The 57479-nt window shown below is 73.7% G+C and carries 47 protein-coding genes, 3 tRNA genes and 1 pseudogene (2 of these 51 only partly in view); 37 read left to right on the plus strand and 14 right to left on the minus strand.

What is annotated here, in order from left to right:
• Positions 1–223: the 5' portion of a hypothetical protein gene (locus tag ACH4C6_RS28115; protein WP_398111399.1), read on the minus strand. It extends 656 nt beyond the left edge of the window; only the first 223 of its 879 coding nucleotides appear in the window; the start codon lies at positions 221–223; its stop codon lies beyond the left edge, outside the window.
• A 247-nt stretch (positions 224–470) separates the two neighbouring features.
• Between ACH4C6_RS28115 and ACH4C6_RS28120 the strand changes: the two genes are divergently transcribed.
• The 11 genes from ACH4C6_RS28120 to ACH4C6_RS28170 all read left to right on the plus strand — a co-directional run bounded on the left by ACH4C6_RS28120 (position 471) and on the right by ACH4C6_RS28170 (position 13900).
• Positions 471–1634: a mandelate racemase/muconate lactonizing enzyme family protein gene (locus ACH4C6_RS28120; RefSeq protein WP_398111400.1), complete on the plus strand. Its 1164-nt coding sequence runs from the start codon at positions 471–473 to the stop codon at positions 1632–1634.
• A gap of 64 nt (positions 1635–1698) precedes the next feature.
• Positions 1699–2703 (plus strand): zinc-binding dehydrogenase, encoded by a 1005-nt coding sequence (locus ACH4C6_RS28125; protein WP_398111401.1) that lies wholly within the window; start codon positions 1699–1701, stop codon positions 2701–2703.
• Positions 2704–2908: 205 nt separating this feature from the next.
• Entirely contained in the window at positions 2909–3877 is a 969-nt protein-coding gene (locus tag ACH4C6_RS28130; RefSeq protein WP_398111402.1) for a hypothetical protein, read from the plus strand.
• A 142-nt stretch (positions 3878–4019) separates the two neighbouring features.
• Positions 4020–5132, plus strand: a complete 1113-nt coding sequence (gene chvE / locus ACH4C6_RS28135; RefSeq protein WP_398111403.1) for a multiple monosaccharide ABC transporter substrate-binding protein — start codon at positions 4020–4022, stop codon at positions 5130–5132.
• A gap of 46 nt (positions 5133–5178) precedes the next feature.
• Positions 5179–6729: a multiple monosaccharide ABC transporter ATP-binding protein gene (mmsA, locus tag ACH4C6_RS28140; RefSeq protein WP_398111404.1), complete on the plus strand. Its 1551-nt coding sequence runs from the start codon at positions 5179–5181 to the stop codon at positions 6727–6729.
• Positions 6726–7967, plus strand: coding sequence for a multiple monosaccharide ABC transporter permease (mmsB, locus tag ACH4C6_RS28145; protein ID WP_398111405.1), 1242 nt, complete (start codon positions 6726–6728; stop codon positions 7965–7967). Before mmsA ends, mmsB begins: the two co-directional genes overlap by 4 nt.
• A gap of 55 nt (positions 7968–8022) precedes the next feature.
• Positions 8023–9171: an aldose epimerase family protein gene (locus tag ACH4C6_RS28150; protein WP_398111406.1), complete on the plus strand. Its 1149-nt coding sequence runs from the start codon at positions 8023–8025 to the stop codon at positions 9169–9171.
• A gap of 197 nt (positions 9172–9368) precedes the next feature.
• Complete coding sequence (locus tag ACH4C6_RS28155) at positions 9369–11132, plus strand: pyridoxal phosphate-dependent aminotransferase (protein WP_398111407.1); 1764 nt, start codon at positions 9369–9371, stop codon at positions 11130–11132.
• A 330-nt stretch (positions 11133–11462) separates the two neighbouring features.
• Positions 11463–12134, plus strand: coding sequence for a DUF4097 family beta strand repeat-containing protein (locus ACH4C6_RS28160; RefSeq protein WP_398111408.1), 672 nt, complete (start codon positions 11463–11465; stop codon positions 12132–12134).
• Between the two features lie 12 nt (positions 12135–12146).
• A complete protein-coding gene (locus ACH4C6_RS28165; RefSeq protein WP_398111409.1) occupies positions 12147–13112 on the plus strand; it encodes an ATP-binding cassette domain-containing protein in 966 nt (321 codons plus the stop codon).
• Positions 13109–13900 (plus strand): ABC transporter permease, encoded by a 792-nt coding sequence (locus ACH4C6_RS28170; protein WP_398111410.1) that lies wholly within the window; start codon positions 13109–13111, stop codon positions 13898–13900. Before ACH4C6_RS28165 ends, ACH4C6_RS28170 begins: the two co-directional genes overlap by 4 nt.
• A gap of 171 nt (positions 13901–14071) precedes the next feature.
• Here ACH4C6_RS28170 and ACH4C6_RS28175 read toward each other — a convergent pair whose 3' ends face one another.
• From ACH4C6_RS28175 to ACH4C6_RS28185, 3 genes are all read right to left on the minus strand, one after another.
• The gene (locus tag ACH4C6_RS28175) at positions 14072–14623 is read right to left on the minus strand and encodes a YciI family protein (protein WP_398111411.1); all 552 of its coding nucleotides are present in this window, start codon (positions 14621–14623) and stop codon (positions 14072–14074) included.
• Positions 14624–14726: 103 nt separating this feature from the next.
• Positions 14727–15383, minus strand: a complete 657-nt coding sequence (locus ACH4C6_RS28180; RefSeq protein WP_398111412.1) for a DUF4360 domain-containing protein — start codon at positions 15381–15383, stop codon at positions 14727–14729.
• 403 nt (positions 15384–15786) lie between these two features.
• Entirely contained in the window at positions 15787–16245 is a 459-nt protein-coding gene (locus ACH4C6_RS28185) for an RrF2 family transcriptional regulator (RefSeq protein WP_398111413.1), read from the minus strand.
• Between the two features lie 127 nt (positions 16246–16372).
• Here ACH4C6_RS28185 and ACH4C6_RS28190 point away from each other — a divergent pair, with 127 nt between their 5' ends.
• A complete protein-coding gene (locus ACH4C6_RS28190) occupies positions 16373–19264 on the plus strand; it encodes a beta-galactosidase (protein ID WP_398111414.1) in 2892 nt (963 codons plus the stop codon).
• A 49-nt stretch (positions 19265–19313) separates the two neighbouring features.
• Here the strand turns inward: ACH4C6_RS28190 and ACH4C6_RS28195 are convergent, their stop codons facing one another.
• Positions 19314–20828: an alpha-N-arabinofuranosidase gene (locus ACH4C6_RS28195; RefSeq protein ID WP_398111415.1), complete on the minus strand. Its 1515-nt coding sequence runs from the start codon at positions 20826–20828 to the stop codon at positions 19314–19316.
• A 236-nt stretch (positions 20829–21064) separates the two neighbouring features.
• On the opposite strand from ACH4C6_RS28195, the gene ACH4C6_RS28200 reads away from it, so the two are divergent.
• The 3 genes from ACH4C6_RS28200 to ACH4C6_RS28210 all read left to right on the plus strand — a co-directional run bounded on the left by ACH4C6_RS28200 (position 21065) and on the right by ACH4C6_RS28210 (position 24515).
• On the plus strand, positions 21065–21676 hold the full coding sequence (locus ACH4C6_RS28200; RefSeq protein ID WP_398111416.1) for a toxin-antitoxin system, toxin component family protein: 612 nt from the start codon (positions 21065–21067) through the stop codon (positions 21674–21676).
• Complete coding sequence (locus ACH4C6_RS28205) at positions 21673–22902, plus strand: MAB_1171c family putative transporter (protein WP_398111417.1); 1230 nt, start codon at positions 21673–21675, stop codon at positions 22900–22902. The genes ACH4C6_RS28200 and ACH4C6_RS28205 overlap by 4 nt, the downstream gene beginning before the upstream one ends.
• A 212-nt stretch (positions 22903–23114) precedes the next feature.
• Positions 23115–24515: an FAD-dependent oxidoreductase gene (locus tag ACH4C6_RS28210; protein ID WP_398111418.1), complete on the plus strand. Its 1401-nt coding sequence runs from the start codon at positions 23115–23117 to the stop codon at positions 24513–24515.
• A gap of 24 nt (positions 24516–24539) precedes the next feature.
• On the opposite strand, the gene ACH4C6_RS28215 is transcribed toward ACH4C6_RS28210, so the two are convergent.
• The 4 genes from ACH4C6_RS28215 to ACH4C6_RS28230 form a co-directional block, all read right to left on the minus strand.
• Complete coding sequence (locus ACH4C6_RS28215) at positions 24540–25403, minus strand: SMP-30/gluconolactonase/LRE family protein (protein ID WP_398111419.1); 864 nt, start codon at positions 25401–25403, stop codon at positions 24540–24542.
• A complete protein-coding gene (locus tag ACH4C6_RS28220) occupies positions 25400–26173 on the minus strand; it encodes an IclR family transcriptional regulator (protein ID WP_398111420.1) in 774 nt (257 codons plus the stop codon). The genes ACH4C6_RS28215 and ACH4C6_RS28220 overlap by 4 nt, the downstream gene beginning before the upstream one ends.
• A 245-nt stretch (positions 26174–26418) precedes the next feature.
• Positions 26419–27663, minus strand: coding sequence for a PucR family transcriptional regulator (locus tag ACH4C6_RS28225; RefSeq protein ID WP_398111421.1), 1245 nt, complete (start codon positions 27661–27663; stop codon positions 26419–26421).
• Positions 27664–27666: 3 nt separating this feature from the next.
• Complete coding sequence (locus ACH4C6_RS28230; RefSeq protein WP_199825679.1) at positions 27667–27819, minus strand: hypothetical protein; 153 nt, start codon at positions 27817–27819, stop codon at positions 27667–27669.
• A 215-nt stretch (positions 27820–28034) separates the two neighbouring features.
• Here ACH4C6_RS28230 and ACH4C6_RS28235 point away from each other — a divergent pair, with 215 nt between their 5' ends.
• The 10 genes from ACH4C6_RS28235 to ACH4C6_RS28280 all read left to right on the plus strand — a co-directional run bounded on the left by ACH4C6_RS28235 (position 28035) and on the right by ACH4C6_RS28280 (position 40005).
• The gene (locus ACH4C6_RS28235) at positions 28035–29030 is read left to right on the plus strand and encodes a DUF3068 domain-containing protein (protein WP_398111422.1); all 996 of its coding nucleotides are present in this window, start codon (positions 28035–28037) and stop codon (positions 29028–29030) included.
• A gap of 237 nt (positions 29031–29267) precedes the next feature.
• Positions 29268–30419 carry a glycosyltransferase family 4 protein gene (locus ACH4C6_RS28240; protein ID WP_398111423.1) on the plus strand — a complete coding sequence of 384 codons (1152 nt, stop codon included), beginning with the start codon at positions 29268–29270 and terminating at the stop codon, positions 30417–30419.
• A 188-nt stretch (positions 30420–30607) separates the two neighbouring features.
• A complete protein-coding gene (locus ACH4C6_RS28245) occupies positions 30608–31318 on the plus strand; it encodes a class I SAM-dependent methyltransferase (protein ID WP_398111485.1) in 711 nt (236 codons plus the stop codon).
• Positions 31315–35487, plus strand: a complete 4173-nt coding sequence (locus tag ACH4C6_RS28250) for an alpha-(1->3)-arabinofuranosyltransferase family protein (protein WP_398111424.1) — start codon at positions 31315–31317, stop codon at positions 35485–35487. Before ACH4C6_RS28245 ends, ACH4C6_RS28250 begins: the two co-directional genes overlap by 4 nt.
• The gene (locus ACH4C6_RS28255; RefSeq protein WP_398111425.1) at positions 35484–36731 is read left to right on the plus strand and encodes a condensation protein; all 1248 of its coding nucleotides are present in this window, start codon (positions 35484–35486) and stop codon (positions 36729–36731) included. The genes ACH4C6_RS28250 and ACH4C6_RS28255 overlap by 4 nt, the downstream gene beginning before the upstream one ends.
• Positions 36728–37468: a methyltransferase domain-containing protein gene (locus ACH4C6_RS28260; RefSeq protein ID WP_398111426.1), complete on the plus strand. Its 741-nt coding sequence runs from the start codon at positions 36728–36730 to the stop codon at positions 37466–37468. Before ACH4C6_RS28255 ends, ACH4C6_RS28260 begins: the two co-directional genes overlap by 4 nt.
• 15 nt (positions 37469–37483) lie before the next feature.
• Positions 37484–38389 carry a hypothetical protein gene (locus ACH4C6_RS28265; RefSeq protein WP_398111486.1) on the plus strand — a complete coding sequence of 302 codons (906 nt, stop codon included), beginning with the start codon at positions 37484–37486 and terminating at the stop codon, positions 38387–38389.
• The gene (locus tag ACH4C6_RS28270; protein ID WP_398111427.1) at positions 38386–38607 is read left to right on the plus strand and encodes a Trm112 family protein; all 222 of its coding nucleotides are present in this window, start codon (positions 38386–38388) and stop codon (positions 38605–38607) included. Before ACH4C6_RS28265 ends, ACH4C6_RS28270 begins: the two co-directional genes overlap by 4 nt.
• Positions 38604–39431, plus strand: coding sequence for an FkbM family methyltransferase (locus ACH4C6_RS28275; RefSeq protein ID WP_398111428.1), 828 nt, complete (start codon positions 38604–38606; stop codon positions 39429–39431). Before ACH4C6_RS28270 ends, ACH4C6_RS28275 begins: the two co-directional genes overlap by 4 nt.
• A complete protein-coding gene (locus ACH4C6_RS28280) occupies positions 39397–40005 on the plus strand; it encodes a hypothetical protein (RefSeq protein WP_398111429.1) in 609 nt (202 codons plus the stop codon). Before ACH4C6_RS28275 ends, ACH4C6_RS28280 begins: the two co-directional genes overlap by 35 nt.
• Positions 40006–40028: 23 nt before the next feature.
• On the opposite strand, the gene ACH4C6_RS28285 is transcribed toward ACH4C6_RS28280, so the two are convergent.
• Positions 40029–41399 (minus strand): MFS transporter, encoded by a 1371-nt coding sequence (locus tag ACH4C6_RS28285; protein WP_398111430.1) that lies wholly within the window; start codon positions 41397–41399, stop codon positions 40029–40031.
• 54 nt (positions 41400–41453) lie between these two features.
• Positions 41454–42344: a RimK family alpha-L-glutamate ligase gene (locus ACH4C6_RS28290; protein ID WP_398111431.1), complete on the minus strand. Its 891-nt coding sequence runs from the start codon at positions 42342–42344 to the stop codon at positions 41454–41456.
• Between the two features lie 317 nt (positions 42345–42661).
• Here ACH4C6_RS28290 and ACH4C6_RS28295 point away from each other — a divergent pair, with 317 nt between their 5' ends.
• From ACH4C6_RS28295 to uppS, 8 genes and pseudogenes are all read left to right on the plus strand, one after another.
• The gene (locus tag ACH4C6_RS28295; protein WP_398111432.1) at positions 42662–44107 is read left to right on the plus strand and encodes an acyl-CoA synthetase; all 1446 of its coding nucleotides are present in this window, start codon (positions 42662–42664) and stop codon (positions 44105–44107) included.
• The gene (locus tag ACH4C6_RS28300) at positions 44100–45440 is read left to right on the plus strand and encodes a carboxyl transferase domain-containing protein (protein ID WP_398111433.1); all 1341 of its coding nucleotides are present in this window, start codon (positions 44100–44102) and stop codon (positions 45438–45440) included. Before ACH4C6_RS28295 ends, ACH4C6_RS28300 begins: the two co-directional genes overlap by 8 nt.
• A gap of 363 nt (positions 45441–45803) precedes the next feature.
• Entirely contained in the window at positions 45804–46841 is a 1038-nt protein-coding gene (locus tag ACH4C6_RS28305; protein WP_398111434.1) for a rod shape-determining protein, read from the plus strand.
• Positions 46842–47068: 227 nt separating this feature from the next.
• Positions 47069–47752, plus strand: coding sequence for an ANTAR domain-containing protein (locus ACH4C6_RS28310; protein ID WP_398111435.1), 684 nt, complete (start codon positions 47069–47071; stop codon positions 47750–47752).
• Between the two features lie 760 nt (positions 47753–48512).
• Positions 48513–49277, plus strand: coding sequence for a cytochrome c oxidase assembly protein (locus ACH4C6_RS28315; RefSeq protein WP_398111436.1), 765 nt, complete (start codon positions 48513–48515; stop codon positions 49275–49277).
• 10 nt (positions 49278–49287) lie between these two features.
• Entirely contained in the window at positions 49288–49422 is a 135-nt protein-coding gene (locus tag ACH4C6_RS28320) for a hypothetical protein (protein WP_398111437.1), read from the plus strand.
• Between the two features lie 130 nt (positions 49423–49552).
• Positions 49553–50335 (plus strand): annotated as a pseudogene (locus ACH4C6_RS28325) (squalene/phytoene synthase family protein); the annotation flags it as partial.
• Positions 50336–50702: 367 nt separating this feature from the next.
• A complete protein-coding gene (uppS, locus tag ACH4C6_RS28330) occupies positions 50703–51314 on the plus strand; it encodes a polyprenyl diphosphate synthase (protein ID WP_398111487.1) in 612 nt (203 codons plus the stop codon).
• A 91-nt stretch (positions 51315–51405) separates the two neighbouring features.
• On the opposite strand, the gene ACH4C6_RS28335 is transcribed toward uppS, so the two are convergent.
• The 3 genes from ACH4C6_RS28335 to ACH4C6_RS28345 form a co-directional block, all read right to left on the minus strand.
• A tRNA-Ile gene (locus ACH4C6_RS28335) sits at positions 51406–51482 on the minus strand.
• A 189-nt stretch (positions 51483–51671) separates the two neighbouring features.
• Positions 51672–51744: transfer RNA gene (locus ACH4C6_RS28340), tRNA-Asn, on the minus strand.
• A 5-nt stretch (positions 51745–51749) separates the two neighbouring features.
• Positions 51750–51822: transfer RNA gene (locus tag ACH4C6_RS28345), tRNA-Asn, on the minus strand.
• A gap of 158 nt (positions 51823–51980) precedes the next feature.
• On the opposite strand from ACH4C6_RS28345, the gene ACH4C6_RS28350 reads away from it, so the two are divergent.
• The 4 genes from ACH4C6_RS28350 to ACH4C6_RS28365 all read left to right on the plus strand — a co-directional run.
• Complete coding sequence (locus ACH4C6_RS28350; RefSeq protein WP_369195773.1) at positions 51981–52286, plus strand: YtxH domain-containing protein; 306 nt, start codon at positions 51981–51983, stop codon at positions 52284–52286.
• Positions 52287–52433: 147 nt separating this feature from the next.
• A complete protein-coding gene (locus ACH4C6_RS28355; protein ID WP_398111438.1) occupies positions 52434–53888 on the plus strand; it encodes an FGGY-family carbohydrate kinase in 1455 nt (484 codons plus the stop codon).
• 146 nt (positions 53889–54034) lie between these two features.
• Complete coding sequence (locus ACH4C6_RS28360; protein WP_398111439.1) at positions 54035–55768, plus strand: ABC transporter ATP-binding protein; 1734 nt, start codon at positions 54035–54037, stop codon at positions 55766–55768.
• Positions 55768–57479 carry the 5' portion of an ABC transporter ATP-binding protein gene (locus ACH4C6_RS28365; RefSeq protein WP_398111440.1) on the plus strand. It continues 217 nt past the right edge of the window, so 1712 of the gene's 1929 nt are visible here — the first part of the coding sequence; it begins with the start codon at positions 55768–55770; the stop codon falls past the right edge of the window. Before ACH4C6_RS28360 ends, ACH4C6_RS28365 begins: the two co-directional genes overlap by 1 nt.

Consider the following 57479-nt stretch of genomic DNA (forward strand, 5'->3'; position numbering starts at 1 on the left):
GCCCGTCGGCCCGGCCGTCGTCGGCGGGGTCGTGGAGGGCGGGGTCGTCTGCCGCCTCGACCTCTGCCAAGTGGCCCTGCGCGCCCGCGCCCTGGGCCGGGGCGAGGGCGTACGCCGCGGCGGGCTGCGCAGCGGGGCGCCGCAGCACTTGGGCCGAGGCGCCGCATCCAGGGCAGGCCAGCGCGCCGTTGAGGTGCCGTCGGCACGGGTCGCAGTAGTCCATGACGCCGGAAGATTAAGTTCCGTGCTGGTCCCGTTCCTAGATCCAGTTGTGAAGGTTCTGCACGGACACCCCCTGCCCCGGGTTTCGAAACTGCCGAAACCGTTATGTGCGCGACCCATTGACACCCCTGCCGCGCCGTCCTTACTGTCACGCCAGCATTTCGAACGCATGCCGAAATATCGAACAACTCGGCACCCGGGCGAAACTGACGGAAACCGATCCGACGAAGCAGCGAGGGACAACCGCCGTGCGCATCACCGGAATCAGCACACACGTGGTCGGGACGCCGTGGCGCAACCTGACCTACGTCCAGGTGCACACCGACGAAGGGCTCACCGGAGTCGGCGAGACCCGGATGCTGGGACACACCGACGCCCTCCTCGGCTACCTGAGGGAGGCGGAGGCCAACCACATCCTGGGCTCCGACCCCTTCGCGGTCGAGGACCTCGTCAAGCGCATGAAGTACGGCGACTACGGCCGTGCGGGCGAGATCGTGATGTCCGGCATCGCGGTGATCGAGATGGCCTGCTGGGACATCAAGGGCAAGGCGCTGGGCGTCCCCGTCTGGCAGCTGCTGGGCGGCAAGGTCACCGACAAGGTGAAGGCGTACGCCAACGGCTGGTACACCACCGAGCGGACCCCGGAGGCCTACCACAAGGCCGCCCAGGGCGTCATGGAGCGCGGCTACCGGGCGCTGAAGATCGACCCCTTCGGCACCGGCCACTTCGAGCTGGACCACAAGGAGACGCTGTACGCCGTCTCGCTGATCGAGGCCGTGCGGGACGCCATCGGCCCCGAGGCCGAGCTGATGCTGGAGATGCACGGCCGCTTCTCCCCCGCCACGGCCGTGCGCCTGGCCAGGGAGCTGGCGCCGTTCAACCCGGCGTGGCTGGAGGAGCCGGTGCCGCCGGAGAACCTCAAGGCGCTGGAGAAGGTGGCCGCCAAGGTCGACATGCCGGTCGCCACCGGCGAGCGCATCCACGACCGGATCGAGTTCCGGGAGCTGTTCGAGAGCCAGGCCGTCGACATCATCCAGCCGGACGTCGGCCACATCGGTGGAATCTGGGAGACCCGGAAGCTGGCCGCGACGGCGGAGACCCACTACATGCTGGTGGCCCCGCACAACGTGGGCGGCCCGGTGCTGACCGCCGCCTCCCTCCAGGTCGGGTTCACCTCCCCGAACTTCAAGATCCTGGAGCACTTCAACGACTTCGCCGACGCGGAGATCAAGAAGGTGGTCAAGGGCGCCCCGCAGGTGGACCCGGAGGACGGCTGCTTCCACCTCTCCCACGCCCCGGGCCTGGGCGTGGAACTGGACGTGGACGCCGCCGCGGAGTTCCCGCAGCAGCAGGCGCGCTTCGACCTCTGGGCGGAGGGCTGGGAGCAGCGCAAGCCCAAGGGCACCCAGTGACCGTCGCCCGGCCCGCGGCGGTCCACAGCCGGCCCCCGACCCCCTCGACGACCGGAGGAGCCAGGTGAGCACCGAGGTAGTGATCGACGCCCCGGGCGAGCACCGCCTCGTCCCGCACGAGCCGCGGCGGCCCGCGGCCGGTGAGGCCCTGGTGCGCGTCCACGCCTCGGGGATCTGCGGCAGTGACCGCGAGGTCTACCAGGGCAACCGCCCCGAGGGCTATGTGCGCTATCCGCTGACCCCGGGCCACGAGTGGTCCGGGACGGTGGAGGCCGTGGGCGCGGGCGTCCCCGCCTCCCTCGTCGGCCGCAAGGTCGTCGGGGAGGGGTTCCGCAACTGCCAGGTCTGCGACCGCTGCCACGCCGGGGAGACGACGCTCTGCTCGGCCGGCTACGAGGAGACCGGGTTCACGCAGCCGGGCGCGATGGCGGCGACCCTGACCCTCCCGGCCCGTCTGCTGCACGTCCTGCCGGACGACTGCGACCTCACGGCCGCGGCCCTGCTGGAGCCGGCGGCGTGCATCGCGGCGGCCGCGCTCAAGGCGAACGCGCGGCCCGGCGAGCGCGTGGCGGTGGTCGGCACCGGCACGCTCGGCATGTTCGCCGTGCAGTTCCTCAGGGCGGCCTCGCCCGGGGAGCTGCTGGTCGTCGGCACCCGCCGGGACCGGGAGGCGCTGTCGCGGCGGTACGGGGCGACGGACTTCCGCACCAAGGACGAGGACCTGCCGGGCGACGTCGACGTGGTGATCGAGACGGCCGGGTCCGCGGACGCCGCCCGGATCTCCGCCGGTCTGCTACGGCGCGGCGGGCGGCTGGTCCTGACCGGCATCCCGGCGTCCGGGGCCGAGGGGCTCGACCCGACCGACCTCGTCGTGCGGCAGCTGGAGGTGCACACCGTCTTCGGTGCGCCGCCGGACGCCTGGGCGCACACGGTGCGGGTGTTCGCCGCGGGGTTGCTCGACCCGCTGCCGCTGGTGACGCACGAGTTGCCGCTCGCCGAGTTCCCGCAGGCCATCGAACTGGTCGGGGCCGGCGACCCGAAGGTGGGCAAGGTGCTGCTCCGCCCGTAGCCGTACGCCGGTACGGGGGCGACCTGACGGTCTCCGTACCGGCGTGCACCGGCCGCGCGGCCGGGACCCGCCCCGGCCCTCCCGGGCGGCACCGCACCCGGAGCCGGTGTGCCGCATCCGGTGCCTCTGCGCCACATCCGGCGCCGGTGCGCCGTACCCAGAGCCGCGAACCTCGTCCGACATATCGAACCAGAAGGACTTTCCTGTGATCGACGCTTCCGCCCCGGCCGTCCGCAGCCCCGGTGAGCCGGCGCTCACCGCGCTGGGCCTGAACGCGCCCGCCCCGGACCCCGCCGACGCCTCACCGCACGCCTTTCCCGGCGGCGGCCGGTGGCGCACCGAGATCCCCTCGTGCGAGGGGCCGGAGGCGCTGGCGGTGGTGCTGAAGGAGGCCTCCCGGCTGGACGTGCCGATCCACCGGATCAGCCAGGGCAGCGGCGTGTGGATGCTGACCGACGCCGAGATCACCGAGATGGTCGAGGCCACGGCCGAACGCGACATCGAGCTCTGCCTGTTCACCGGCCCGCGCGGCACCTGGGACATCGGCGGGTCCACACGCACCGACTCGCGCGGCGCCGGGCTGCGCGCCCGCGGCCACGACGCCGTCGCCGGCTGCGTCGAGGACGCGGTGCGGGCCACGGAGCTGGGCGTGAAGTGCCTGCTCGTCGCCGACGAGGGCGTGCTGTGGACGCTGCACCGGGCGCGGGCCGCGGGAATCATCCCGGCCGACACGACCCTGAAGGTGAGCGCGCTGATCGGTCCCGTCAACCCGGCCGCGTACGCGGTCTACGAGCGGCTCGGGGCCGACTCGGTCAACGTGCCCAGCGACCTGACGCTCGATCACCTCACCGAGATCCGGCGGGTGTCGGGCGCTCCGATGGACATGTACATCGAGGCCCCTGACGACCTCGGCGGCTACGTCCGCATGTACGAGGTGGCCGAACTCATCAGGCGGGGCGCCCCCTTGTACCTGAAGTTCGGGCTGTCCAAGGCCCCCGGGATCTACCCGTACGGGCACCACGTGCGGGAGCTGACGCTGGCCACGGCCAAGGAACGCGTGCGGCGCGGCCGGCTCGCCCTGGACCTTCTGGCCCGGCACGGCGCCGGCGGGGACATGGCGCCGCTCGGCTCCCGACTGCCCGGCGCACTGCAACGGTTCGAAATCTCGTCATAACGTTCCGGAAACTCACCTTACAAAAGACGACACAGCCGACCACAATCCCACACAAGTTTTCTCGGTCTTTCCGGCACGACCACTCCGGAGCGACTTCGCGCCTCCCGGACCGAGCCCTGCACACAGATCAAGGATGATGATCATGCGTAACCGCAGAGCCGCTCTCGCCGCCATGGCCACCGCCGCGTCCCTCGCCCTGACCCTGTCCGCCTGCGGCCAGGACAGCGAGGGCGGCAGCAAGCAGGGCGAAGGGGACGCCAAGGGCGCCACCATCGGCATCGCGATGCCGACCAAGTCCTCCGAGCGCTGGATCGCCGACGGCAACAACGTCGTCAAGGACCTGGAGTCCAAGGGCTACAAGACCAAGCTGGTCTTCGGCGAGGACGACCCCGACCAGCAGGTCTCCCAGGTCGAGAACCTGATCACGCAGGGCGTCAAGGCGCTGATCGTCGCGGCCATCGACAACAAGTCGATGAACAACGTCCTCCAGCAGGCCAAGGACGCGAACATCCCGGTCATCTCCTACGACCGCCTGATCCTCGGCACGCAGAACGTCGACTACTACGCCTCCTTCGACAACGAGAAGGTCGGCGAGCTCCAGGGCAACTACATCGTCGAGAAGCTTGGCCTGAAGGACGGCAGCAAGAAGGGCCCGTTCAACATCGAGCTCTTCGCCGGCTCGAACGACGACAACAACACACGCTACTTCTTCGGCGGCGCGATGAAGGTCCTCCAGCCCTACATCGACAAGAAGCAGCTCGTCGTCCGCTCCGGCCAGACCAAGCTCAACCAGGTCACCACCCTGCGCTGGGACGGCGGCACCGCCCAGAAGCGCATGGACGACATCCTCACCTCGGCCTACAAGAGCGAGCGCGTCGACGCGGTCCTGTCCCCCTACGACGGCATCTCCATCGGCATCCTGTCGGCCCTGAAGTCGGACGACTACGGCTCCAAGAGCAAGCCGCTGCCGGTCGTCACGGGCCAGGACGCCGAGGTCGCCTCCGTGAAGTCGATCATCGCGGGCCAGCAGTCGATGACCGTCTACAAGGACACCCGCGAGCTCGCCAAGGTGTCCTCGAACATGGTCGACGCGCTGCTGAACGACAAGAAGCCCGAGGTCAACGACACCAAGACCTACGACAACGGTGCCAAGGTCGTCCCGGCCTACCTGCTGGAGCCGGTCGCCGTCGACAAGGGCAACTACCAGAAGGAGGTCGTCGACTCCGGCTACATCAAGGAGAGCGACCTCAAGTAGTCCCCGCCACCCACCGACGATTCACCACTGATTGGAAGGCACGACCATGGCGGGACCCGTCCTGGAAATGCGCTCGATCGTCAAGACCTTTCCCGGCGTCAAGGCGCTGTCGGACGTCACGCTGACCGTCCGGCAGGGCGAGGTCCACGCCATCTGCGGGGAGAACGGCGCCGGCAAGTCGACCCTGATGAAGGTCCTGTCCGGCGTCCACCCGCACGGGACCTACGAGGGCGACATCCTCTTCGAGGAAGAGGTCTGCCGGTTCAAGGACATCCGGGCCAGCGAGGAACGCGGCATCGTGATCATCCACCAGGAACTGGCCCTGGTGCCCTACCTCTCCCTCGCGGAGAACATCTTCCTCGGCAACGAGCACGCCACCCGCGGGATCATCAGCTGGACCGAGACCCTGCGGCACGCCACCGAACTGCTGCGCAGGGTGGGCCTGTCGGACCACCCGGACACCCGGGTCGCCGACATCGGCGTGGGCAAGCAGCAGCTCGTGGAGATCGCCAAGGCCCTGTCGAAGAAGGTGAAGCTGCTCATCCTCGACGAGCCGACCGCGGCCCTGAACGACGAGGACAGCGGCAAACTCCTGGACCTCATCCTGGAGTTGAAGAAGCAGGGCATCACCTCGATCATCATCTCCCACAAGCTCAACGAGATCCGCAAGGTCGCCGACTCGGTGACGATCCTGCGCGACGGCCGGACCATCGAGACACTCGACGTGAAGGCGCCGGAGACCACCGAGGACCGCATCATCAGCGGGATGGTCGGCCGCGACCTGGAGAACCGCTTCCCGGAGCGGTCGCCGCACGAGCCCGAGGAGGGCGCGGCGCCGGCCCTGGAGATCCGGGGCTGGACCGTGCACCACCCGATCGACCAGCAGCGCAAGGTGTGCGACGACGTGTCGCTGCACGTGCGGCGCGGGGAGATCGTCGGCATCGCGGGCCTGATGGGCGCCGGCCGCACCGAACTCGCGATGAGCGTCTTCGGGCGGACCTACGGCCGGTACGCGGCCGGCACGGTCCTCAAGGACGGCACGGAGATCCGCACGAAGACCGTCCCGGAGGCGGTCAAGCACGGCATCGCGTACGTCACCGAGGACCGCAAGCACTACGGCCTCAACCTCATCGACACCATCAACCGGAACATCTCGCTGAGCGCCCTGGGCAAGGTCGCCAAGCGGGGTGTGGTCGACGAGCACGAGGAGCGGCAGGTCGCCGAGGGCTTCCGCACCTCCATGAACATCAAGGCGCCGACGGTGTTCGAGCCGGTGGGCAAGCTGTCCGGCGGCAACCAGCAGAAGGTCGTCCTCAGCAAGTGGATCTTCTCGGGTCCGGACGTGCTGATCCTGGACGAGCCGACGCGCGGTATCGACGTCGGCGCCAAGTACGAGATCTACACGGTCATCGACCAGCTGGCCGCCCAGGGCAAGGCGGTCGTCTTCATCTCCTCCGAGCTGCCCGAACTGCTCGGCATGTGCGACCGCATCTACACGATGGCCGCGGGGCGGCTGACGGGTGAGTTCTCGCGGGCCGAGGCCTCCCAGGAATCGCTGATGCGTCAGATGACGAAGGACAAAGAGGTAACCCGATGAGCACGGACGTGACCGCCAAGAGCCCGGCCCCCGCGCCGCCGGGCCGCGAAGGGGCCGCGGGCGACGGCCTGGTGCAGCTGGTGCTGGACGGCATGCGCCGCAACATGCGGCAGTACGGCATGCTGATCGCGCTCGGCCTGATCGTGGTGCTGTTCGCCGTGTGGACGGACGGCGACCTGCTGCTGCCGCGCAACGTCTCCAACCTGGTGCTGCAGAACAGCTACATCCTGATCCTGGCCATCGGCATGATGCTGGTCATCATCGCGGGCCACATCGACCTGTCCGTCGGCTCGCTGACGGCGTTCGTCGGCTCGATGGCCGCCGTCTTCATGGTCAAACAGGACCTGCCGTGGCCGCTCGCCGTGGTGCTGTGCCTGGCCGTGGGCGCGGTCGCGGGCGCCGTGCAGGGCTTCTTCATCGCCTACGGCGGCATACCGTCGTTCATCGTGACCCTGGCGGGCATGCTGATCTTCCGCGGCCTGACGGAGATCTTCCTGGAGGGCCAGACGCTCGGCCCATTCCCGGACGGCCTGCAGAAGGTCGCCAACGGCTTCCTGCCCGAAGTCGGCCCGGACACCAACTACCACAACCTGACCCTGCTGCTGGGCCTCGCGATGATCGCCTTCGTGGTCTTCCAGGAGGTCCGCGACCGCAGGCGGCAGCAGGAGTTCGCACTGGACGTCCCGCTGGCCAAGCTGTTCCTGCTGAAGCTGGTCGCGATCGGCGCCGCCATCCTCACCCTGACCATGCTGCTGGCCAGCTACAAGGGCGCCCCGATCGTGCTGCTGATCCTCGGGGTGCTGCTCGTCGGCTTCGGCTACGTCATGCGCAACGCGATCATCGGCCGCCACATCTACGCCATCGGCGGCAACCTCCCCGCGGCCAAGCTGTCGGGTGTGAAGGACAAGAAGGTCACCTTCCTGGTCTTCCTGAACATGGGCATGCTCGCGGCCCTGGCGGGTCTGGTCTTCGCCGCCCGCTTCAACGCGGCCTCTCCCAAGGCCGGCCTCAACTTCGAGCTGGAGGCGATCGCCGCCTCGTTCATCGGCGGCGCGTCGATGAGCGGCGGTGTCGGCACCGTCCTCGGCGCGATCATCGGCGGCCTGGTCCTGGGCGTGCTGAACAACGGCATGAACCTCGTCGGCATCGGCACCGACTGGCAGCAGGTCATCAAGGGCCTGGTGCTCCTCGCCGCGGTCGGGTTCGACGTGTGGAACAAGCGCAAGGTCGGTTCGTAGGTCAGATCGGGGCCCCGCCGCACGGCGGGGCCCTCTCCTCATACGGGAGCCGCACATGGAACTGAACAGACGCACGGTCATCGCGGGAGCCGCGGCGGCGGGCATCGCCGCCACCACACTGGGCGGCACAGCGCACGCCACGGGAGGCAGGAAGCCGGTGAAGACGCTCTTCGGCAAGCTCGCCGACGGCACGAAGGTCCACCTCTGGTCGCTGGAGAACGGCGGCACCCGCCTGAAGGTCCTCTCCTACGGCGGCATCGTCCAGTCCCTGGAGATCCCCGACCGCCGCGGCCGCTACGCCAACGTCAGCGCCGGCTTCGACAACCTCGAGGACTACGTCGCCGAGAGCCCCTACTTCGGCGCCCTCATCGGCCGGTACGGCAACCGCATCGGCAAGGGCCGTTTCACGCTCGACGGCAAGGACTACCAGCTGTCCGTCAACGACGGCGAGCAGAGCCTGCACGGCGGCGCCCAGGGCTTCGACAAGCGGGTGTGGGACGTCGAGCCGTTCACCGCGGGCTCCGACGTCGGCCTGCACCTGTACTACACGTCCGTCGACGGCGAGATGGGCTACCCGGGCACGCTCAAGGCGAAGGTGACCTACACCCTCACCCGGGGCGGCGACTGGCGCATCGACTACGAGGCCACCACCGACAAGGCCACGGTCGTCAACCTGACCAGCCACGTCTACTGGAACCTGGCCGGCGCCGGCAGCGGCACCATCGAGGACCACGAGCTGCGCATCGCCGCCTCCCGCTACACGCCCACCGACGCGGGACTGATCCCCACCGGCGAGCTGGCCAGGGTCGCGGGCACGCCCTTCGACTTCCGCACGGCCAAGCCGATCGGCCGGGACATCCGCACGGCGCACCCCCAGCTGATCACCGCCAAGGGCTTCGACCACAACTGGGTCCTCGACAAGGGCATCACCGCCCGGCCCGAGCACGTGGCCACCCTGCGCGACCCGTCCTCGGGGCGCACCCTGAGGATCGCCACGAACGAGCCGGGGCTGCAGTTCTACTCGGGCAACTTCCTCGACGGCACGCTGACCGGCCCGACCGGCCGCACCTACCGGCAGGGCGACGCGCTCTGCCTGGAGACGCAGCACTTCCCGGACTCGCCGAACAAGCCGGAGTTCCCCTCCACCGTGCTGCGCCCCGGCCGGACCTACCGCACGTCGACGGTCCACACCTTCGGCCGGTGAGAGGGCGGGAATCTACCGGAGCCGCCGGGGAGGCCGGTCGTCTTCACGACAGCGGCACGAATCCCGACCGGTTCCCCGACGGTTGAACGGCGTCCGTGCGGTCTCCGTATGAGAGGGCGGCCCGTGCTCCTCGCGCGGGCCGCCCTCGCACGCCGGGTCCGGCCGCCCCCGACGGACCCGCCTCACACGGAGGTTCCATGGCCGACAAGGTCACCTCGCTGTTCCGCAGCACCGCGGCACACAGCCCTTCGATGGCGGCGCTGACGCGCGAGGGCGGCGACGGAGCCGGGCCGGTGGACTTCTGCATCCCGTGCAACCCCTACTTCCCCACCCCGGCCATGTTCGACGACATGGCCGCCCGGCTGCGCGACATCATCACGTACTACCCGAGCAGCGCGGACACCATCACCGCCGAGCTGTGCAGCCTGCTGCAACTGCCGCCGCAGTGCGTGGCGATGGGCAACGGCTCGACCGAACTGATCACCTGGATCGACCACCTGCTGGTGCGCGAGTCCCTCGCCGTCCCCGTCCCCACGTTCGGCCGCTGGACCGACCAGCCCATGGAGACCGGCAAGCGGGTCGACATGTTCCCGCTCCAGGAGTCCAGCGGCTTCGCCCTCGACCTCGCCCAGTACGCCGAGTTCATCCGCGCCCGCGGCACCCGGGTCGCGGTGATCTGCAACCCCAACAACCCCGACGGCGGCTACCTGCACAAGCACTCCGTCGTGCAGTTCATGGACGCCATGGCCGACCTCGACCTGATCGTCGTCGACGAGTCGTTCCTGGAGTTCGCCGACGCCGAGGCCGAGCCGTCCGTCGTCCAGGAGGCGATGCTGCGGCCCAACGTGGTCGTCCTGCGCAGCCTCGGCAAGAACTTCGGCCTGCACGGCATCCGCTTCGGCTACCTCGTCGCCAATCCGGCGCTGGCCGGCCGCGTCCGCTCCATGCTGCCCAAGTGGAACCTCAACTCCTTCGCCGAGCACGTGGTGTTCATGCTGAAGGAGCACGGTGCCGAGTACGCGCAGAGCCTGCACCAGGTCCGCCGGGACCGGCTGGACATGGCCTCCCAGCTCTCGTCCCTGCCGGGGCTGACGGTCTACCCCTCGCAGGGCAACTTCCTCTTCGTGCGCCTGCCCGTGGGCGCCGAGGGCACCGTGGTCCGCGACCGGATGCTCACCGAGCACCGGATCCTGGTCCGCGAATGCGGCAACAAGATCGGTTCGTCCAGCCGCTTCCTGCGTCTCGTGGTGCGCCCCCAGGTGGACGTGCGTCGCCTGGTGTCCGGCCTGGAACAGGTGCTCTACGGGACGTCCAGGAGGGGAGCCGCCGTACCCGAGCCGGGCAACGGGACCAGCTACAGCTCGGGTACGGCGGCCGTGGACCGGCTGATGAGCGAGACGAACGGAGCGGGGATGCAGGGCCTGGCCGCCCATGTCGCGGCGGTGGGTCCGGGCGCGCCGGGGACCGCCGGCACCGGTGTGCCGCTCCCCGCCGCGGCGTCCGCCCTGCCGCCGGGCCACGACGGCGGGACACCGGTGCCGGCCGCGCCGCAGCCGGCGGCCGCGCCCCAGCCCTCCCCCGTCCCCGTACCGCAGCCCGCTCCCCTGCCCGCGCCGCAGCCCGTCCCCCAGCCGGCGCCGCAGCCGGCGCCGCAGCCCGGCCCGGGGCAACCGCTCGCCCCGGCGGCCTCGCCGTTCCCGGCGCAACCGCTCACTCCGGCGCAACCGTTCGCCCCCGCCCAGCCGTTCGCCCCGGCGGCGCAGATCCCGGCCCCGGCGCCCACGCCCGCCCCCATGCCCATGCCCATGGCCACCGGTCCGACGCCACCCGGTGTGCCCGCCCGTGGCGGTCTCACGGCCGCCCAGGTCCGTGGGACGAACGGTCTGTCACCTGCCCCCGCCACCGGCTGGCCCGCGGCGCAGAACTGGCCCAACGCGGCCGGTATGGGCCAGGCCGGCTAGCCCCACCGCATCGCACACCTCTCGCCGGCGGGCCGTGCGCCCGCCGGCCTGTCGCCGTCCCCGGGAGCCCACCACCCCGGGTACGTACGCCGCGCCGCCACCGGGCGCGCGCCTTCGCCCGTTCCGCGGCAGCAGTCCCGCAGTAGCGTTCATCCCCCTTCATTGCAACGCACCCTGGACCGTGCGTTGCGTTATCTGGCAGAACAGTTGCAACGATTTCCAGGCTCTGAGCTGCAATGACACTGTTCGTATGCAACAAGCGCGTTGTCCAATCCGTGAATGCAACGTAGCGTTTCTCTTGCCGGAAACAGCGGTCGAAGGAGAGACGTCATGCAGCGGTTCCCCACCCCCAAGCCCGTCACCACCGTGCTGGACGTCCCCGCGGGCCGCATCCTGTTCATCGCCGCCGACCGGGACGACACCACCGTCGAGGTCCTGCCCGCCGACGCGTCCAGGAGCCGCGACGTGAAGGCCGCGGAGCAGATCTCCGTCGCCTGCGCCGACGGCGTCCTGCGCATCACGGCCGCCGCTCCCAGGAACCGGCTCCTCGGTTCCTCCGGGGCCGTCGAGGTGACCGTGCAGCTTCCCAGCGGGTCCCACGTCCGGGCCCGGACGGCCGCCGCCGAACTGCGGGGCGTCGGGCGGCTCGGCGACGTGACCTTCGAGGGCGCCCTCGGGCCGGTCAAGCTCGACGAGACCGCGGCCGCCCGGATCGGTGTCCAGGCCGGCGACATCTCGGTCGGGCGTCTGGGCGGCCCCGCCGAGGTCGCCGTGCAGAAGGGCGACATCCGGATCGCCGAGGCCGTACGGGGCGCGTTCACGCTGCGCACCCAGCACGGCGACATCTCGGTCGGCGCCGCCCCCGGCGTCTCGGCCTCCCTGGACGCCGGCACCACCTACGGCCGGATCCACAACTCGCTGAAGAACGCCGACGGCGCCGCCGCCGGACTGACCATCCACGCCACCACCGCCTACGGCGACGTCACCGCCCGCAGCCTGTAGAGGAGACCATCCATGACCACCCCGGCGATCGCGGCGAACGGGCTGCGCAAGTCCTACGGCGACAAGACCGTCCTGGACGGTGTCGACTTCACCGTCCCGGAGGGCACCATCTTCTCCCTGCTCGGCCCGAACGGGGCCGGCAAGACCACCGCCGTCAAGATCCTCTCCACGCTCGTCCGGGCCGACGGCGGGCAGGCCCGGGTCGCGGGCCACGACCTCGCCACCCAGCCGCAGGACGTCCGGGCCGCGATCGGCGTCACCGGCCAGTTCTCGGCCGTCGACGGCCTGATCACCGGCGAGGAGAACATGCTCCTCATGGCCGACCTGCACCACCTGCCCAAGCCCGAAGGGCGGCGCGTGGTCGCCGGGTTGCTGGAGCGCTTCGACCTCACCGAGGCCGCCGGCAAGCCCGCCTCCACCTACTCGGGCGGCATGAAGCGCCGCCTGGACATCGCCATGACCCTGGTCGGCTCGCCGCGGGTGATCTTCCTCGACGAACCCACCACGGGACTGGACCCCCGCTCCCGCCACACGATGTGGCAGATCATCCGGGAGCTGGTGTCCGGCGGGGTCACCGTCTTCCTCACCACCCAGTACCTGGAGGAGGCGGACGAACTCGCCGACCGCATCGCGGTCCTGCACGACGGCCGCATCGCGGCCGAGGGCACCGCGGAGGAGCTGAAGCGGATCGTCCCGGGCGGACACGTGCGTCTCCGCTTCACCGACCCGGTCGCCTACCGGTCCGCCGCGGCGACGCTGGACGGTGCCGTCCACGACGACGAGGCCCTGGCCCTGCAGATCCCCAGCGACGGCAGCCAGCGCGCCCTGCGCCTGATCCTCGACCGGCTCGATGCCGCCGGCGTCGAGGCCGACGAACTGACCGTGCACACCCCCGACCTCGACGACGTGTTCTTCGCCCTCACCGGCGACGCCCGCGTCCCGCACCAGACGAACCAGCCCGAGGAGGCTGCCCGATGAGTTCGCTCTCCCTCGCCGTCCGCGACTCCACCACGATGCTGCGCCGCAACCTCCTGCACGTGCGGCGCTACCCCTCGCTCACGCTGAACCTGCTGCTGACGCCGATCATGCTGCTGCTGCTGTTCGTCTACATCTTCGGCGACACCATGAGCGCGGGCATCGCCGGCGGGGGCCCGGACCGGTCCGTCTACATCGCCTACATCGTGCCGGGCGTGCTGCTGATGACCATCGGCAGCACCACGATCGGCACCGCCGTCTCCGTCTCCAACGACATGTCCGAAGGCATCATCGCCCGGTTCCGCACCATGGCCATCCACCGCGGCTCGGTCCTGGTCGGCCATGTCGTCGGCAGTGTGCTCCAGTCGGTCGCCAGCGTGGTCCTCGTGGGCGCCGTGGGCGTGGCCATCGGCTTCCGCTCCACCGACGCCACCGTCCTGGAATGGCTCGCGGCGTTCGGACTGCTGGTGCTCTTCGCCCTGGCGTTCACCTGGATCGCGGTCGGCATGGGCCTGGTGAGCCCCAACGCCGAGGCCGCCAGCAACAACGCGATGCCGCTGATCCTGCTGCCGCTGCTGTCCAGCGCGTTCGTCCCGCTCGACTCGATGCCCGGCTGGTTCCGGCCGTTCGCCGAGTACCAGCCCTTCACGCCCGCCATCGAGACCCTGCGCGGACTGCTGCTCGGCACCGAGATCGGGCACAACGGCTGGCTCGCCGTCGGCTGGTGCCTGGCCCTGGCGGTGCTCGGCTACTTCTGGGCCGCGGCCAAGTTCGGCAACGACCCGAAGTAGCGGGCGGGCCCGCACGATCCACCGCACCCCCTCCGAGGGCGGGGGGCCCCCCCCCCCGCCCCGGGGGGGCCCCCCCCCCGCCCCGGGGGGGCCCCCCCCCCCCCCCCCCCCCCCCCGGGGGGGGCCCCCCCCGGCGGCGGGGGGGGGGCCGCCGCCCTCTTCGGCCGTGCGTCAGCGCCGCCCGCCGCACTCCCAGTCGTGCACCTCGACGCTCGCGTACCGCTCCGGGGTCAGCACGGCCCGCGCGTCTGCCGCGTGCGGTGCCCGCACCAGGGCCGCCGTCCCCAGCCACGCGGCACCGTCGTCGGACAACAGCGGCCCGTACGCGATCAGTTCGTCGCGCAAAGCCTCGGGCACCTCCAGGTCGGCGCCGGCACCCGAACCCAGCCCGAGGACGAGGTACCGGCTGCCGCCGGTGCGCCCGCCGGGGAACTGCACCATCGTCCGGCCCAGCAGGTTGCGCCACCGCCGGAGCAGGACGTCGCGGTACACGCCGGCCTGGTGGTTGGGCTCGTCGAAGGCGAACGCCCGGGCCGCGGCGGGGTCGGGCAGGCCGACGATGTGGACGCTGCCGGTGGGTGTCTCCCCGTCCTCGGCGAACGTCGGCCCCCGCGCGATCAGTTCCGCCTCGTAGCGGTCCATGTAGGCCCAGTGCGCCTCGCCCAGTCGCTCGCGCAGCGGCAGCGAGCCGGGCCGGTCGCGGTGGTAGCAGAAGAACTCCATGGCTCATCCAACTCCAGGGGCTCCCGCCGTGTCTCCCCTCGCCGCCGGCCCGGAGCCCCCGGGCGCGCGGGCGGAGGCGGTCCCGCGCGCCCGGCTCAGGTCGTCAGGACTTCTTCTCCGGGCACTCCTTCCATGCCATGTGGTAGACGGTGCTGATGTCCCCGTCGGTCGAGTCCATGGTCATGAAGCTGACCTTGTCGGCCGACTGCGTACCGGCGTTGACGCGGATCTCCGTGTTGATGTTGAAGTTGCGCTGCACCCCGCAGGGCGCCCAGACCAGCTGCGCCCAGTCCGTCTCGTCCGTGGCCTGCCAGTTGTCGTTGTAGGGGCCGCTGAAGGGGTGGTTGCGGTAGGCCGTGCTCGACGAGCCCTGGAAGTAGTACGACGCCCGCTGGGTCGCGCTCGCACCGCGCTGGAGGGCGGCGAAGCCGCGGTAGTCGGCGCTGGCGATGGCGTACGTGAAGCCCGAGGGCACGTGGACGATCAGGTTGAGCTGGCAGTTCCTGCGGAAGGCGGTGGGGTCGGAGTTGCCCCCGGCCTGGGCGAGGTAGTCGCTGTAGGTCACCGTGAACGCCGTGTTGTCCTCGGAGACGGCCACCGCGGCGGTGCCCTGCGGGCAGCCGGAGCCGTTCACCGTGGCGACCTTGATGACGATCTTGTCCGGGGGCGGGTCGACGAACCCGGAGGAGGGCGGTTGTGCGGGAAGTGCGCTGGTGAGCAGCGCGGCGATCGCGCCGCTCAGGAGCAGGCCACCGGCCATGGTTCTCCCATCCGTTCGTGGGGGGTGAGTGTGTCGGACCGTGCGACTGAACATGCGCATGACAAGCACCTCGGCGCATGCGCCCCCGGTTGTGACCGTTCCGTGGAGGAGCCGTGAAGGCCGGGGGCGGTGGCATCGTACGCAGGGCCGCGGGCACCGGCCAGGGCGCTGTCCGGCCATTCACACTGGCGCAAAGGCCACCCGGCCCGCGTGCGGCCCGGTCGCCCGCCGCCCGGGCGGAACGGGCCTCTTCGCGCACACCCCGGCCCGGGCCGTGCCCGGGGGCGCATAAGGTGCGTTGCACACGTGCGTCGGCGTGTGCGCACGGCACACCCGCGTCAGAGCGAGGACATCCCGGGACGCAATGAGGATCACGCATCGCGCGGCGGCCGGCCGCGGCCCCTCAGGGGTTCTCCCAGGCCGCCGGTTCCGCCGCCAGCCGCTCCACCGGCTCGGGCAGGGCACCGGCCGCCAGGTCGGCGATCGTCACACCCTCCAGGATCCTGCGCACGTTGGCCCGCAGCGCGATCCACAGCGGCAGCAGCGGCTCGGCGGTGCCCGAGTAGGCCAGCCCGGTCGGCCGTTCCCCGCGGACCGAGACGATCGGGCCGTCCACGGCCCGGATCACGTCCGCGACGCTGATCCGGTCCGCCTCCCGGGCCAGCCGGTACCCCCCGCCCCCGCCCCGGCGGCTGTCGACGACACCGGCCCGCCGCAGGTCCCCGAGGATGCCCTCGAGGAACTTGTGGGGGATGTCCTGCGCGGTGGCCACGGCCTCCGCCTTGACCGGCCCCTCGTCCTGCCGGGCGGCCAGTTCCACGACCGCTCGTACCGCGTAGTCCGCACGTGCCGAGATCCTCATAGGACCATTGTCGCGGTCACCCTGTAGACATGGACGCACCACCGGCACCCGGGCCGGCCTCGGCGGCCCCGCGGCGGCCGCGGAACACCGGCACCACGCAAGGCACGGCACAACAGGAGGCGCTCCCTTGGAGCTCAGCAGGCGCACCTTTCACGCGCTCGCCGGCACGGCGGCGCTCGGCTTCGCGCTGACCGGCAGCGGGTCGCCGAGCTCCGCGATCCCGGGCCGGCCCGTACGCACCGGCCCGCCGCCGCCGGTGCCGAGCGCCGACGGCCGGCCGCACGAGATCCGGTTCGACCGGCACTCGCTGCTGGTGGACGGCCGGCGACTGGTGCTCTGGTCGGGCGAGATGCACCCGTTCCGGCTGCCCAGCCCCTCCCTGTGGCGGGACGTGCTGGAGAAGATGCGCGCCCACGGCCACAACGCCGTGACCGCGAGCGTCGCCTGGAACGTCCACTCCGCCGCGCCGGGGCGCTACGACTTCTCGGGCGTGCGCGACCTGGACCTGTTCCTGCGCACGGCCGCCGAGACCGGCCTGTACGTGGTGCTGCGGCCCGGCCCCCACCTCGGCGCCGACGTCGACGCGGGCGGCTTCCCCGGCTGGCTGACCGCCACCGAGGGCCGCGCCCGGACCACCGACCCCGCCTTCCTGCGGTACGCCGACGAGTGGCTGACGGCCGTCAACGGCGTCGTCGCCAAGCACCTGTTCACCCGGGGCACGGGCACCGTCCTGCTCTACCGCCTGGAGGACGCCCCCGGCGCCGACGACCCCGGCGACCCGGCCCGGCGCGCCTACCTGTCCCACCTGTACGACAAGGTCCGCGCCGACGGCATCGACGTACCGCCGTTCCACGCCGCGGAGGCCGGCCGCGCGCCAGGCTCCGGCGAACCGGCCCCCGTCCGGGGTTACTTCGGGGCCGAGGAGGCCCGGTCCGCCGGGCGGGCACCCGCGTTCCTGCCGCAGGTGCCGGGCGGCACGGCCGACCCCTGGGGCGGCTCCCTGCTCGGCGGCAAGGGCTACGCCGAGGCCCGCCGCACCCACGACGCCGCGTACGAGCGGCGCACCCGCCTCGCCCGACTCGCCGACGGCGTCACGCTGCACAACGTCTACCCGGCCTACGGCGGGACCTCCTGGGGCTGGCTGCCCGCACCGGCCGTCTACACCTCCTACGACTACGGTGCCGCCTTCGACGAGGCCCGCAACGCCACCCCGAAGCTCGCCGCGACGCACCAGCTCGGGCAGTTGCTGCGGTCCGTGCCCGACCTCGCCCGGCTGAACCCCGGGCGCGCGGTCCGGGCCGCCGACGAGCGGATCCGGGTGCGGCACCTGACCAACCCGGACACCGGCGCCCACGTCTACGTCCTGCGCAACGACACCGACGAGCCCGTCTCCTCCACCCTCCCGGACGCCGGGATCGACGTCCCGGTCACCGTCCCGGCCCGGGACGCCAAGCTCATCGCGGCCGATCTCCGGCTCGGCAGACGGAAGATGGTGTACTCCTCCGTGCAGCCGATGCTGAGCCTGACCGCGGGCCGGCAGGACATCGCCGTCTTCGCCGGCCGGCACGGCGACCTGGCCCAGGTCGTGCTGGACTGCGCGGACGAGCCGACGCCCATGCGGCTGGACACGGAACCGGCCTGGGCGTACAACCTCGGCAAGCTGAACGTCTCCGTCCCGCTGGGCGCCGGCGGGCTGAGCCGGGTGCGGGTCGAGGGCGACGGCGTCGACACCCCGATGCTGCTGCTGTTCGCCGACGACGCCACCGCCCTGCGGCTGTGGCCCTACGAGACGCCGTCCGGCGCGCTGCTGGTCTACGGCCCGGCCCTGCTGCGCTCGGCCGTCCTGCGCGACTCCACGGTCCACCTCACCGGCGACACCACCGGCGCCACCGGGCTGGAGGTCTGGGGGCCGCGCGGCATCACCCACGTCACCTGGAACGGGCGCCCGGTGCCCGTCCGCGTCAGCGCCTCCGGCAGCCTGCTGGCGCTGCGCCCGCTGCCCGGCGTGACCCGCCCGGCGCTGCCCGCCCTGACCGGCTGGCGGCGGCGCACCGAGAACCCGGAGGCCGAACCCGACTTCGACGACGCGGACTGGGCGCGGGCCGACCGCACGACGTCCTTCAGCAGCACACCCGTGCCGGACGGGCAGCCCGTGCTGTTCGCCGACGACTACGGCTTCCACTACGGCGACGTCTGGTACCGGGGCGCGTGGACGGGCGGCGGCGGCGCCGAGTCCGTCTCCCTGTCCTACAGCACCGGCACGCAGGGCCTGCTGATGGCCTGGCTGGACGGGGAGCCGCTGGGCACGCACCGCATGCCCGTGCCGGACCGGGAGCGCGCCCGGCAGGGCACGTGGACGGCCGAGGCCGTCCTCGACCTGCCGGAGGGGCTGCGCGAGCGGCTGCGCGCGGAGCCCCGGGCGCGGCACGTGCTGTCCGTGCTCGTCCGGCCGATGCAGCACGACACGGACGAGGGCGCGCGCGACACCCACAAGGCCGCGCGCGGGCTCACGGCCGTGACCTTCCGGGGCGCCTCCCCGAAGGTGACCTGGCGCGTCCAGGGCGCCGTCGTGCCCGACCCCGTGCGCGGCGCGCCGAACAACGGCGGGCTGTACGGGGAGCGGGCGGGCTGGCACCTGCCGGACCACGACGACCGGGACTGGAAGGACGCGGAACTGCCGCGCGCGGACCGGCGGCAGGGCGTCACCTGGTACCGCACGGACTTCCGGCTGGACGTCGCTCCCGGTGTGGACGCCTCGGTCGGCCTGGTCCTCGAGGACGACCCCGAGCGGGCGTACCGGGTGCAGCTCTTCCTCAACGGCTGGAACCTGGGCCAGTACATCAACGACGTAGGGCCGCAGCACACCTTCGTGCTGCCGAACGGGATTCTGCGCACACGTGGTGCCAACACACTGGCGCTGGCGGTGCTGTCCGACGGGACGACTCCCTCCGGGCCGGGCGAGGTGCGGCTGACCCTGCTGGGCGCCGCGGCCGGAGGGGTGCCCGTCACGCCGGTGTGACCGGACCGTGCCCGCCCGCGCGCCGGGGCACGGGCCGGGTCCGCGGCCGTCACGCCAGGCGGATCATGTTCCAGGACAGCGGCTCCAGGACGGTGTGCAGCGTGCCGTCCCGCAGGACCGTGCCGTCGACCGGGTGCGGGGCGACCCGCTCCGGATCGGCGAGGGTGTTGCGCGCGTCGGGGTCCGCGTCGGCGAGGGCGCTGTGCTCGACGACCGACGACAGCCCCAGGGCGCCCAGGGTGACCTCCAGCGGCAGTGCCTCGGTCCGGCCGCGGTTGACGGCGAACACGGTGACCGACCCGTCCTCGCCGCGGACGGCGGTGGCGTGCAGCAGAGCGGTCTCGCCGTACTTCGCCGTGTCGTACGCCGGGGAGTCCACCCGGACGTCGAGGACCTCGCCGCGGCCGTACCGGGACGCCTGCGCGAAGGGGAAGAACGTGGTCTGCCGCCAGGCCGGGCCGCCCGGTTCGGTCATGATCGGGGCGATGACGTTGACGAGCTGGGCGAGGCAGGCGACGGTGACGCGGTCGGCGTGCCGGAGCAGGGCGATCAGGAGCGAGCCGAACACGACCGCGTCCATGACGCTGTAGTGGTCCTCCAGCAGACGCGGCGCCTCGGGCCAGTCGTCCGGCGCCAAGGCCCGGGCGCGGGCCTCCCACTCGGGCAGGTACCAGACGTTCCACTCGTCGAAGGAGAGGGTGATCCGCTTCTTCGACTTCAGCCGCGCCCCCACGTGGTCGGCGGTCGCGACGACGTGGTCGATGAAGGACTCCATGTCGACGGCGGAGGCGAGGAAGGAGTCGAGGTCGCCGTCCTCCGGCCAGTAGTAGGCGTGCAGGGAGACGTGGTCGACGAGGTCGTACGTCTCCTCCAGGACCGTGGCCTCCCACGCGGCGAAGGTCGGCATGGACTGGTGGGAGGAACCGCACACGACCAGCTCGATCCCCGGATCCTGCTGCCGCATGGCCCGGGCGGTCGCGGCGGCGAGGCGGCCGTACTCCCGGGCCGTCTTGTGGCCGGTCTGCCAGGGGCCGTCCATCTCGTTGCCCAGGCACCACAGCCGGATGCCGAAGGGGTCCTTGTCGCCGTGGGCGGCGCGCAGGTCCGACAGGGCCGTGCCGCCGGGGTGGTTGGCGTACTCCTGGAGCTCCAGGGCCTCGGCGACACCGCGCGTACCGAGGTTGACGGCGAGCATCGGCTCGGTGTGCGGGCCGATCCTGCGCAGGAGGCCCATGTACTCGGACAGGCCGAAGCGGTTCGTCTCGGTGGAGTGCCAGGCCAGGTCGAGGCGGCGGGGCCGGTCCTCCACCGGGCCGACCGAGTCCTCCCACTTGTACCCGGAGACGAAGTTGCCGCCGGGGTAGCGGACGGCGGTGACGCCGAGTTCGCGGATCAGGCCGAGGACGTCCCGGCGCAGGCCCGCGTCGTCGGCGGTGGGATGGCCGGGTTCGAAGACGCCGGTGTAGACGCAGCGGCCCAGGTGCTCCACGAAGGAGCCGAAGAGGCGGGGGTTCACTTCGCCGACGGTGAATGCGGGGTCCAGGGTGAAGCGGGCGGCTCGCATGGTCGCCTTTCGGGTCGGGGGGAGGCGGTCCGAGACGGTGACGGCGTGAGGCGTTCGATATGTCGAGCATGGGTCGCTGTTCCGAACGGGACCGTAGGTTCGAAGCCGGGGCGCGTCAATGGGTTCGGCGCGGCGCCCGTGCGCCTCGGGCGCCCGATCGCATGACGCGCGCACTTTCGGGCGCGTAGTCTCGGACGCGCTGCCCAGCCGTCGGCCGGGGGTGAGAAGGGGGAGCGATGGACATCGCGGGCGCGCGGACGATGGCCGCCCGAGTCACCGCCGCACTCGGGCGTTCCCGCAGCGGCTCCGCCATGCGCGGCCTGGCCGCCGAGCTCGCCGCCGCGGTCCGGAGGAGACCCCAAGCACCCTCCTCTGTACGGGAGTTGTGCGGGGCGCTGTGCGAGGAGATGAGTGCGCGGCGGGGCGGCCGTCCCGTGCAGCTGCGGTTCGAGCGGTTCCCGGACGAGATCGAGGTGACGGGGCTGTGGGTCGAGTTCCAGGACTTCGACCTGGTCATCGTCGAGGAGCGGGCCGAGGCGGTGCAGCAACTGGTCATACTGGGCCATGAGTTGTGGCATCTGCACGCCGGTCACGGCCATCACCGCGGGGCCGGCACGGCGGCGGCCCACGCGTTCGCCGGCCGGCCGGGCTGGCAGGACCTCGCGCTGACGGTGGCGGCCCGCCACGGCTCCCGGGAGCGGGACGAGGCGGAGGCCGACGCCTTCGGCCATCGGCTGGCGGCGGGGTGCCGGGCGCTGCTGCCCGGCGGGCGCGCCCCGGACGTACCCCTGGAACCCGTGCAGCGGTCGCTGGGCTACCGGGGGCCGCGAGGAGGTGCGGCACCGTGACGACGGTGGCGCTGACGCCGGTCGAGTTCGTCAACCAGTTCTATCCGAACTTCTGGTGGATCCCCGCCGGGATCCTGGCCGCCGCCCTGGCCATCAAGCTGCCCAGCATCATCCGGCTCTGGAAGGACCCGCTGCTGCGCGCGGTCGGCGGGCTGCTGCTGCTCGCCTGTGCGGTGTTCGTGTTCGTGGCGCCGTCGACGATCGCCCGGGTCAACCGGCTGACCGGAGTGGCGAACTTCTCCGGCCCGTGGGTCTACTCGCTGCTCACCGCGTTCTGCGCGTTCTGCCTGCTGCTGATCATCACCTGGCGCAACGGCCTGGCCGACCGCTCCGACCGCACCCGGCGCGCGATGCGCGGCGTCGTGGTCGTCTACTCGTGCGTGATCGCCGCGATGTGGGTGCTGTTCGCCCTCGCGGACGTGCCGGAGGAGCGGCTGCGCGATCTCGACACGTACTACGCCAACACCCCGTACATGCGCGAGATGATCGTGCTCTACCTGCTCGCGCACACCGTGGCGGCGGTGGTCACCAACGGGCTGATCTGGAACTGGATCCGCACCGACGGACTGGACTCGCTGCTGCGCTGGGGGCTGAAGTTCCTCGGCGTGGGCTACGCCGCGCAGTTGTTCTTCGACGCCGCCAAGCTGACGGCCGTGGCGGCCCGCTGGGCCGGGCACGACCTGGACTGGCTGAGCACCGCCGTCGCCCCGCCGCTCGCCTGCCTGTCCGCCGTGCTGATAGCGGTCGGCTTCATCATCCCGCACGCCGGGCAGTACCTCCACGGCCGCTGGCACGTCCGGCTCGCGTACCACGAACTGCGGCCGCTGTACCAGTTGATGAAGACGGTCGACGGCGACGGTGTCCCGTTCCTGCTGCGCGCGACTCCGGAACTGCGGCTGGTCCGCCGCGAGACGTTCATCCGCGACTGCCTGCTGCCGCTCGCCCGGTACGTCGACGAGGACCGGCGCGAGAGGTACCACGAGGCCGCCCTTGCCCTCGGGCACCCGCCCGACCGGGCCAAGGCGCTGGCCGCGACCGCGGCGATCCTGGACGCGGTCGACGCCAGGAGCCGGACGAAGGAGGACGACGGCGCCGGCGCGCGTGACACCACGGACCTGCTGCGCGAGATCGGCGCGGTGTCCCGGGCCCTGCGCCGCGCGGAGGACCTCCGGGCGGTCCGCGCCCGGGTACCCGACCCCGCGGACGGCAGGTCGCTCACGGGCTGACCGCCTCGCCCGCGGCCGGTTTCCCGGCGGGACCCGCACCGGGGGGTGGCGGACACGGTACGTGAAGGTACGGTGAGAGCCGTCCGGAACAGGAGCCTGTATGGCTCGAAACCGTTGCCCGCGCCGGGCGTTGTGCGTCGCGCGGCGGTGGCCGGGCGCCGGGGAGAGCCCTCAGGGCGGGGGAGCCGTCATGGCTGAGTGCGAGGAGTCGCATGTCGCGTAGAGCTGTCGTCATCGGTGCGGGACTGGCCGGCATGCTGGCCGCGGCGGCGCTGTCCGCCGTCGCGGACGAGGTGGTCGTGCTCGACCGCGACGACCTGCCCGAGGGGCCGGAGCACCGCAAGGGCCTGCCGCAGGGACGTCACGCGCATCTCCTCCTGGCCGGCGGACTGGCCGCGATGGAGGACCTGGTGCCCGGGGTGAGCATGCGCAAGCATCTGCTCGCCGCCGGCGCGCACGAGGTGTCCCTCGGCTCGGGCATGGTCGCCCTCACCCCCGAGGGCTGGTTCCGCCGCTGGCGCCACCCCGGGCCGCGGATGCTGACCTGCACCCGCGCGCTGCTCGACTGGGTCGTGCGGGCCGCGGTGCTGGACCACACCGGCGTGGTGATCCGCAAGGCCCGGGTGCTGGAGCTGACCGGATCACGGCAGCGGGTGACGGGGGTCCGCCTCTCGACCGCCGCCGGGGACGAGGAGCTCCCCGCCGACTTCGTGGTCGACGCCAGTGGACGCGGCTCGCGGATCGTGACCTGGCTGGAGGGGCTGGGGATCGACGACGTGCGCGCGAGGACGGTGGACGCCGGCCTGGTCAACGCCACCCGCCTGTACCGCATGCCCGAGGGCGCCGAACGCTTCCCGCTGACCATGGTGCAGGCCGATCCGTACCGGGGGCGGCCCGGCCGCAGCGGCATGGTGCTGCCGATCGAGGGCGACCGCTGGATGGTGAGCCTCGCCGGCACGCGCGGCGGCGGCGAACCGCCCTCCGACCCGGAGGCGTTCCTCCGGTACACCCTGGACCTGCCCGACCCGATCGTGGGCCGGCTGATCTCCGGCGCGGAACCGCTCACCGACGTCCACGTCAGCCGCAGCACCAGCAACCACCGCCGGTACCTGGAGAAGGTCCGCTCCTGGCCCGAACGCCTCGTCGTCCTCGGCGACGCGCTGGCCACGTTCAACCCGGCCTACGGCCAGGGCATGTCGGTGGCGGCGCTCGAAGTGCGGGAACTGGCGCGGGAGGTGCGGCGGGCGGGCCTGGAAGGCCCCGGACTCGCCCGGCGGGTGCAGCGGCGGGCGGCCCGGCCGGTCCAGGCCGCCTGGACGATGGCGGTGAGCCAGGACGTCTGGTTCCCCGGAACGCGCGGGGGCTCGCCCGGCCTGGCCGACCGCGCGGTCACGGCGTACACCCGCCGCATGATCCGCACGGCGACCGGTTCGTACACCGCGGCGTCGGCGGTCTGGGACGTGATGAGCATGACGACCGGGCCGGAGCGGCTGCTCCGGCCCTCGACGGTCCTCGCGACGCTCAGCGGGCCGCCCCTGCCGCCGGCGGTGGGCGCACCGCTGACGGAGCAGGAGCAAACGATCCTGCGCGGACTGGACCGGACGGGACGCTGAGCGGGGCGGGAGCCGGAGGCTCCCTCAGCCGGCGAACGCCGGCTGGGGCAGGCCCCGGCCGGCGCCGGGCACCACGAACAGCGAACCCGCCAGGGCGGGCGGGTCGGTGAGCCCGGTGCGCGCGGTCGTGACGTACAGGTCGCCCAGCCCGGCCCCGCCGAAGGCGCAGGCCGTCACCAGGGGCACCGGCAGGTCGACCACCCGGTCCAGCCGTCCGTCGGGCGTGTAGCGCCGGACCGCCGAGCCCTGCCACAGCGCGACCCACACGCAGCCGTCGGCGTCCACGGTGAGCCCGTCGGGGAAGCCGGCGCCCTCCTCGATCTCGGCCAGCGTCCGGCGTCCGGACACCCGCCCGTCCGCGTGGTCGAAGACCTCCACGCGCCGGGTGGGGGTGTCGATGTAGTACATCAGCCGCCCGTCGGGGCTCCACCCGGTGCCGTTGCTCACGGTGACGTCGTCCAGCACGGTCTCCGCCGAGCCGTCGCCGGTGACGCGGGACAGCGTCCCGCCGCCCGGCGCCTCGTCGTAGCGCATGGTCCCGGCCCACAGGGAGCCGTCGGGCGCCACGGCGGCGTCGTTGGCCCGGCGGCCGGGGACGGGCTCGCGGCGCAGCCAGCGGAAGCCGCCGCCGGTGCCGTCCTCCTCGGGGTCGAGGAGGCCGATCCCGTCACGGAGGTTGAGCACCAGCCCGCCGCCGGCACGCGGCTTGACCGCACCCACGTGCTGGTCGGTGCGGCGGGTCGTGCGCCGTCCGGTGGCCGGGTCGTACGTGTGCACGCGGCAGCCGAGGACGTCGAGCCACAGCAGCCGGCCGGCCGCCGCGTCCCAGGTCGGGCCCTCGCCCAGCTCGGACTCGGCGCGCACGGCGACCTCGTAGGGGGTCCTCATGCCACGCTCCGGTGCCCGAGGTGCTCGGACAGCTCGGCGGCGCCCTTGGCGGCCAGTTGCTCCAGTTCGGCGCGGCGCTCCTCGCTCCAGCGGATCATCGGCACGGAGATGGACAGCGCGGCGACGACCTGCCCGGTGCGGTCGCGGACCGGCGCGGCGACGCAGGAGACGTCCGGGTTGGACTCGCGGCTCTCCACGGCGATGCCCCGCTCCCGGATCCCGGCCAGGGCCTCGCGCAGCGCCGCGGGATCGGTGATGCTGTTGGGCGTCATCGCCGCCAGCTCGGCGCCGTCCGGGATGCGCGCGGCCAGCTCGGCGTCGGGGAGGGAGGCCAGCAGCATCTTGCCGACGGACGTGCAGTGCGCGGGCAGGCGGCGGCCGGCCGCCGACACCATCCGCACGGCGTGCGTGGAGTCGACCTTGGCGATGTAGATGACGTCGGTGTCCTCGAGGATCGCCACGTGCACGGTCTCGTCGCAGGTCTCGGCGACGGACCGGGCGACCTGCTGCCCCTCGGCGGCCAGATCGAGCTGCTCGGCGTAGCGGGCGCCGAGCTGGTACGGGCGCACGCCGAGCCGGTAGCGTCCCGGCTGGCCGGGCACGGGCACGATGTACTTGCGCGCGGCGAGCGTGGTGACCAGCTCGTGCACGGTGGTGCGCGGCAGTTGCAGCCTGCGCACGATGTCGGGGGCGGAGAGCGTCCCGTCCCCGTCGAGGAAGAGCTCCAGAATGTCGAGAGCCCGGGTCACTGCTGGTACGAGGCGTCCCACGACCGGCCCCCTCCCTGTGTCTCGGCGCCCGCGTTCGATATTTCAACAGGCGATCGGCATGACGAACACAGGCTAGCCATAGAGGTAGAGCCGGGCAATGGCCCGGGGGCCGAGGGCCCGAAAGACACGAGCACTACACCGTCGTGCACGTCGACGCCCCGGTCCCCGGGCGGGCGGTGGTGAAGGAGCGGGTGGGGGTGTGACGGCCGGGGGCCGGTGGGTCTCGTAGGGGTCCCCGGCCCCGGTCACCGCCGCCCGCGGGGTACCCCGAGTTCTCCCCTCAGGCGGTGGGCGCGCAGGACCAGTTCGAGTTCGAAGCGGCGGTCCGGGTCGTCGATCTCGTCGCCCCACAGTTCGCGGATCTGGCGCAGCCGGTAGCGGACCGTCTGCGGGTGGACACCCAGGCGGGCCGCGACCTCGGGGGCGCCGCCGCGGGTCTCCAGCCAGGCCAGCAGGGTCTCGGCGAGGCGGCGGCCGTGGGTGGGGCCGCAGTGGGCCAGGGGGGCCAGGCAGCGCAGGGCCAGGTCGTCGATCAGTTCCTCGGGCTGGAGGAGGACGAGGGCCTCGGTGTGCTCGGTGCAGTGCAGGACCTCCCCGGAGGGGAGCAGGTCGCGTTCCATGAGGCGGACCGCGGCCTCCGCCCAGCGCAGCGACTTCGCCGCGTCGGCCAGCGGGACCGGCGGGCCGATCGCGCCGGACCAGCCGGCCAGGGCCCGGTGCAGCAGCTCGGGGCGGCCGGCCGCGTCCGGCTCGGGGACGACCATGCGGGGCTGCTCGTACTCCATGTCGAGCAGGACGCCCTGGCCCACCGCGGGGGCCATGGCCTCGCGGGCCGGGCGCAGCAGGACGCCGACCGCGACCTTCCCCGGCACGGGCCAGCCGATGCGGGCGGCCCGCTCGGCGAAGGCCTCGGTGGGGTCGCCCCGGTGGTGCTCGGCCAGCAGCAGTTCCATGAGGCGGCGCTGGAGCCGCAGGCGTTCACCGGCCTGGCGGGCCGCCGCCTCGGCGTAGCCGCGCACGGACTGGTCGACCAGGCCGTCGAGGTACTCGTAGCCGGCGTCGACGAGTTCGTACATCGCCGGGGGCGGGATCTGCACGCGCTGCCCGATGTCGGCGAAGCGGCGCCAGGCCATGCGTACGCCCATGCGGTAGATCGCCTGGAGGGAGTCCAGGGAGCGGCCGTTGAGTCCCTCGCCGCGGCCGAAGTCCTGGAAGACGCCGGGCGGGACGGTGGGCCGGCCCTCGGAGCGCTCCAGGTGCTGGACGAAGACCTCGATGGCCCGGCGGATGCCGATCAGGGCCATCGGCTCGCCGGAGTCGTCGAGGACGACGGGCAGGTGCGGGTACTCGCGCTGGATCTCGCGGAGGATCTCCTCGGCGAGCCCGGGTGCCTCGGCCATGACGGTCGCGGCGAACCGGCGCACCTGGAGGCGCGGTACGTCGTGCCAGGCCGAGCGGGTGGTGACGGTTCCGGTGCGGGCGGCCGTCATCGGTCAACTCCCCTGCCCGGTCCGCTCGTACGTGATCAGGGGCGTGTTCGGCTGGTCGGGGGTGGCTTCGAGCAGCGCGACCACGCCCAGCGCGGCCCCCACGGCGAGGGCGGCGGCGAGCGCTACGGTCAGCGCAGCAGCGAGCAGTCTGGACATCGCAGGGTCAGCCTCTCTGTCCCGGATTCGCCCGGAGATCGTCCGGAGGTCGCCCCACCCCGGCGCCCCGTCCCTGCTGTCGCGCCCAGTCTCGACAAGCATTGACACCCCGTCAAGAGCGGCCTACGGTTCCCGGCCCAACCGCACGCGCGCATTTCCGCCGCCGTGCCGGTCCTCTCGTACGTCGAGCCGTCCCAAGCCACTGGAGTGCCCGGATGCGCCGTACAACCTCCCCGTTTTCCCTGGTCCTGCTGGGTCTCGGCACGTTCCTGCTGGTGCTGGCGCCCCTGCTCGCCTGGTACGTGCAGCCGCGTGCCGCGGTGAACCCGATCGACATCGACACCACCGCCGTCTACACCGGCCGGGGCAGTGTCTTCGACACCGACCGGATCGAGACGGTCCCGGACCGGCGGATCACCGTGACCCAGCGCGTCCGGGGCGACGTCGAGGACAGCGAACGCAGCGGCAACGCCGTCTGGGACGTGACGACCACCGTCGACACCGACGCGTCGCTGCCGGCCGCGGATCCGCACGACGCGCTGGACTTCGTGCCCCACCGCTGGGTGATGGACCGCAGGACGACCCGGCCCGTGCACTGCTGCGGGGAGAAGCCCCACATCGAGGGCGAGGCCTACCTGAAGTTCCCCTTCGACGTGCAGAAACGCTCCTACCAGTGGTGGGACAACACCCTCGGGGACACGGTCGTGCTGCGCTACCGCGGCACCGAGAAGGTGCAGGGCTACACGGGCTACAGGTTCACCGGCTCCGTGCAGCCGACCAGGACCGGGACCCGCATGGTGCCGGGCAGTCTCGTCGGACGGCCGCAGCGCCCGCAGGTCCTGGCCGAGGAGTGGTACTCCAACCACGGGTTCGTGCTGGTCGTCGACCAGGCCACCGGACGTGTGCTGTACGCGCAGACCGGGCCGCGACGCACCCTGCGGGCACCGGGCGGGAAGAAGGACGCGGCGGTGCTGCTGGACAGCGAGAAGGTCGCCTTCACCCCCGCCACGCAGCGGGAGGCCGTGCGGCAGGCGAAGCGGGACAGCGGACAACTCCGGCTCGTGGGGACCACGTTGCCGATCGGCGCCGGGATCGCCGGGCTGCTGCTCGCGGTGGCGGGCGGCGTTCTGGTGGTGCGTGGGCGGAAGGAGCCGGAGCAGCCCGTTCCGTCCGATATGCCCCCTTCGCCCCGGCCCGCCCTCACAAAGTGATGTGACGTCAGCGTCGACAAGGGCGGAAATTGTCACGTCGGTGAGTAGCCGTGGCGAACGTCCGGGCGAAAACTGTCCCACCCCACCCCGAGCACAGACCGTCCACACTCCCCTCCTGGAAAGCGCTCAGGCCCCTCACAGGCCGACCCCCCGTGACTCACCACCCCACCCCCCTCACCCCACCCCCCACGTCTTCCCCACGCTGAGTTCCGCACTCCGAGACGAGTTGGAGCACCCATGCCCCAGCACGTGCCGTCCCAGCTGCGCACCGCGCTCTCCGGCGGGCCGCAGCACCCTCCGGCGCTCCCCCCACAGCCGCGCCGGATCGTCTTCCTCGCCCACCGCGATCTGGACAATCCCTCGGCCGGCGGCTCCGAGCTGCTGGTCGACCGGCTCGCCGACGGCCTGACCCGCCTGGGCCACCAGGTGACCCTGCTGTGCGGCGGCCCCGCGTCCTTCCGCGACTACCGCGTCGTGTCGGCGGGCGGCCCCTACGGCCACTACCTGCGGGCCCGTTCGGCGTTCGCCCGGCAGGCCGGCGAGTGCGACCTGCTGGTCGAGGTCTGCAACGGCATGCCCTACCTGGCCCCGCTGTGGCACCGCGGGCCGACCCTGACCCTGGTCAACCACGTCCACACCGACCTGTGGGCGATGCGTTTCGGCGGGCCGCTGGCCCCGGCGGCCCGACTGGGCCGAAGACTCGAGCACTGGGCGCTGGCCGGGGCGCGGCAGCGCAACCTGCTGGTGGCGGTGTCGTCCTCGACGGCGCACGCCCTGCGGGTGATCGGGGTCGCGCGGGAGCGGATCCGGGTCGTGCACAACGGCGTGGAGGAGCCGGGGCCCGGCGCCGGGCGCTCACCGGAGCCGCTGTTCGTCGCCGTCGGGCGGCTGGTCGAGTACAAGCGGATCGATCTGCTGCTGCGCCTGTGGGAACGGGTGCGGCCGGTGACCGGCGGACGGCTGGTGATCGTCGGCGACGGCCCCGAGCGGGAGCGGTTGCAGCGCCTGGCCGGTCCCGGTGTGGAGTTCACCGGGTACGTCTCCGAGGCCGAGAAGCACCGCCTGCTGTGCGCCGCCTGGCTGCTGCTGCACCCGTCCGCCGTGGAGGGGTGGGGGCTGGTCGTGACGGAGGCGGCGGCCCGGCAGACGCCGAGCGTGGCCTTCGACGTGCCTGGGCTGAAGGACTCCGTGGTCGACGGCGAGACCGGCGTCCTCGCCCGCGGCGAGTCGTCGTTCGCCGCGGCCTGGTGCGCGCTGGCCCTGTCGGCGGAGCGGCGGGAGCTGATGGGCAAGGCCGCCCGGGAGCGGGCCGCGCAGTTCCGGTGGGACCGGACGGTACGGCAGTTCCGGGTGGTGGCCGCGGAGGCGGTGCGGAGCTGGGCGCCGTGACGTCGCCCCTGCGCCGCGTCGCTGACGCGGTGTCACGTGTACGCACCGGACACGGCGGGCCGCGCCCCGGCACCCCCTCCGCGTCCCCACGCTCCCCGCAGACACCCCCGGACCCGCCCGGCGCGACCCCGGGCCCGTCCAGCACCGGCCAGGTCCCCTCCGGGGCGGCTGGGTGGAGGGATCCCTCACTGCGGCGGTCCCTCGCCCTGTTCCGTGCGTTCCTGCACGAGCAGGACGACCCCGCGGCGTGCTACGCGCTGCTCGCCCGGGACGCCGCCGACCAGGTCGAGGCGTACGACGGGCCGGTCGCCGGGCGGACCGTCGTGGACGTCGGCGGCGGCAGCGGGTACTTCACCGAGGAGTTCCGGCGGCGCGGGGCGCACGCGTTCCTCTTCGAGCCGGACCCGGCCGAACTGGGCGAGCAGCCGCCCGGCCCGGCCGTCGTCGCCGACGGGTACCTGCTGCCGCTGCGCGACGGCGTCGCGGACGTCACCTTCTCGTCGAACGTGCTGGAGCACGTCGCCGACCCGGGGACGTTCCTCAGCGAGCTGGCCCGGGTGACCCGGCCCGGCGGGCTGATCTACGTCTCCTTCACCAACTGGCTGTCGCCGTGGGGCGGGCACGAGTGGGCCCCGTGGCACTACCTGGGCGCCGAACGGGCCCGGGCCCGCCACCAGCGGCGCACCGGAAGGCCCGCCAAGCACACGCTCGGCGAGAATCTCTTCGCGGTGCACATTGGCTCGACCCTGCGTCAGGTGCGGGCCCGGGACGACGTCTCGGTCGTCTCGGCGCGCTCCCGCTACTGGCCCTTCCTCGCGGAGGCCGTCGTCAAGGCGCCCGGGATCCGCGAGTTCGCCACCTGGAACCTCCTTCTCATTCTGCGGCGGTGTCCTACATGACGACCACGGTCCAGGCTCCTCCCCCGGCAGCCGCCCCCCGTACCGCGGCCGCGGCCGGCCCTCCCGAGGGCCCCCGGTCGCGGCGCTGGCTGCTGGGCTTCTGGGCCGTGGCGTTCGTGCTGTTCCTCGCGGTGCGGCCCGGGCGGCAGACCTTCGACACCAAACTCGGGGTGACCACGGACCCGGGCCGGTTCCTCGGTGACCTGGGCCAACTGTGGCACGACCGGGCGGGGTTCGGCGGCATCCAGGACCAGTACGTCGGCTACCTCTGGCCGATGCTGCCGTTCCACTGGCTGTGCGATCTGGTGCGGCTGCCGGTGTGGCTGGCCGAGCGGCTGTGGATGTCGCTGATCGTCTCGGTGGCGTTCTGGGGTGCGCTGCGGCTGGCCGAGCGGCTGCGCGTGGGCAGCGGGGCGTCCCGGCTGCTCGGGGCCGCGGCGTACGCGCTGTGGCCGGTGTTCACCACCGTCATCGGCTCGACGTCGGCCGCCGCGCTGCCCGGCGCGTTCCTGCCGTGGGTGCTGCTGCCGCTGGCCGACGAGCGGTACACCGCCCGGGTCGCGGCGCTGCGCTCGGCGCTGCTCGTGCCGTTCATGGGCGGGGTGAACGCGTCGGCGACGCTGGCCTCGCTGCTGCCCGCCGGGCTGTACCTGCTGTCCCGTCCGCCGGGGCCCCGGCAGCGGAAGCTCATCGCCTGGTGGGTTCCGGCGGTGCTCGTGGTGACGGCCTGGTGGTGGGTGCCCCTGCTGCTGCTGGGCGTCCACGGCGAGAACTTCCTCCCCTACATAGAAACCGCGCGGACCACCACGGACACCATGTCGGCCACCGAGGCCCTGCGCGGGGCCGGGAACTGGGTGGCCTACCTGCATCTCGGTGAGGCCTGGCTGCCCGCCGGCTGGACCGTGGCCTCGTCCGTGCTCGTGATCGTGTGCTCGGCTCTGGCCGCCGGGCTGGGCCTCGCGGGGCTCGCCCGGCGGGACATGCCCGAGCGGCGCTGGCTGGTGCTGACGGTGCTCGTGGCGGCGCTGGTGCTGCTCGCCGGGTACGGCGGGGCGTTCGGGGCGCCGTTCCACGGGGTGGTGCAGGACTGGCTGGACGGGTGGCTGTCGCCGTTCCGGAACATCTACAAGTTCCAGACCGGCCCGGCGCTGGCGCTCGTGCTGGGGCTGGCCCACCTGACCGCGGTGGCCGCCGAGCCGCGCGGGGCCCGGCCGGTGCGCGGCCGGCGTCTCGCGCCGCTGGCCGCGGCCGTCCTGGTCCTGCCGGGGCTGCTGTGGCCGTACCTCAACGGCTCGATCCTCAACCCGGGTTCGTTCCCGAAGCTGCCCGCCTACTGGCAGGCCACGGCCGACTGGCTGGAGAAGTACTCACCCGACGCGCGGGCCCTGGTCGTCCCGGCGACCGCGCACGGCGTCTACACGTGGGGCTCCCCCATCGACCAGCCGCTCGACGTCCTCGCCGAGTCGCGCTGGGCGCAGCGCGACTACGTCCCGTTCGGCACGCCCGGCAACCGGCGCGCGATGGACGCCGTCGAGCAGGCGCTGACGACCGGGGCCCAGGTGCCGGGGCTGGCCGACTACCTGAGCCGGGCGGGGCTGTACTACGTCGTGGTGCGCAACGACCTCGACCCCGACCAGATCGGCCACGTGCCGACCGCGACCGTCAAGCGCACCCTGGAGCAGTCCGGGTACGAGCGGGTGACGGGGCTGGGGCCGGTGATGACGGGCGGCCGGATCGCCCGGGACGCGCCGCTCCAGGTGGAGGGGCTGTACCCGAGGCAGCGGGCCGTGGAGATCTACCGCCCGGCCGGCCCGGACGTGGTCCGGCCCGGGCAGGCGGGGCTCCTGCCGGTCGCCGGCACGGCGGCGGTGTCCGGCGGGCCGGAGGCGCTGCTGCCGCTGGCGCAGCGGCTGCGCGGCCGGGCCGCGGTCCTCACCGGCGACGGCCACCCGGGGCTCGAGGCCCCGGCCGTGCAGGTGGTGGGCGACGGGATGCGGCGGGCCGACACCCGCTTCGGGCTGGTCAACGCGGGCACCTCGTACACGTACACCCGCGACGAGCGCAACGCGTCCGGCGCCCTCCAGGACCCGGGTGAGAAGCCGCGCCAGATCCTGCCCACCGAGGGCGTGGAGCACCAGACGGTGGCCGAACTGCGCGGTGCCCGCGCGGTGTCGGCGTCCTCGTACGGCAACTGGCTGTTCCACCTGCCGCAGTACGACCCCGTCAACGCCTTCGACGGCGACCCGCGCACGGCGTGGGCCGAGGGCGCGCCGGACACCCCGGACGGGCAGTGGCTGCGCATCGACTTCACCGGCCCGTACGCCATGCCGTCCTCCTTCGAGGTCACGCCGCTGCCGCAGGAGAACGTGCGGGCGGCGGCCACGAAGGTGCGCGTGGAGACCGCCGAGGGCGAGCGGACGAGCTTCCTGCGGCCGAACGGCGAGCCGCAGCGGATCAAGGCGCCCCGGGGCGCGACGACGTGGATGAGGCTGACGATCCTGGACGCGGCGGAGCGGCGCCCCGGGCTGACCGGTGCGGGCTTCTCCGAGATCACGCTGCCGGACGTGCGGGTGACCCGGCTGCTGCGGCTGCCGGCCGACGCGGACCGGGCCCGCGCGGACGCCACCGTCGTGTCCCTGCACCGCGCCTCCGATCCGACGGGCCTGTCCCCGACCGGCACCGAGACGGGGCTGCACCGCCGCTTCACCACCGCGCAGGCCGGGACGTACGAGGTGCGGGCGAGCGCGGTTCCGGTACCGGGCGCGGCGCTGGACGAACTGCTCTACGAGGTGGCGCCCGGGCAGCGGGCCCGGATCGTGGCCACCGCCGACTCCACGGCCCGCCTGGGCGCGGGCGTCGCGGCCCGCAACCTCACCGACGGGGACCTGACGACGGCGTGGATCGCGGGCGACCGGCCGACGATCCACCTGCGCTGGCCGGGCAAGCAGCCGGTCGGCGAGCTGGTCCTGGCCCCCGCGGGCGGCCTGTCCAGCCGCGCCACGAAGGTGGAGATCGGCTCGCCGGACGGCGCCGCGATCGCCGGCGTCGACGAGAACGGCTGGGTGCGCTTCCCTGCCATCACCACCGACCGGCTCGACATCACGGTCACCGGGACGGCCCCGCTGACCCTGCACGACCCCGTCGCCGACGAGAAGCTGCGCCTGCCCGTGGGGCTGACCGAGGCGTACGTCCCGTCCCTCGACCGGTACCGCACCCCGCAGCCCGACGGCGGCCGGGCCTTCTCCCTGCCGTGCGGCAAGGGCCCGGAGGTGGCGCTGGACGACGAGCTGTACCCGACCCGCGTGCAGGGCACCGTGCGGGACCTCGTGGAGCGGCGGGGCGTGCGGGTGACGCTGTGCCAGAAGGGCCGCGGCGAGGCGGAGGTGCGGCTGGCGGCGGGCGAGCACCGGCTGGAGGGCGGCGACGCCGGCCCGCTCGCGCTGACGGACGTGACCCTGACCCGCGGCACGGTCGCCGAACCCGCCTCCGCCGGGCGTGACCTGCGTGTCCGGGACTGGCTGGGCGACCGGCGCGAGGTGACGGTCGGCTCCGGCGCGGCCTCGTACCTGACGACGTACGAGAACGCCAACGACGGCTGGCGGGCCACCCTGAACGGCGAGGAGCTGACCCCTGTGCGGCTGGACGGCTGGCAGCAGGGCTGGCGCGTCCCGGCCGGGGCGGGCGGCACGGTCGAGCTGTCCTACGAGCCGGCCACGACCTACGACGCCGGGCTGATCGGCAGCGGCGTGGGCATCGCGGCCCTGCTGGGCCTGGCCCTCTGGCGCCGCCGCGCCCCCAACCCCGACGCTCCGCAGCGCGTTGCGCCGCCGCCCGGCCTGTGGCTCGGCGCGGTCGCCCTGACAGGGGTGGGCGTCGTGATCGCCGGATGGCTCGCGCTGCTGGTCCCGGCGCTGGCCCTGCTCGCGGCGCGCCGGCCCGCGCTGCTGGTGCCGATCGCGTTCACCGCTCTCGCGGGCGCGGGCGTCGCCGCGGCGTTCGGCGCCGGGGAACCGGTCGGCGCGGGCGGGGGAGCCTTCGGGCACGTCGCCCAGTTCCTCGCCCTCACCGGTCTGTTCGCGGCACTGGTGGGCCTGCGCGAACGGCCGCCCGCCGAGGCGCCGACCCGGCCCCTGCCGAGGACGGGCACGGGGAAGGGCGGAACCGCGTGACGGCACCGGTGCGCATCCCGTTCCCGGTGGTGGACGAGGTCTCCCGGCACTGCCTTCAGCAGGAGGAGCCGGAGACCGTCCACATCGAGGTCCACCTGCCCGGCCCCCTCGACGGGGCACGCCTGCGCAAGGCGTTCCTGGAGGCCCTGCACCGCCACCCGCGCATCCTGATGCGCGAGGCACCCGGGCCCTGGTACCGGCGCCGCTACGAGTGGGAGCTGACGCGCGCCCCCGACACGGAGGCGGTGACCTTCGCCCCGCCGGGACCGCACGCGCTGCGCGACGCCCGGACCCGGGCGCTGTCCGCGGCCCCGCCGCTGTCCCTGTCCCCGCCGGTCCGGCTGGAGGTGGTCGGCTCGGTGCTGCTGCTGACCGTGAACCACACCGCCCTGGACGGCCCGGCCTGCCTGCGCGTCCTCGCGACGGCGGCGGAACTGTACGGAGGCAGGGACAACGCCCCCGCCGCGCCCCCGGTCCGCCCCGCCGAACCCCCGCGGACCGCCCCCGACACCCGGGCCGGCCTGGCGCCCCCGGCACGGGTGGCCCCGGGCACGCCCGGCGACCGGCGCGGCAACGGCCTGCTCGTCACCGAACTGCCGCTGCCCCACCGCCCCCAGGGCTCCCCGTACACCGTCAACGACCAGCTCATGGTCACCACCGCCCTGACCGTCGCGCACTGGAACCGGGAGCGGGGGGCCCGGCCCCGCCCGCTGCGCATCACCATGCCGGTGGACGACCGCCCCCGCGACGCCTCCATGCCGATCGGCAACGGCACCCGCCTGGTCGACGTGCCCTTCGTGCCGGGGGAACTCGACGGCGGCGCCATGGCCGACCTGCTGCGCCGCACCGCCGAGCGCACCCGGGCGCTCAAGGCGCAGCCCCGCCCCCAGTTGGGCCACGGGGCCGCCCTGCTCACCGCCCCCTGGGCGCCCGTCACCGTCCGGGCCGCCCTCACCCGGGGCCTGCGCCGGGCCGCCGCGCCCTGGACGTCGACGACCCTGCTCAGCAACATCGGCCGTATCCCCTACCCCCTGGACTTCGGCGCGGAGGCGGGCCGCGCCCACGCCGTCTGGTTCTCGGCGCCCGCCCGCATGCCCCGAGGCCTGACCGTGACCACGGCCTCCACGGCGGGCCGTCTCCACCTGGCGCTGCGCTGGTCGACGGCGCTGCTCGGGGACGGCGACGGCGACCGGCTGCGCGCGCTGTTCGCGCACTACCTGCACACCACGGAGGTGACCGCGTGACCACGACCACCGGACCCCCGCCGCGCGAGCTGCGCGACTTCTACGAGAACCCCGCCGTCCCCGTCGCCTCCGGCACCCCGCGCAGCCTCCGGCAGGCACGCATGCTGGCCCGGGCCCTCGGCCCGGCCGGCGCCCGTGGGCCGCGGACCGTCCTCGACATCGGCTGCGGCGACGGCACCGCCGCGGCCACCGCCGCCCCGCTCCTGCCCGGCCACCGCGTCGTCGGCGTCGACTGGTCCCAGGACGCCCTGCGGCGCGCCCGCACCCGCATCCCCTACGCCGTGCGCGGGGAACTCACCGGCGGGGGGCTGCCGTTCGCGTCCGGGTCGGCGGACGCGGTGCTGTTCAGCGAGGTCGTCGAGCACCTCGTCGACCCGGACGCGGCGCTGGACGAGATCCGCAGGATCCTGCGCCCCGGCGGCCATCTGATGCTGTCCACGCCGAACCTGGCCGCCTGGTACAACCGGGCCCTGCTGCTGGCCGGGGTGCAGCCCGTCTTCTCGGAGGTCAGCCTGCGGCGCGTGCACGGCCGCCCGGGCAGGGAGGTCGTCGGGCACCTGCGGCTGTACACCCCGCGCGCGCTGCGGGAGTTCGTCGCCGCCAGCGGGTTCGACGTGGTCCGGCTGGAGGGCGCCCCCTTCCACGGGGTGCCGCGCCCGCTGCGCCCGCTGGACCGGCTGGCGTGCCTGCGGCCGCAGCTCGCCTCGATCCTGCTGCTGCACGCGCGAAGGTCGTAGCCCGTGTGGTGGGGAGTGGCCGCGGCCCTGCTCGCGAACACCCTGTACAGCCTGGGTTTCGTGCTGGAGAAACGGGCACTGACCTCCTTGCCGGAGGTGAGCATCCGCCGCCCGGCCCGGCTGCTGCGCCTCGTCGTCGGCAGCCCCCTGTGGATCGGCGGTTGTCTCGCCCTCGCCGCCGGGTTCGCCGCCCAGCTCGTCGTCTACCGCACCCTGCCGATCGCCGCCGCCCAGGGCATCTTCGTCTCCGGCCTGGTGCTGCTGGTGCTGCTGTCGTCCCGGCTGCTCGGGGAGGAGACGACCGGCCGGGAACGGTACGCGCTGGGCGGGATCCTGCTCGCGCTGCTGATGGTGGTGCTGTCGCTGCGGCAGGACACCGACACCGTCGGGCAGGACGCCCCCTACCCGCTGGTCCTGGCGGTGTGCGTGCCGTCGCTGGCGGCCGGGGTGCTGCTGTACGGCTCCGCCGAGCGGCGCGCCCGCAACCGGCACCGGCGCCCCACGACCGGTGTCGAGTACGGCGTTGCCGTGGGGCTGCTGTACGGCGTCAGCTCCCTGGCGATCAAGGGCGTCTCCGGGCGGCTGACGGCCGACGGGATCGGCGGCGCCGTCATCGGTCTGCTCGGCTCCCCGTACCCCTACCTGCTGCTGTTCACCGGCGCGTTCGGCCTGGTGATGTCGCAGGCGGCCCTCCAGCGCTGCCGGGCTTCCCTGATCGTGCCGGTGTGCACCACCGTGACCAGCCTGTTCACGGCCGTGCTCGGCACCCTGTCGTTCGGCGAGGCCCTCCCGCACGAGCCGTTCCGGCTCGCCCTGCGGGTGACCGGCACGGCGCTGGCGGTGGCCGTGCTGCTGACCATGCCGAAGCACGACTCCGCTCCCCGACCCCACGAACCGGCCAAGGAGTTGGCATCACCGTGAAGCCCGACGACCCGCTGCTGAAGATCCTGGCCTGCCCGCTCGACAAGGGCCCGCTGCATCTGCTGCCCGCGCGGGCCGGGCAGCAGGAGGCGCTGTACAACCCGCGCCTGCACCGCCGCTACCCGGTCGTGGACGGCATCCCGCAGCTGCTGCCGTCCTCCGGCGAGCAGGTGCCGGACGACGAGCACGAAGCGCTCCTGAGGAGGATGGCGCCATGACGCGTGTCGCGGCCCGGCTCGCGCCCTTCCTGCCCCCGCGCCTGGTGGCCGCGACCGCCCGGGCGCTGTACCCCCGGTTCGAACCGGAGCTGGCCCGGCTGGCCGAACTGTGCCCGCCGGGCTGCCGCACGGCGGTCGACGTCGGCGGCTGGTACGGGCCGTGGACGCACCGGCTGGCCGCCCGCGCCGAGCACGTGGTGACGATCGAGCCGGTGCCCCGGCTGGCCCGGCTGCTGACCGCGGCGGCCCCGCCGAACGTCCGCGTGATCCGGGCCGCGGCCTCCGACCGGCCGGGCATCGCCCGCCTGTGGCTGCCCGCGGACGACGCGGGTGACCGGGGGGTGTCCTCCCTGGTCCGGCGGGACATCCACGGCCGGGCCCTGGACGTGCCCTGCGTGACGCTGGACGAACTCGGCCTGCGCGACGTCGGCTTCGTCAAGATCGACGTGGACGGCAACGAACCGGCGGTCCTGCGCGGGGCGACCGGTCTGCTGGCCCGCGACCGCCCGGCCCTGTTCGTGGAGCTGGAGGCGCGCATCCAGCCGATCGCGCCCGTGGTGACGTATCTGAACCTGCTGGGCTACGACGGCTGGGTGCTGCCCGGCGACACCTGGGTGCCGCTGGCCGCGTTCCCGCTGGAGGAGCACCAGGAGGCCGCCTCCTACGTCGTCTCCCACGGCCTGCTCCGCCGGGTCCTGCCCTCGTCCGTGCTGCGCGGGCCGCGGTACGTCAACTCCGTGCTGTTCCTGCCCGACGGCCGCCGCCCCGGTCCCGCGCCGGTCGGCGACGATGGGTCCCATGCCCTCCGGAACACACCCCGCTAGTCCCTTCACCCCGCTCGACTTCCAGCTGGTGCTGCTGCGCCGCATGGCCGACCACAATCCCGGCCTGGTCGAGGACGCCCGCCGCGAGCTGGGCGTGTCCGTCGCGGAGATGCGCGAGGCGAATCGGCGCTGGCAGGCGATGGTCCGCTCCCCGCGCTCCCGGGCGCCCCTCGCGCGCTACCGCCGGGTGCTGGGCGAGCCGGAGTCCCGGGCCGCCCGCCGGATCGGCGACCTCGACTGCGAGGCCCACCTGTGGCCGGTGCCGCTGTGGCCGTCCCTGCGCTTCGAGGTGCTGACCGCCCCGACCGGCGCGGTGTGGAACGAGTGGCTGGTCCGCGCGCCGGGCACGCCCGGACCCGCCCTGCGCGCCCTGGACGATCTCACGCCCTGGTCCTGCACGGTCGACGAGGCGGCCCGGGCGTTCGCCCCGGTCCGTCCGTTGGAGGGTACGGCGCCCACCCGCTGGGGCCTGGCGTTCAGCGCCCCGGACGCCGGGGGCGTACCGCGGGAGGTGGTCGCCGAGTTCACCTGGGGCCTGCTCCAGCGGGTGTCGGCCGGCGCCACCCGGGCCTGAGCGGCACCGGCGGTCCCGGGGCGTCAGGCCCCGGCGGGCCGCCGCGCCTTCGCGGGGACGCACCACCAGGCCAGGGCGGCCGCGGCGAGGTAGGCGAGGGCTCCGGCAAGCATGCTGGTGCGTACCCCCGTGCCGTAGGTCGTCGCGGAGGCGAGCAGGCTGCCGCCGAGGGCGACACCCGTGGCGCTGCCGATCTGCCGGGAGGTGTTGAACAGGGCGGAGGCTGCTCCCGCGTGGGCCGCGGGCGCGGCGCCCATCACGGTGGCGGTGGAGCCGGTGAGCGCGAAGGACGTGCCGAAACCCGCGGCCATCATGGGCACGACCAGCAGCGCGTACGCGGGCCCGGCACCGGCGGCCGCCCAGCCGGCCAGGCCGAGGCCGGCCAGGAGCATGCCGGCGACCACCAGCGGCCGGTCGCCCGTGCGACGGGTGAGCCGGCCGGACAGCACGGAGGCGAACATGGTCATGGCCACCGCCGGGAACAGCGCCAGCCCGGTGCCCAGGGCGCTGTAGCCGCGCTGGTGCTGGAACTCCAGGCTGGCGGTGAACACCATGCCGTAGAAGCCGAAGTTGAACAGCAGGCCGATCAGGGCACCGCCGCCCATCGCCCGGGAGCGCAGCAGCCCCAGGGGCAGCAGCGGGGAGCGGGCGAGGCGCTCGCGCAGGGCGAAGGCCGCCGCGGCCGAGACGGCCAGGCCCAGTCCGGCGAGGACCGCCGGGTCGGACCAGCCCCGCCGCCCGGCCTCGTTGAGGGAGCCGGTCAGCAGGGCCACCGTCGCCACGACGGCGGCCTGCGCGGGCAGGTCGAGGGGCCGGTCGGGGCGGCGGGGCGAGCGGGCCACGTGCCGCAGGGTCAGCGCGAGGCAGGCCGCGCCGACGGGCAGGTTGATCAGGAACACCCAGCGCCAGCCCACCGTGGAGACCAGCAGCCCGCCCAGCAGCGGCCCGGCGGAGGCGGCGATCCCGGCCATCGCGCCCCACAGCCCGAAGGCCCGGGAGCGCTCCGCCGGCTCCGGGTAGGCCTGCTGGAGCAGGGCCAGCGAGCCCGGCACGATCAGCGCGGCGCCGAGCCCCTCGACCAGACGGGCCACGACGAGGAAGGCGGTGCCGGGCGCGAGCGCGCAGGCGGCCGACGCGAGCGTGAACACCGTGACGCCGGCGCAGAAGACCCGCCGGTTGCCCAGCCGGTCCCCCAGCGCACCGCCCGTGAGCAGGAACCCGGCGAAGACCAGGGTGTAGCCGTCGGTGATCCACTGGATGCCGGTCAGCGAGGCCGACAGCTCCCGGCCGATCACCGGCACGGCGACGTTGATGACCGTGACGTCGAGGATCACCATGAAGTACCCGGCGCACACCGCGAGCAGCGGTGCCCGGGGCCGGTGCGCGGAGGGCATGCCCCACCACTACACCAGAAGCCGCTTCAGCGGGCGTACCGCACGCCGGGACGCTCAGCCGGCGGCGGCCAGGACCGCCCGGACGACCCGGGGCACGGACCGCGGGTGCAGGTCGAGGAACAGGTTCGGCTCGATCAGCTCCAGCTCCATCACGCACGGCCTCCCGTCCGGGCCGGTGACCAGGTCGACGCGCGCGTACAGCAGCTCGGCGCCGCCCGGCACGGCGGCCAGCGCCTGCTCGGCGACGGCCAGTTCGGCCTCCGACGGCCGCCAGGGCCGCAGGTCCGGGTGGGCGACCTTGTCCGCGTCGTACGCAATGCCCGGGGCGAGGACGGCGCCCTTCACACTGGCGTGCAGCAGCCGGCCGCCGAAGAACTGCAGGGCCCGCTCGCCCTCGGTGTCGATGGCGGCCAGGTACGGCTGCACCATCACGGTGAACCCCTCGGCGTGCATGCGCTCCACCTGCCGCAGGGCGGCGTCCCGCTCCCCGGCCGGGTAGCGGCCGGCGTAGCGGGCACCGGCCCCCGAGGCGGGCTTCACGACGTACTCGTGACCGGTGGGCAGTTCGGCGGGGACCCCGGGCGCGACGTACCGGGTGGGCACGGTGGGCACCCCCGCGTCGGCGAGCTGCCCGAGGTAGCGCTTGTCGGCGTTCCACCGCACCACACCGACCGGGTTGAGCAGCCGCGTCGCCTTCGCGCAGGCCTCGGCCCAGGCGGTGAACTCCGCGGCACGCCAGCTGTAGGCCCAGGTGGAGCGGATGAGGGCCAGGTCGAACCCGGCCCAGTCGGCCGACGGGTCGTCCCAGGCGACGGCCCGGGCGTCGGCGCCGCCCTCCCGCAGCGCCGCCACGAGCACCGGCAGGTCCCGGTCCTTGTGCCGTGCGCCGCCGGGGTCGTAGGTGACGAGCGCGATGCGCGGGCTGCCGGCCACGGGCGACTCCATCCTCGTACGGGTGATCGATCCGCTTCCCGCCGCAGGCTAACAACCCCGGTGCGGGCCCGGCACCGGGCCCGGCCGGGCCCGGCCGTGCCCGGTGGCGGCGGGGGCGGCGAGCGCGCGGCCCGGCAGCCCCCGGCATCGGTGGCGCGGGGCAGGACCGGCCGTGCGGGTGTTTCTCCGGGGCGCCATTGGTGTACGGAGGGATCGTGGGGGGTGTCGTCCCGGTGGTGGTGGGCCCGGTGGTGGGCGTGCGGGCCGGGGCCGGCCTCCGCGAGCCCCGCCGCGACCGGCGGGCATCCGACAGCAAGGAGACGTCGAGCGTGACCCCTCTCTTCCCGGCCCTCACCCACGACCCGGCCGACCGGCCCGCCCTGCGGTTCGGTGAACGGGCCCTGACCTACGCGCAGCTCGCCGCAGCCGCCGGTGCGCTGGCGGGCCGTATCGGCGGGGCCTCGCGGGTCGCCGTCCGGGCGACGCCCACGCTGGAGACGGCGGTCGCCGTCGTCGCCGCGCTGCTGGCCGACGTGCCGGCCGTGCCGCTCAACCCGAAGTCGGGCGACCGGGAGCTGGCGCACATCCTGGCCGACAGCGCGCCCGCCCTGCTGCTCACGGCCCCGGACGACCAGCTGCCCGCTCCGCTGCGGGACCTCACCCGCGTGGACGTCGACGTGCACGCCACCGGCCCCGTCCCCGCGGACGACCACGCCGGGCAGGCCCCGGCGCTCGTCGTCTACACGTCGGGCACGACCGGCCCGCCCAAGGGGGCCGTCCTGCCCCGCCGGGCGCTCGCCGCCACGCTGGACGCGCTCGCCGAGGCCTGGCAGTGGACCGGCGACGACGTCCTGGTGCACGGACTGCCGCTGTTCCACGTGCACGGACTGGTCCTGGGCGTCCTCGGCCCGCTGCGCCGCGGCGGCTCGCTGCGGCACCTGGGCCGGTTCAGCACCCAGGGCGTGACCCGCGAGCTGAACGCGGGCGCCACCATGCTGTTCGGCGTGCCGACGATGTACCACCGCATCGCGGAGGCCGTGACCGGCGACCCGGACCTGGTGAAGGCGCTGACCGGGGCGCGGCTGCTGGTCTCCGGGTCCGCCGCGCTGCCCGTGCACGACCACGGCCGGATCGCGACCGCGACCGGCCGCCGGGTGATCGAGCGCTACGGCATGACGGAGACGCTGATGAACACCAGCGTCCGCGCCGACGGCGAGGCACGGCCCGGCACGGTCGGGGTGCCGCTGCGCGGTGTGGAGCTGCGGCTGGTGGAGGAGGACGACACGGAGATCACCGCCCGCGACGGGCAGACCGTCGGCGAGATCCAGGTGCGCGGCCCGAACCTGTTCTCCGAGTACCTCAACCGTCCCGACGCCACCGCCGCCGCCTTCACCGCCGACGGCTGGTTCCGCACCGGCGACATGGCGGTGCGCGACCCCGACGGCTACGTCCGGATCGTCGACCGCAAGGCCACCGACCTGATCAAGAGCGGCGGTTACAAGATCGGGGCCGGTGAGATCGAGAACGCGCTCCTCGAACACCCCGGGGTACGGGAGGCGGCCGTCACCGGGGAGCCCGACGCCGACCTCGGTGAGCGGATCGTGGCCTGGATCGTGCCGGCGGACCCCGGGTCGCCGCCGTCCGCCGAGGAGGTGGCCGGCCATGTGGCGGAGCGTCTGGCGCCGCACAAGCGGCCCCGGGTCGTCCGGTACCTCGACGCCCTGCCCCGCAACGACATGGGCAAGATCATGAAGCGGGCGCTGGCCGATGGCTGACCGCCTGTCCGCCCGCGGCGTCCTGGCGGCCCTCGCCGACGACTCCACCTTCGACGAACTCCCCTCCCCCGCCCGGCCGTCCCGGCCCGACGGCCCGCTCGGCTGGCCGGGCTACGACGCCTCGCGCTCCCGGGCCGCCGAGCGCACCGGCGAGGACGAGTCCGTGGTGTGCGGCGTCGCCCGCGTCGGCGGCACCCGGGCGGTGCTGATCGCGTTCGAGTTCGGCTTCCTCGGCGGTTCCCTCGGCGAGCGCACCGGCGACCGGCTGGAGGCGGCGTACGCCGCGGCCCGTGAGCGGCGGCTGCCGGTCGTGCCGCTGGTCGCCACCGGCGGCAGCCGGATGCAGGAGGGCATGCTCGCGCTGACCCAGCTCCAGCGCGTGGCCCGGCAGTCGGCCCTCACCCGGCAGGCCGGGCTCGCCCAGGTGGCGGTGGTGCGCGACCCGACCACCGGAGGAGGCTGGGCCACCCTGGGCGCGGGCGCCGACGTGGTGCTCGCGCTGCCCGGCGCCCAGGTCGGCTTCGCCGGCTCCCGGGTGCGCCCGGCGGACGCCGACCCCGCGGCGTACACGGCCGAGGCGCAGCTCGCGGCCGGGGCGGTGGACGCCGTCGTCCCGCCGGAGGAGCTGCGCGGGACGCTCGCGCGGTGGCTGCGGCTGCTGACGCGCCCGTCCCGGGTGCCCGCCCCGCCGCCCGGCGCGCTCGGCGACTCGGCCGGGCTGCCCGCCACGGGCTGGGACGCCGTCCGGCGCGCCCGCTCGTCCCGGCGTCCGCGCGCCGCCGCCTACCTGGACGCCTACTTCACCGACCGGGTCGCGATCAGCGGTGACCGCTGCGGCGGCACGGACCCGGACGGCATGCTGTGCGGCTTCGGCGAGCACGAGGGCCGCACCGTCGCCTACGCCGCGCAGACCGGGGCCGCGACCCGGCCCGCCGGGTACCGCACGGCGGCCCGGCTGGTCCGGTTGGCGGACCGGCTCGGCATCCCGGTGCTGACGCTCGTCGACACCCCGGGCGCCGCCAACGACGCCGAGGCGGAACGGCAGGGCGCGGGCCCGGCGATCGCCGAGCTGTTCGGCGCGGTCGCGGCCGCCCGCACCCCCGTGACCACGCTGGTCGTCGGCGAGGGCGGCTCCGGCGGCGCCCTGGCCCTGGCCGCACCCGGCAACACCTGGGCCACGCCCGACAGCTACTTCTCGGTGATCGCCCCGGAACTGGCGGCGGCGATCCTCAAGCTGCCGCCGCGCGAGGTGGAGCCGACGGCGGACCGGCTGCGCATCCGCCCGCAGGACCTGGTGGAACTCGGGGTGATCCGCGGCACGGTCGGCCCCTGACATGCGGTGCACGTCTCACCCTCGCCGCGGGAGCTGATCGCCGCCGCCGGAACCGTCCTGCTGATCGGCGTCGACGGCCGGGCAGGCCGTTCTCCCCGGCCGCCGCCCGGAACGCACGGGGGCTGCGCGAGGCCGGCTGCCAAACGGCCGTGACCTCCCTCTCTCCCCTGCCGGAGGCCGCCGGGTCACGGTGACGGGGCCCGGTACGCCCGTTCGGCGGTGCCCCGCCCGGCCCCCTCCGGAAGGCGCGCCGGTGCCCTCACCCCCACGATGCGAAAGAGGGACGCCGTTCGGCGGCCCGACGTCCAGCGAGGCCCGCCACCTGGCGGCCCCCCACGGTCTGTGCTCTCGGGAGGACCTGCCATGACCGCCAGTCTGGAGCAGTTGCGACGCTGCCACTTCGCCGTCGATCTGGGAGCTGCCCGCACCCGCGTCTACGTCAAGGGCGCCGGTCTCGTCGTGGACCAGCCGTCCGCCGCCGCCGTGAACACGCGCACCGGGGCCCTGATCGCGGTCGGGGAGCTCGCGGAGAAGATGACGGGCCGCACCCCGCACTACATCCGGGTGGTCCGGCCCGTCTCCGGAGGCACCGTCGTCGACATCGAGATGGCGCAGCGCATGCTGCGCCACCTGCTCGGCGACAAGATGCGCCGCGCGCTGCGCCGCAAGCCGATCCTGCGGGCCGCGGCCTGCACCCCGCACGACGCCGATCCGCTCGCCCAGCGCGCCGCGATCGAGACGCTCGTCGGGCTCGGTGCCCGCCGCGTCGAACTCGTCGACACGCTGATCGCCGCCGCCGTCGGCTGCGGACTGCCGGTCGAGCAGCCCGAGGCGACCATGATCATGGTGTGCGGGGCGGCGGCCACCCAGGTGGCGGTGCTGTCGCTCGGCGCGATCGTCACCGCCGAGCGCATCCCGGTGGGGGGCGACGCCGTCGACAACGCGATCGTGCAGCACCTGCGCCACCAGCACGAGCTGATGCTGCCCAGCCAGTCGGTCCGGCCGCTGCAACTGGCCCTGTCCGGCAACGGACTGACCCCGCAGGGGCCGGCGTCCACGGAGATCCACGGCCGGGACGTCGCGACCGGCCTGGCCCGTTCGGTCCACGTGGACACCGCCGCCGTGCGGGAGGCCATCCAGACGCCGCTCACCGCCATCCTCGACGGCATCGGCAAGGTCCTGCGGGCCTGCCCGCCCGACCTGGTCGCCGACCTGGCCGACCGGGGCATCATGATGGTCGGCGGCAGCGCCCTGCTGCCCGGCCTGGACCAGATGCTGCGGCAGGCGACGGGCATGCCGGTGCACATCGCGGAACGGCCCGACGTGTGTGCCGTGCAGGGTCTCGGCGCGATGCTGGAGGGCCGGATCGAGCCGATGGCCCTGGACCCGCTGTCCACCTGACCCGCCGGCCGCCCGGGTCGAGCCGCCCCGGCCCGCCGAGCCCTCGGTCCTCGGCTCCCGTGCCCCGCCGTGATCACGGCGGGGCACGGTCGCGTGCGCACCACCCGTGACCCGGTGTGTACTCCGTCGCGTGGCGGGCAGGCGCACCGACGGGCGTCCACGGGGCGAGTGGCGTCGTGCGGTCCTGCGGGGCGGCCACGACCGACGAGGACCGACAAGGCGGTGACATGACCTCAGCGGCATCATCAGATCTCACGGGAGGACTGGGCGCCCTGGTCGTCCGTGGCCGTGTGGAGGCGGACCGCGCCGAACTCGCCCCGCGCGGCGAACTCGTCCACGGCTGCGCCGAGACCCTCGCGAAGGTCCTGGCCGATCTGCCGGCCGGTGTCACGCGCGTCGACCTGGACATGGGGGACGTGCACTTCATGGACACCGCCGGGCTCCAGTTCCTGGAGGTGCTGAGGGACTGCGCCGGGCAGCGGGCGCTGACGGTCACGGCCACCAACTGGAACGGCCAGCCGAGGCGGATCCTGGAGCTGGCGGGCCTGGACACGACCGATCCGGTGTCCGGCCGGGCCGCGGCCGCCCCGGCCCCCGCCCCCGCGCCCTCGGCGGTCGCCCTGGAGCGCGCGGAACGCCTGCAGGTGCTCGAGGCGGAGGTCGAGCAACTGCGCCACGCCATCGCCTCCCGCCCGGTCATCGACCAGGCCCGGGGCGTGCTGATGGCCACGCACGGCTGCACCTCCGACGAGGCGTGGCACCTCCTGCGCGAGGCGTCCCAGCTGTCGAACACCAAGCTCCGGGACGTGGCGGCGGCGGTGACGGCGAGCGCCGACGGGGACGGCCCGCCGCCCCCGCCCGGACTCCGCACGGCCCTGCGGCGGGCGCTGGGAAGGCTCCGCCGGGACTGACCGCCCCCCACCGAGCCGGTTTCCCGCCGGTGGCGCCGGGTACCCGGCGGCGTCCCGCTCCGCCCTCCGGCGAGGAGAACACGCATGGGTCCGAACCCCTTCGAGCCCCGAGGCACCCCCTCCAACGCCGCCCTGCACAACCGCCGAAAGCCGGCCGTCGAGCCACTGGTCCAGCACAGATGACCCACCCCCACTCCCCCGCGTTCGCGGTGCCCCCGGGCCCCGCCACCACACCCACGGACAGAACCGGCCCCTTCCGGCACCACCCGCCCGTGGGCCCCGCCGACGGGGACCACCCCGACCCGCCCGCTCGGCACAACGGCCCGCCCGGCCGGTCCGCCGACCCCGCCGTTCCGGCGGACAGGACACCGGACAGCCGCGCCCACCACAGCTCCCCCGCCATCGCAGTGCCCCCCGACCCCGCCGCCGCACCCGCGGACAGAACCGGCCCCCTCCGACACCACCCGTACGAGAGCCCACCGGGCAGCCGCGCCCACCACCTTTCCCCCGCCGGTGGGGCGTCCCCGGGTCCCGCCTCCGCGTCCGTCGACGGGATCGGCTCACCTCGGCCATCCCTCCGGCACCACCCGCACGAGCGCCCCGCCGACGCGTCCCACCCTGGCCCGTGCCGTCGGCACGACCGCCCGCACGATCGTCGGCACAGCTGCCCACACAGCCGGTCCCGCGGCCACGTCGCCGTTCCGGCCGGCCCGCCGCCGGACCCCCGCCGCTCCCCGCGGCCGGCACCCGGGGCCGGGTGATGACGACGCCGGGGCCGCTGCCCGTGCTCGTCGTGCTGGGCTGCGTGCTGTACACCGCCTGCGCGGCCCGGCTCCGGCGCCGCGGCGACCGCTGGCCCGTGCGCCGCGACGCCGGTTTCTGGCTGGGCGGCGGGCTGCTGGTCGCGGCGTTCGCCGTGCCGTGGGAGACGTGGCCGGCGCCGTTCACCGCGCACATGGCCGCCCACCTGCTCGCCGGGATGGCGGCGCCGATCCCCCTGGTCCTCGCCCGCCCGGTCACCCTGGCCCTGCGCACGCTCCCGCCGCCCGGCCGGCGTGCCCTGGTCCGGTTCACCCGCTCCCGCCCCGTCAGCGCGCTGGTCTTCCCGCCGGTGGCCGCGGCCCTGGACATCGGCGGCCTGTGGCTGCTGTACCGGGCGCCGGTTCCGTCGTCCTGGCACCACAGCCCTCTGCTCACCCTGCATCTCTTCGCCGCGGGAGCCCTCTTCACCTTCGCGCTGCTCGCCGTGGACCCGATCCGCCACCGGCCGGGCCACGCCCTGCGCGGCGGCACCCTGCTGGCGGCCGCGGCGGGCCACGCGGTGCTGGCCAAGAGCCTGTGGGCGACGGGCCCGCCGGGCACCGCCTTCTCCCCGGCCGACCTGCACTCCGCCGCCCGGCTCATGTACTACGGCGGTGACGCCGTGGAGATCGTCCTGGCGCTGGTGCTGGCGTCCCAGTGGTATCGCGCACGGGGCCGATCGTTCCGGACCGACCGGGGTACCCGGCAGGCCGCCGCAGCGTAAGGAGAGGCACATGAGCGAGCAGACCCCGTCCCAGGCCGAGGGCGACCGCGACGACGAGCCGGACACCACACCCACCCCCACCCCGTCCCAGGCCGAGGGCGACCGGGACGACGAGCAGGACACGGACGACGACAGCACCGCGTGACGGCATCGCCCGGCGGACGCGCGGAAGGGGAGGACGACATGAGTGAGGACGCCGGGAGGGCGGGCCGCGGCGACGCGGCCCCGGGCCACCTGCACGGGACGCCGTACGGCGGGGACGTAGTGTCCTGGTTGTGAGCGATCTGCCTGCCGACCCGGCCCTGCGGGCGGCCTACCGACTGTGCCGACGCCGGACGAGGGACCAGGACCCGGCGGAGTACGCCCTGATCCAGCTGGCCCCCGCCCCGCTGCGCCCGTCCCTGCACGCCCTGTGGGCCGCCGCCAACGCGCTGGACGACCTGGGCGACGACCGCACCGCCCCCGCGGCGCAGCGGGCCACCCGGGTCGCGGCCTGGATCGACGCCCTGCACCGCGAACTGCCCACCGGCACCAGCCCGGACCCGATCCGCCGCGCCCTGGTGGACACCGCGCACCGCTGGCGCCTGGACCTGTCCGAGCTGCACGCGGCCATGACCCAGGTGCAGGACGACACCGCCGGCCGCCGCTTCGCCGACTGGTCGCAGTGGCGCGGCTGGGGCCGGGAGAACCTCCTGCCGTGGTTCGGCCAGGTCCGCACGATCTTCGACCGCGCGGGCGTGCCCGTCGCCCTGCGGCTGGACTCCCGGGAGGCCTACGAGGAGTTCCTCGACGGCGTCCGGCTCACCGACATCCTCACCGACCTGTCGGCCGACCTGGCCCAGGGCGACCTGCTGCTGCCCGACGAGGCCCTCGACGGCCATCCCGGCTCGGCGCGGGACCTGACGCACCGCCGCTGGAGCCCGGCCGTCGCCGCCCTGGTGACGGAGCTGACCGGGCTGGCCCGGCGCTGGGTGACGCAGCCGGGGCTCACGCGCGGCATGCACCCCGGGCCGGCCACGGTCCTGGACACCATGGCGGCGCTGCTGCGGGCGCAGCTCGACGCGGTCGACGCGGCGGGACCGTCGGTGCTGCGCGCCCCGCCCAGGCCGTCCCTGCGGGCCCGGGCCCGCATCCTGGCGCCCGCACGCACCCGTGCGGCCCTGGCCTGGACCCTGACCCCGCTCACGGCCCCGGATCCGCACCGGCCCGCCGCGCAGGCCCCGGCCGCACCGGCGCCGGGAACGCCCGCGCGGGCCTTCCGCCGCCCTCCGCCGCACCCCACCGGCGAACGGCCGCCGTCCGTCCCGGCCGCGCACCTGCCGGCCCACGTGGCAGTGATCATGGACGGCAACGGCCGCTGGGCCCAGCAGCGCGGCCTGGCCCCGGCACGAGGGCCACCGGGCGGGTGCCGTGGCCGTGCGCGAGATGGTCCACGGGGCCCTGGAGATCGGCCTGCGGCACCTGACGCTCTACACCTTCTCCACCGAGAACTGGAGCCGGGACCCGGAGGAGGTCGGGGCGATCCTCGACCTGCTGCACGACGAGGTGGCCGACGACCCGTTCCGGGACCTGGACGTCCGCCTGCGCTGGCACGGCCGCGCCGGCCGCCTGCCCCCCGACCTGGTCGACCTGCTCCAGCTGAGGGAGCGCACCACCCGCTCGCGCACCGGTCTGACCGTGACGATGTGCATCGACTACGGGGGCCGCGACGAGATCACCCGCACCGCCGCCGCCCTGGCCCGCCGGGCCCGGGCCGGCCACCTGGACCCGGACCTGATCTCGGAGGAGGTGTTCGCCCGGCACCTGCCGCAGCCGGACATGCCGGACGTGGACCTGCTCTGGCGCACCGGCAGCGAGCAGCGCACCTCCAACTTCCTGCCCTGGCACGCGGCCTACGCCGAGCTGCACTTCACTCCGGAGCTGTGGCCCGACACCGATCGCCGCGATCTCTGGCAGGCCGTCACCGCCTACACGGGCCGGCAGCGCCGTCTGGGTGCCACCCCGGCCGCGACGGGCCCGGCGGGGCACGCCGGCTGACGGGTCGTCGTGGGAACGGCGAAGGGCGCCGCCTCGGAGCGGCGCCCTGCTGGACGAACCCGGGCAGAAACGGTTCTGCGCGGGTGGCACATGGTGGGGCGGGTGGGACTCGAACCCACGGCCGACGGATTATGAGTCCGCTGCTCTAACCGGCTGAGCTACCGCCCCATAGCGGCGTGTCGCGTACATGTGTGCGCGCCGTCTGCCGCAGCATAGCCGCTCATACGATCTCCTGCTTCGGATGGTCGGCTTCGCCACGGCGCTCGTGACCATGAGGACTGCACCGGTTGCCGCGTGGTTCCCGAAGATCGCGACGGACATGAAAAAGGACCCCTGCGAGGGGTCCTCGTCCATCTGCTCCCCCGACTGGACTCGAACCAGTAACCTGCCGGTTAACAGCCGGCTGCTCTGCCAATTGAGCTACGGAGGACCGAGCTCCCCGGACTGGACTCGAACCAGTAACCTGCCGGTTAACAGCCGGCTGCTCTGCCAATTGAGCTACCGAGGAAGGTCTCGTGCGCATCGAACGTACCTACCTGGGTATTCGCCAGGGGGCGCGCGCTCGCTGCGACACATACATTAGCGCAAGCAGGGGGGTGCTCCGCCAATCGGTACTCCCCGGCGTCCGCGCCGCACCGGAGACCTCTGCAAAGAAGGGTGGCAGCCATGCGTTACCGGCTCACGTTCGTCGCCGGAGTCGTTCTGGGTTACGTGCTGGGCACGAGGGCCGGACGCGAGCGCTACGAACAGCTCAAGAAGTCGGCCCGCCAGTTCGCACAGAACCCGGCCGTGCGGAACACCGCGGAGACGGCGGCCCACCAGGGCCGTGAGTTCGCGGGCAAGGCGTACCACGTGGTCAGCGACAAGGTCGGCGACCGCGTGCCCGAGTCGGTGGCCGACCGGGTCCGCCACCTGCGCGACCGCGCCACGCACAACGGCGGCCAGGACGACTGGGGCACGAGCAACACGTGAGCGACTGATGCCGAGCAGGCTCACCCCCCGGAAAGGGGCGCGGGGAACTGCGCGACCAGCCACGACGAGCCCGCACGCGAAACCCGGCGACACCCCCCACGGCTCCCACGACCCAACCTCGTGGGAGCGTGCGGCAGAATTTCGGCCATGGGGATAGTCGCCGGGTTGGACAGTTCGCCCGATTTCACTCGTATCGTCGTCTGTGACGCGGATACCGGAGCCGTGCTCAGGCAGGGATATGCACCGCATCCGGTGGAGAGCCCCGAGAGCGGCGGCCGGCCGTCCGACGTCGATCCGCAGGCCTGGCTGCTGTCCCTGGGCGAGGCCGCGGGTGGCGGACTGCTGGAGGGTGTGCAGGCGATCGGCGTCTCGGCGCAGCAGAACGCCGTCGTGCCGCTGGACGCGCAGGGCAACACCGTGCGCCCCGCCCTGGTCGGCGGCGACAAGCGGACGCAGGTCGCCGCGGCCGACCTGGTCGACGCGCTCGGCGGGCGCGAGGCGTGGGCGCAGGCGGTGGGCTGTGTGCCGCGGGCGCCGCAGCCGGTGACCAAGCTGCGCTGGCTGGCCCGGACCGAACCGGAGAACGCGCGGCGCACGGCCGTCCTGATGCAGGCGCACGACTGGCTGGTGTGGCAGCTGCTGGGCCGGCCGGTGCGCCGGACCACCGACCGGGGCGGGGCCTCCGGCACCGGGTACTGGTCCGCGGCCACCGGCGCCTACCGGCCCGACCTCGTCGAGCTGGCGCTCGGGCACCAGGCGATGCTGCCGGAGGTGATCGGCCCCGCGGACGCCGCCGGGACGACGCCGGAGGGCCTGCTGATCTCCGTCGGGACCGGCGAGACGATGGCGGCGGCGTTCGGCCTCGGCATCGGACTCGGCGACGCGGTCGTGTCGCTGGGCGCGTCCGGGTCCGTCATGGCCGTCCACCCCGAGGCACTGGTCGACGGCTCCGGGATGATCACCGCGCTGGCGGACGCCACCGGCATGCATCTGCCGGTCGTCACCACCCTCAACGCCGTGCGGGCCCTGCGCGGGACCGCCGAACTGCTGGGGCTGCCCGATCTGGAGAGCCTGTCGGACCTGGCGATGAAGTCGACGCCCGGCTCGCACGGGCTGGTGCTGCTGCCCTATCTGGAGGGCGAGCGGACGCCCAGCCTGCCGCACGCCGCGGGGACCCTGGCCGGGCTCCGGCGGGAGTCGATGAAGGCGGAGCACCTGGCTCGGGCCGCGTTCGAGGGCATGCTGTGCGGACTCGCGGACGCGCTGGACGTGCTGCGGGCCCGGGGCGTCGAGGTGCGCCGGGTGTTCCTGCTCGGGCCGGCCGCGGAGCTGCCCGCCGTGCAGGCCGCCGCGCCGATGCTGTTCGGGACACAGGTCGTGGTGCCGCAGCCGGCGGACTACGCGGCGATCGGCGCCGCCCGCCAGGCGGCCTGGGCGCTCGGGGCGTCGCAGGGCACGCTCGACGTGCGCACCCCGCCGGCCTGGCAGGGCGCCGTCGCGCAGGTGCTGGAGCCCGGGGAGGAGCTGGCCGTGGGGCAGGCGGTACGGCAGCAGTTCGTGGCGGTGCGGGAGCAGACGCATCCCGGGGCGCTGCGGCTGTAGCGGGCCGGAGGGTAAGAAGTCGGTGAGGACGCGGCGTTCCCGGGTGCTCGTCGGGCTAATTCGGTTGAGGTAACGCCGGTGGAGTGGTCGACGATAGGGGCCAGGGGCGACCACCAGCCCCCGTCGACCACTCCGAGAGAAGCAGCGTGCTCATACGACTCCTGCGGACCTGTCTCAGGCCCTACAAGAGACCCATCACCCTGCTGGTGCTGCTGCAGTTCCTGCAGACCTGCGCCACGCTCTACCTGCCCACGCTGAACGCGGACATCATCGACCAGGGCGTCGTCAACGGCGACACCGGCTACATCGTGGCCTACGGCGCGCTGATGATCGGCATCTCGCTGGTGCAGGTCGTGTGCAACATCGGCGCGGTGTACTACGGCGCCCGTACCGCCTCCGCGCTGGGACGGGACCTGCGCGGCGCCGTGTTCGACCGGGTGCAGTCGTTCTCCGCGCGTGAGGTGGGCCACTTCGGCGCCCCGTCGCTGATCACCCGGACGACCAACGACGTCCAGCAGGTGCAGATGCTGGCGCTGATGACGTTCACGCTGATGGTGTCGGCTCCGATCATGTGTGTCGGCGGCATCGTGCTGGCGCTCGGCCTGGACGTGCCGCTGTCCGGCGTGCTGGTGGCCGTCGTGCCGGTGCTGGGCATCTGCGTGACGCTGATCGTGCGGCGGCTGCGGCCGCTGTTCCGCTCGATGCAGGGGCGGCTGGACACCGTCAACCGGGTGCTGCGCGAGCAGATCAGCGGCAACCGCGTGATCCGGGCCTTCGTCCGGGACGAGTACGAGCAGCAGCGCTTCCGCGAGGCCAACACCGAACTGACCCGGTTCGCGCTGGGCACCGGCAACCTGCTCGCGCTGATGTTCCCGATCGTCATGACCGTGGTGAACCTGTCGTCCATCGCCGTGGTGTGGTTCGGTGCGCACCGCATCGACAGCGGCGGGATGCAGATCGGCGACCTGACCGCGTTCCTCGCCTATCTGATGCAGATCGTCATGTCCGTGATGATGGCCACCTTCATGTTCATGATGGTGCCGCGCGCCGAGGTGTGCGCCGAGCGCATCCAGGAGGTGCTCGACACCTCCTCCAGCGTGGTGCCGCCGACGGCACCGGTGCGGGAGCTGCGCCGGCACGGCCATCTGGAGATCCGCGGGGCCGGCTTCCGCTATCCGGGTGCCGAGGAGCCGGTGCTGCGGGCCGTGGACCTGGTGGCCAGGCCGGGCGAGACGACCGCCGTCATCGGCTCGACCGGCAGCGGCAAGTCGACCCTGCTCGGGTTGGTCCCGCGGCTGTTCGACGCCACCGAGGGGCAGGTCCTCGTCGACGGGGTGGAGGTCGCGGACATCGATCCGCAGCTGCTCGCGCGCACGGTCGGGCTGGTGCCGCAGAAGCCGTACCTGTTCGCGGGCACGGTCGCGACCAACCTGCGCTACGGCAATCCGGACGCCACCGACGAGGAGTTGTGGCACGCGCTGGAGGTCGCGCAGGGCAAGGAGTTCGTCGAGCGGCTGGAGGGCGGGCTGGACGCGCCCATCGCGCAGGGCGGGACCAACGTCTCCGGCGGTCAGCGGCAGCGGCTCGCCATCGCCCGGACGCTGGTGCAGCGCCCCGAGATCTACCTGTTCGACGACTCCTTCTCCGCCCTCGACTACGCGACGGACGCCGCCCTGAGGGCCGCGCTCGGGCGGGAGACCGCGGAGGCGACGGTGGTGATCGTCGCCCAGCGGGTGGCGACCATCCGGGACGCCGACCGGATCGTCGTGCTGGACGAGGGCCGGGTGGTCGGCACGGGCCGGCACCACGAACTGATGGCGGACAACGAGACCTACCGGGAGATCGTGCTCTCCCAGCTCACGGAAGCGGAGGCGGCCTGATGGCGGGGCCCATGGGGCGGATGATGGCCGGGGGCGGCCCCGACCAGCGCTCGCTGGACTTCAAAGGATCGGGCAAGCGGCTCCTCGCCCGGTTCCGGCCCGAGCGGGCGACCGTCGGCGTGCTGCTGGCCTGCGTGGTGCTCAGCGTCGGGCTCAGCGTCGTCGGGCCGAAGATCCTCGGTAGGGCGACCGACCTGGTCTTCGCGGGCATCGTCGGGCGCGGCATGCCCGAGGGGGCGTCCAAGGAGCAGGTCCTGGAGCAGATGCGGCAGCGCGGCGACGGTGACGTCGCCGACATGCTGCGCGGCACCGACTTCACCCCCGGCGAGGGCATCGACTTCACGGCCGTCGGGCACGTGCTGCTGCTGGCGCTGGGTGTGTTCACGGTGGCCGGGCTGTTGATGGCGGTGGCGACGCGGCTGGTGAACCGGGCCGTGAACCGGACCATGTTCCGGATGCGCGAGGACGTCCAGACGAAGCTGTCGCGGCTGCCGCTGTCGTACTTCGACAAGCGTCAGCGCGGTGAGGTGCTGTCCCGGGCGACCAACGACATCGACAACATCGGGCAGACGCTGCAGCAGTCGATGGGGCAGCTCATCAACTCGGTGCTGACCGTCATCGGCGTGCTCGCCATGATGTTCTGGGTCTCGTGGATCCTGGCGCTGGTCGCGCTGGTGACCGTCCCGCTGTCGTTCGTCGTCGCCACGCGCGTGGGCAAGCGCTCGCAGCCGCACTTCGTGCAGCAGTGGCGGTCCACCGGCAAGCTGAACGCCCACATCGAGGAGATGTACACCGGGCACACCCTGGTGAAGGTGTTCGGGCGGCAGGAGGAGTCGGCGCGGCAGTTCGCCGAGCAGAACGAGGCACTGTACGAGGCGGGGTTCAGGGCGCAGTTCAACAGCGGGGTCATGCAGCCGCTGATGATGTTCGTGTCGAACCTCAACTACGTGCTGGTCGCGGTCGTCGGCGGGCTGCGGGTGGCGTCCGGCTCGCTGTCCATCGGTGACGTGCAGGCGTTCATCCAGTACTCGCGACAGTTCTCCATGCCGCTGACGCAGCTGGCGTCGATGGCCAACCTGGTGCAGTCGGGGGTCGCCTCCGCGGAGCGCGTCTTCGAACTGCTCGACGCCGAGGAGCAGGACGCCGACCCGGTGCCGGGGGTACGGCCCGAGGAGCTGCGCGGGCGGGTGGCGCTGGAGCACGTGTCGTTCCGCTACGACCCCGACAAGCCGCTCATCGAGGACCTGTCGCTGACGGTGGAGCCGGGGCAGACGGTGGCCATCGTCGGGCCGACCGGCGCGGGCAAGACGACCCTGGTGAACCTGCTCATGCGGTTCTACGAGGTCACCGGCGGCCGGATCACCCTCGACGGCGTGGACATCGCGCGGATGTCCCGGGACGAACTGCGGGCCGGGATCGGCATGGTGCTGCAGGACACCTGGCTGTTCGGCGGCACGATCGCGGAGAACATCGCCTACGGGGCCTCGCGGAAGGTCACCCGGGGCGAGATCGAGGAGGCCGCGCGGGCGGCGCACGCGGACCGGTTCGTGCGGACGCTGCCGGACGGGTACGACACCGTGATCGACGACGAGGGCACGGGGGTGAGCGCGGGAGAGAAGCAGCTCATCACCATCGCCCGGGCGTTCCTGTCCGACCCGGTGATCCTGGTGCTGGACGAGGCGACGAGCTCGGTCGACACGCGGACCGAGGT

Origin of the sequence: Streptomyces sp. NPDC017943 (assembly GCF_044328425.1) — a bacterium.
Taxonomy (GTDB): domain Bacteria; phylum Actinomycetota; class Actinomycetes; order Streptomycetales; family Streptomycetaceae; genus Streptomyces; species Streptomyces djakartensis_A.

Excerpts from the sequence above, each read along its gene's own strand:
- chvE (WP_398111403.1), top strand. The coding sequence starts at position 4,020 with ATGCGTAACCGCAGAGCCGCTCTCGCCGCCATGGCCACCGCCGCGTCC.
- mmsA (WP_398111404.1), top strand. The coding sequence starts at position 5,179 with ATGGCGGGACCCGTCCTGGAAATGCGCTCGATCGTCAAGACCTTTCCC.
- mmsB (WP_398111405.1), top strand. The coding sequence starts at position 6,726 with ATGAGCACGGACGTGACCGCCAAGAGCCCGGCCCCCGCGCCGCCGGGC.
- ACH4C6_RS28150 (WP_398111406.1), top strand. The coding sequence starts at position 8,023 with ATGGAACTGAACAGACGCACGGTCATCGCGGGAGCCGCGGCGGCGGGC.
- ACH4C6_RS28155 (WP_398111407.1), top strand. The coding sequence starts at position 9,369 with ATGGCCGACAAGGTCACCTCGCTGTTCCGCAGCACCGCGGCACACAGC.
- ACH4C6_RS28160 (WP_398111408.1), top strand. The coding sequence starts at position 11,463 with ATGCAGCGGTTCCCCACCCCCAAGCCCGTCACCACCGTGCTGGACGTC.
- ACH4C6_RS28165 (WP_398111409.1), top strand. The coding sequence starts at position 12,147 with ATGACCACCCCGGCGATCGCGGCGAACGGGCTGCGCAAGTCCTACGGC.
- ACH4C6_RS28170 (WP_398111410.1), top strand. The coding sequence starts at position 13,109 with ATGAGTTCGCTCTCCCTCGCCGTCCGCGACTCCACCACGATGCTGCGC.
- ACH4C6_RS28175 (WP_398111411.1), bottom strand. The coding sequence starts at position 14,623 with ATGGAGTTCTTCTGCTACCACCGCGACCGGCCCGGCTCGCTGCCGCTG.
- ACH4C6_RS28180 (WP_398111412.1), bottom strand. The coding sequence starts at position 15,383 with ATGGCCGGTGGCCTGCTCCTGAGCGGCGCGATCGCCGCGCTGCTCACC.
- ACH4C6_RS28185 (WP_398111413.1), bottom strand. The coding sequence starts at position 16,245 with ATGAGGATCTCGGCACGTGCGGACTACGCGGTACGAGCGGTCGTGGAA.
- ACH4C6_RS28195 (WP_398111415.1), bottom strand. The coding sequence starts at position 20,828 with ATGCGAGCCGCCCGCTTCACCCTGGACCCCGCATTCACCGTCGGCGAA.
- ACH4C6_RS28200 (WP_398111416.1), top strand. The coding sequence starts at position 21,065 with ATGGACATCGCGGGCGCGCGGACGATGGCCGCCCGAGTCACCGCCGCA.
- ACH4C6_RS28210 (WP_398111418.1), top strand. The coding sequence starts at position 23,115 with ATGTCGCGTAGAGCTGTCGTCATCGGTGCGGGACTGGCCGGCATGCTG.
- ACH4C6_RS28215 (WP_398111419.1), bottom strand. The coding sequence starts at position 25,403 with ATGAGGACCCCCTACGAGGTCGCCGTGCGCGCCGAGTCCGAGCTGGGC.
- ACH4C6_RS28225 (WP_398111421.1), bottom strand. The coding sequence starts at position 27,663 with ATGACGGCCGCCCGCACCGGAACCGTCACCACCCGCTCGGCCTGGCAC.
- ACH4C6_RS28230 (WP_199825679.1), bottom strand. The coding sequence starts at position 27,819 with ATGTCCAGACTGCTCGCTGCTGCGCTGACCGTAGCGCTCGCCGCCGCC.
- ACH4C6_RS28235 (WP_398111422.1), top strand. The coding sequence starts at position 28,035 with ATGCGCCGTACAACCTCCCCGTTTTCCCTGGTCCTGCTGGGTCTCGGC.
- ACH4C6_RS28240 (WP_398111423.1), top strand. The coding sequence starts at position 29,268 with ATGCCCCAGCACGTGCCGTCCCAGCTGCGCACCGCGCTCTCCGGCGGG.
- ACH4C6_RS28250 (WP_398111424.1), top strand. The coding sequence starts at position 31,315 with ATGACGACCACGGTCCAGGCTCCTCCCCCGGCAGCCGCCCCCCGTACC.
- ACH4C6_RS28275 (WP_398111428.1), top strand. The coding sequence starts at position 38,604 with ATGACGCGTGTCGCGGCCCGGCTCGCGCCCTTCCTGCCCCCGCGCCTG.
- ACH4C6_RS28280 (WP_398111429.1), top strand. The coding sequence starts at position 39,397 with ATGGGTCCCATGCCCTCCGGAACACACCCCGCTAGTCCCTTCACCCCG.
- ACH4C6_RS28285 (WP_398111430.1), bottom strand. The coding sequence starts at position 41,399 with ATGCCCTCCGCGCACCGGCCCCGGGCACCGCTGCTCGCGGTGTGCGCC.
- ACH4C6_RS28290 (WP_398111431.1), bottom strand. The coding sequence starts at position 42,344 with ATGGAGTCGCCCGTGGCCGGCAGCCCGCGCATCGCGCTCGTCACCTAC.
- ACH4C6_RS28300 (WP_398111433.1), top strand. The coding sequence starts at position 44,100 with ATGGCTGACCGCCTGTCCGCCCGCGGCGTCCTGGCGGCCCTCGCCGAC.
- ACH4C6_RS28305 (WP_398111434.1), top strand. The coding sequence starts at position 45,804 with ATGACCGCCAGTCTGGAGCAGTTGCGACGCTGCCACTTCGCCGTCGAT.
- ACH4C6_RS28310 (WP_398111435.1), top strand. The coding sequence starts at position 47,069 with ATGACCTCAGCGGCATCATCAGATCTCACGGGAGGACTGGGCGCCCTG.
- ACH4C6_RS28315 (WP_398111436.1), top strand. The coding sequence starts at position 48,513 with ATGACGACGCCGGGGCCGCTGCCCGTGCTCGTCGTGCTGGGCTGCGTG.
- ACH4C6_RS28320 (WP_398111437.1), top strand. The coding sequence starts at position 49,288 with ATGAGCGAGCAGACCCCGTCCCAGGCCGAGGGCGACCGCGACGACGAG.
- uppS (WP_398111487.1), top strand. The coding sequence starts at position 50,703 with ATGGTCCACGGGGCCCTGGAGATCGGCCTGCGGCACCTGACGCTCTAC.
- ACH4C6_RS28350 (WP_369195773.1), top strand. The coding sequence starts at position 51,981 with ATGCGTTACCGGCTCACGTTCGTCGCCGGAGTCGTTCTGGGTTACGTG.
- ACH4C6_RS28355 (WP_398111438.1), top strand. The coding sequence starts at position 52,434 with ATGGGGATAGTCGCCGGGTTGGACAGTTCGCCCGATTTCACTCGTATC.